The following is a 41,073-nucleotide window of genomic DNA, read 5'->3' as shown; positions in this document are numbered from 1 at the left end:
GTTTTAATTTTGGATCCTTAATAAAGTCCTGCCACTTTATCTCTGGTACACTAGTTTCATTTCCAAAGGAAATATTTTTATACATACCTTTATTTAGGAATTTATTATCAACTGGCATTGCAGGTCTTTTGTATTTTGGAATAAAAGAACAGCTACATAAAATGGTTAATATCATAATTATTACAGCTATATTTCTTTTCATTTATGCCTCTCCTTCCTGATGTTCCATTCTATGTTTTATACTGACTTCTTTTTTACGTTTTCCAAGCAGTTTATAGATAATCACATAAAACAAGGGAATAAAAATCACTGCAATAAATGTAGATGATATTGTACCACCAAGCACAACTGTTCCAATTGCATTCTCAGCTCCAGAGCCTGGACCATGGGATAAGGCAAGGGGAAGCACTCCCATACCAAATGCAAATGAAGTCATAAGTATTGGCCTAAGTCTTAATCTGGCAGCCTCTAAAACTGCCTTTATTAAATCATATCCTGCCTCTACCCTCTCCCTTGCAAACTGAACAATCAATATTGCGTTTTTGGTGGTAAGCCCAAGTACTGTTACAAGCCCAACCTGAAAATATACGTCATTGTCAAATCCTCTCCAATTTGTTGCTATTATTCCACCAATTACACCAAGGGGCATGGAAAGTAGTATTGCAATTGGAATTGGCCAGCTCTCATACAAAGCAGCAAGGACCAAAAATATTACAAAGAGTGCAAATCCATACACCAATGGTCCTTGGCTTGTTGCCATTTTTTCCTGATAAGACAGTCCTGTCCATGCATAGCCAAATTCTTTTGGAAGCTTGCTTACAAGATTTTCCATTTCTTTTATTGCATCACCTGTGCTAAAGCCTGGTGCAGGTTCTCCCCATATATTTATTGATGGAAAACCATTATATCTCTCTAACTGCTGAGGGCCATATATCCATCTACCCTTTGCAATTGCTGAAAATGGAACCAATTTGCCTTCTAAATTTCTTATATATATTTTTCTTAAGTCCTTTGGCATCATCCTGTATGGTGCATCAAACTGCACATACACCTTCTTTACCCTTCCATTTTTTACAAAGTCATTTACATAAGCAGAACCAATTGCTGCTGCTATGTTGTTGTGAATGGACGTAATTGGTAACTTCAAAGCACCTGCCTTTTCCCAATCTATATCTATTTTGTATTGAACAACAGGATCAAATCCATTTGGCCTCACGCGAAGAAGCCTTGGGTCTTTAAATGCCATATAAAGTAACTGATTTCTCGCCTCGAGCAATTTTTGGTATCCAACTCCCCCATAATCCAACAGCTCAAAATCAAATCCTGCTGCATTTCCAAGTTCAATAATTGCAGGGGGCATAAAGGCAAACACCATTGCATCATTGTATTTTGAAAACTCTCTCATAAGTCTTCCAACTATAGCCTCGGCTGACAGGGACCTATCCTTTCTCAAGCTCCAATCTTTAAGTTTAATAAAACCAAGTCCTACATTTGGAGCCTGCCCTGCAAAAGAATAACCAACAACTGATGCTGTGGATTCAACAGCCTTTTGCTCATGTGTATGGATATATTCTTCAACTCGCTTCATGACTTTTTCTGTCTGTTCCATGCTAGAGCCTGAAGGTAAAATCGCCTGAATAAGCAAAATGCCACGGTCTTCATTTGGAAGATATCCAGTTTTCATATTTAGAAATAAATAACCAGTTATACCCACAATTATTACATAGATGATAATAAACCTGATCTTTCTGCCCAGGGTGTACCCTACAACTGAGAGGTATAATTCTCTCCCCTTCTTTAACACCTTATCAAAAACTTTTAAAAACGGCTTAAAAATGAAAAAAGTCCTCTCATAGGTAGGAGTCCCCTTTGGATAGGGTCTTAAAAAACTACCACATAAAACAGGGGTCAACACAAGGGCTACTACAACAGAAAGTAGCATCGCTGCTGCAATTGTTACTGAAAATTGTCTGTAAATAATTCCTGTAGAACCTGGAAAGAATGCCATTGGCAAAAACACAGCAGATAAGACCAATCCAATACCCACCAGAGCTCCTGTTATCTCATCCATTGATTTAGCAGCTGCCTCCATTGGAGGCAGACCTTCTTCTTCCATAATCCTATCTACATTTTCCACAACAACAATAGCATCATCAACTAAAAGTCCTATGGCAAGAACCATTGCAAACATGGTTAACATGTTTATAGAAAAGCCAAGCACCCAGATTATGCCAAATGTTCCAAGCACAACAACAGGAACTGCAATAGTGGGAATTATGGTTGCCCTAAAACTTCCCAAAAATACAAACATAACGATAAATACCAGTATAACTGCTTCATATAAGGTCTTTATAACCTCATGAATGGCAGCTTTTGTAAAAGGAGTGGTGTCATAAGGATAGGTAACTTTAACTCCTTTAGGGAAATACTTACTCATCTCTTTTAATTTTTTCTTTATGCGCTCTGCTACTTTTAAAGAATTCGCACCTGCCATCTTTCTAACCGCTAAAGCTGCAGCAGGTTTTCCATTGTATGTTTCCCGAACATTATAAAACTCTGTTCCAAGCTCAACACGTCCCACATCCTTGATAAATATTCTTGAGCCATCTTTATTTATCCTTATGGGAATTTTGGAAAATTCTTCTGGAGTCTTTAAATAGTGCTGAACAATAATTGATGCATTAAATTTTTGTCCTTTGACTTCGGGGGCACCACCGAATTGTCCTGCAGAAACTTCTACATTATATATTTTAAGGGCAGCAATCACGTCTTCTACAGTCAAATTATATTTTATTAATTTGTCTGGATTTAACCAGATCCTCATCGCATATTCTGTTCCAAAAGTTACTACTTCACCCACCCCTGGGATCCTTGCCAGGACCTTTTCAATATTTGACTTTGCATAGTCCCTTAAATCATCACCATTATATTTTCCATCAGTTGATATGAGTCCAACAATGAGTAAATAGTTTTTGGTTGATTTACTTACCTTTACTCCCTGTCTTTGAACAGTCTCAGGCAAGCTAGCAAGGGCAAGCTGGACCTTGTTTTGCACCTTTGACCATGCAATATCAGGATCGGTTCCTGGAGCAAATGTAAGTTCAATCCTGGATACCCCAGCAGAACTTGATTTGGCACTCATATACCAAAGACCGTCCAATCCAGTTAATTTTTGCTCTATAATCTGAGTTACAGTACTCTCTACTGTCTCAGCAGAAGCACCAGGATACATTGCCTCTACCGCAATTACAGGAGGTGCCAGTTCTGGGTGTTCAGATACAGGTAAAAATTTAATTCCCAGCAGTCCAAAACTCATGATTGCTATGGCTATCACCCAGGCAAAAACCGGTCTTTTTAGAAAAAAACGAGATATCATCTATATCCTCCTATGGAAATTCCCTTATCTTTTGGCATTAGGGGTATCTAGAACAGCCTTTACTGGAACTCCTGGTCTTATATATTGTAGCCCCTTTACTATAACCCTATCATTTTCCTTGAGTCCTGATAGAACCAGCCACTTGTTACCAATGCTTCTATCAATGACAATTGGCCTTACAACTGCGCTATTTTGATTATCCACCACAAAGACATAGGGATTTCCCCTGGTATCAAACTTTACAGCCTCTTCAGGAACCAAAATCCCATTTTCCATAATACCTTCAATAATCTTCGCCCTAACAAACATCTGGGGAAGCAGTATCTTATTTTTATTTGGAAACTTTAACCTCAAAGTAACAGATCCAGTGGTCTGATCTACAGTGACCTCATTAAATTCTAAAATTCCTTTCTCTGGATAAATAGAATTATCTTCAAAAATAAGCTGTACATTTTTGTCCATATCAGGAGTGAAATTTATCAATTTTGATGCCCTCTCTTTTTTCAGTTCATATAATTCTTCTGTGGAGATTGACACATCCACATAAACTGAATCAAAGTGTTGAATTATTGCCAAAGGATTTGGTTGATATGCATAAACAACCTGTCCCTCTGTTATATATGAGCGACCTATTATCCCATCTATAGGCGCTTTGATATAACAATAATCCAAATTGATCTTTGCAGATCTTATCTTTGCTTTATATAGTTCTATATTTGCCTTTAAATTATCTAAAGCAGCCTTGGTATCATCATATACCTGTTTACTAATAGAGTTAGTTTTTACAAGTACTGAATATCTCTTTACTTGTTTTGATAATGCAGGAAGCTTTACTTGAGCTGCCTTTAAAGCCGATTGAACACTTTCAAGGGCAGCCTCATATAGCCTTGGATCGATGATATACAAAAGATCTCCTTTTTTTACATAAGAACCTTCCTTAAAGACCCTTTTTAATATAGTTCCACTTACCTGTGGGATTATTTTAGCAGTTTTATACGAGGCAACCCTTCCTGGCAACTCTTTTGTTAAAGTAACACGTTGCTTTTTTATTAATATATATGATACCACAGGGAGTCTCATTTGCATCTTAGATGGAGTTTTTTTATTTTCCTTACATCCAATTAACATCAACATAAATATAAAAACAAATGGCAAAATATATCTCTTTTTCATAAAAAAACCTCCATGAGACCTATTTATTTATTGAATTTAAAATTATTTTTACATATGAGGAAAGTATATCATTAATTTCGGATTCTGCAATGTTCTTTCTTAATAAAATTTCATTGACTAAAAACAAGTCAAAGATCATTCCCCTAAATGCCATGGAAATGATCATTAAATCAGAATTTGTATTATCAGATTTGTATTTTAACAAAATTTTTACGAACAATTCGTCTATTTGGGTTATAATTTTCTCATAAATATCAATAATTTTTTCTGAATATTGATTTATTTCTGACAATGTTATCATTATAAATTTCTTTTTTGATACCATAGTATAATAAAATCTTTTTGCCAGAGATAACAGTACATCATTTAGATTATATTGTTCTACATCCTTAGTGGCATCCAATAAATCGGGAATAATTGATTTATTTTTTAACACCTCTTCAAATAACAACTCCTTACTCCCAAAATTTCTAAAAAGAGTTACTTCTGAAACCGATGCGGCATTGGCAATCTCCCTTGTGCTGGTCCCATGATACCCTTTTTCTGAAAACAAGGTGTAGGCTGCTTCTATTATTCTATCTCTTGTACTGGTTTTTTCCATAACTTATCTCCCACAAAGTAAGTAATTACTTACTTTAGTTATATAACAAAATCAACAAAAATTTTGTAAATTTTTTTGTGCCTGACTTGAGAAACTTGGATTTAAATTAAACTTGATGGCTTATGCAAAAAAACACATAAAAAAAAGGACCAGATATATTACCTGGTCCTTTTTATGGAGCCGAGGGGAATTGAACCCCTGACCTCTTGAATGCCATTCAAGCGCTCTCCCAACTGAGCTACGGCCCCTTTAACAGGGCTATTTTTGCCCTAATTTTAGATCTGTGTCAATATTTTTTTGAGCATAATATACCATTACTTAAGTTTCGTCCTCTGGACAAATAATTTGAATTCTTTTTGAAAAAAGTTTATAAACTTTGTAAATAAAGTTTCTAAAATGAGATAAATTAAGTAAATAGAACATGTTAGAGTTTCTAAGAATCAAAAATCTCGCACTAATCCAAGACGCAGAACTAGAATTTTCCAGGGGCCTAAACGTTATAACTGGAGAAAGTGGGGCAGGAAAGTCTATTATTTTAAAGGCATTGGACTTTCTCCTTGGTGAAAACTTACCCTGGAAAATTGTAAGACAGGGAAAAGATAAGGCATATGTAGAGGCTATTTTTTCTCATGAAAAAGAAGAAATCATAATTAGACGTGAAATCACGCACAACTCAGGTCGAAGCAGAGTGTATATAAATGACAATCTCAGTTCAAAAAATAAGGTCTTAGAGCTCAGAAACAAGCTAATAATATACACATCTCAACATGAGCAGCACAAGCTGCTTAGACCAGAATATCACACAAAACTCTTAGATGAACATCTACCTTTAGAATTGATTCAAAAAAAAGACTACTTAACCAAAAAGATAAAAGAGGTCCAAGAGAAAATTTTTGATATCAGGGAACAGATAACAGAGATAGATTCTCAAAAAGATTTTTTGGAATATCAGTTAAAAGAAATCCAAAGGATATCTCCAGAGCCAAAAGAAGATGAAGTATTATTAAAAAAAAGGGAAGAGCTTAAAAATAGTGCAAAATTAAAAGAGAAAATAGACAGTTGTCTTCAAATAATTGATTCAGAATCATCCCCCCTCCTGGACCAATTGATTGCGTTAATAGGCATAACAAAAGACATCACTTCTCTTGATTCAGATTTTGAAGGTTTTATAGATCCTTTAGAACAGGCAAAAGACACAATAGTTGACCTAGAAACAAAACTCAAATCCTATCCAATTGGGCTTGAACAGGTAGCTGAGCTGGAAAATATAGAATCTCGTTTATTTGAAATCGAACAATTAAAAAGAAAGTTAAACAAGTCCCTGGATGAAATCATCAACTTAAAGGAAATTCTTGAAAATAAAATTTCCAAAAGGGATGAATTAGAGCTTGAGATCAAAAAATTAGACAAAATCAGACAAACCTATTTATACCAGTTGAAAAATATAATAAGCTCCATTAACAATTTAAGGTTAGATGCAGCAAAAAAATTAGAAAAAAAATTAAAAAGAGAACTAGTTGAACTTGGCTTTCATAAAAATATTCAAATTGAGTTTGATTTTTTTTCAGTTGAATTGTTAGACAAAATAGAGGAAAAAAGGGCAAGGATTGTGTGGAGTCCAAATCCAGGTCACCAGATGCAACCCATTGAACAGACTGTTTCAGGTGGGGAATTATCAAGGCTTTTTCTGGCCATTGTAACAACTACAACAGAGCAGTTGCCAACCCTTATATTTGACGAAATTGATACAGGTATTGGCGGACTCACCTTAAATAAGGTGGCAAGTAAGTTAAAACAACTATCTAAAAAACAACAAATAATATTAGTGACACACTGGCCACAATTGGCATGCTTAGCGCACAGACATTTCAGGGTACAAAAAGAGGTCAATAGCTCGCAGACTATAAGTAGGTGTGAGACCTTAGTTGGAGATGAAATTTTTGAAGAACTTTCTCGAATGGCAGGAGGAGGTCCACAAGGTAAAGCCCTTGCAGCCCAGCTTCTTAGGGAGGATCCATGAAGAATATAGAGTGCATTGATCTGCGCGTATTAGAATTGGTGCCATTAGATGGAAAAGAATTTTTCATCTTAAGGCTTTGTTCTCCAAAATGGAAATATAAAACTGGCCAATTCATCATGATAAGGCCCATATCATGGGGGTATGATCCCTTTCTTCCCAGGCCTTTTTCCATATCCAACTTAGATGAAGAAAAGCTAGAGATATTTTTTCAGGTAAAGGGCAGGGGGACAAAAAAATTAGCTGAGTTAAAACCAAACGACGCGGTAAAGGTTTGGGGTCCACTGGGTAATGGATTTGAAATAGACGAGTCATTACCTATACTCATCCTTGCAGGCGGAATGGGGATAGCCCCTTTTTTGGGGCTAATCAAAAACCATCCCTATCCAGAAAACATTGAGATCATCTTTGGCCACAGAAAAAACTTATCCTGTTACCCCCTAAAAAATATCTCAAGAAAAATATTAATATGGACAATAAGGGATAGAAGTGAAAGGGATCTTTTACGCCTAAAAAAGGCAATTCAAGTAAAAATTGAAGGATATTCAGCTGATGGACAAATTTTTGCCTGTGGACCACATCCATTTCTAGACATGGTCCACACAGTATGCACATCCAAAAAGACACAGCTTCAAATTTCCTTGGAAAGGCCTATGGCTTGTGGCATAGGGGTCTGTCTTGGCTGTTCAATTCCTGGTACTTCTAATAAAAACTTCCAGGTCTGCAAGCATGGGCCAGTATTTAGATGTGAAGATCTCACAACTTTTTGTGAACACAGAGGATTTTAAGCTCCCAAAGGTATAAAAAAAGGGGTTTTACTAATGGATTTTTCAGTAAAAATTGGAGGTCTTGAGTTAAAAAATCCTATCTTAACTGCATCTGGCACATTTGGATATGGCATTGAGTATAAAACATTTGGGGATTTAAAAAAACTTGGTGGTATTGTAGTAAAGGGGTTATCTATAAATCCAAGACAGGGAAATATGGGAGATAGAATCGCAGAGACACCCTGTGGGATGCTAAATTCCATTGGTCTAGAAAACATAGGGATAAACGCCTTTATACAAGATATATTGCCTAAACTCCCATACAAACAGACCCCAATAATTGTAAATCTATATGGAGAAAATATTAAAGATTTTGAGACATTGAGTAAAATAACTTCAGAAAGGGAAGAAATTGGAGCACTTGAAGTGAACATTTCTTGCCCCAATGTAAAACAAGGAGGGATACAATTTGGACAAGACGAAAAAAGTGCTGCAATGGTGTGTGAAGCAGTCAAAAGACATGCAGGTTCAAAAGTTGTAATAGTAAAACTCAGTCCCAATGTATCAGACATAAAAAAAATAGCAAAAGCTATAGAACTAGCAGGAGCAGATGCAATATCCCTAATAAATACCATACCAGCAATGGCAGTGGATATTTACAAGAGAAGACCTAAACTAACAAATGTCATTGGGGGATTATCTGGACCTGCCATAAAACCCATAGCTCTTAGAATGGTTTATGAGGTAGTGCAAGTTGTCAATATACCTGTTATAGGCATTGGAGGAATATCCAGTGTGGAAGATGTATTTGAGTTTATCTTAGTTGGTGCCCATGCTGTACAGATTGGTTCTGCAAACTTCACTAATCCAGCCCTTAGTTTTGAAATAGTAGATAGTCTGCATATAATGGCAAACAATTTAAATATAAATAGCCTGGAAGAATTTAGGGGGAAATTAATAATATGAACTTAAGAGGACTTGAGGCAATAAACTCAGCCCATGGCCTGTCTGTTACTGTGGTGGGTATAATAACAGTGTTTTTAGGGTTATTCGGTCTTTTTGTGATTTTATCAGAATTACATAAGGTAATTCTATTATGGGAAAATAGATCTGGACTTTTTACTAAATTTAATTTTTTTAAAAACAAAGAACCCTTTCCTGGTTTTAGATTATTAAAAAACAGTCCACCCTCAGCTGTTGAGGAGGCAAAACAATTATATATTTTAGCAAAATTTATTGGAGAAGAATTTAGTCTATCTCAACTCCTCGAGCTTGCAAAAAAAAGAAATCTGGCTATTTCAAAGCCCACTATAAAAATTCTTATAGACAATGGGATCATTATCCCAATAGATAAAGGCAGGTACTATTGGAGAGAAGAAGACATCACAACAGGATAGTCTAACCCATAAATCCTTAAAATGGAGTTATTATGCATCACATATTCGATTATATGGCTACGACTGGCTTTGCTTTAATCAACCTCAAGTATTTTCTAATGATAATTGTAGGAATAATTCTTATTTATTTAGGCGTAGCCAAACACTATGAACCCCTCTTATTGATCCCTATAGGTTTTGGTGTCCTGGTTGGTAACGTGCCTCATGTAGCTGGTGTCAATATATCAGTGTATGATCAAGGTAGTGTTTTAAATTATTTATATTTTGGAGTAGTTAAAGGGATTTATCCTCCCCTTATATTTCTTGGCATTGGAGCCATGACCGACTTTTCTACCATGCTGGCAAGGCCCATTTTAATGCTCCTTGGGGCTGCTGCCCAGACGGGAATATTTTTGACTTTTCTTGGAGCACTTTACATAGGATTTTCGCCACAAGAGGCTGCTTCAATAGGCATAATTGGTGGAGCAGATGGCCCAACATCTATATTTTTAACAGCTAAATTAGCCCCCCATCTATTAGGTCCAATATCCATTGCAGCCTATTCTTATATGGCCCTTGTCCCTGTAATACAACCACCAATCATGAAGCTTTTAACAACCAAAAAAGAAAGATTAATCAGAATGGAAGAACCAAGGGATGTCCCAAAAAAAGAAAAAACCATCTTTCCCATAGTAGGTTTCTTACTCACCACCTTTCTGGCACCAGCATCCCTTCCGTTGTTTAGCATGCTATTTTTAGGTAATTTGTTAAAAGAAGCCGTAGTGACAGAAAGACTTGCTCAAACTGCAAGGACTGCATTAATAGACTCAGTTACCATAATCCTGGGTTTTACTGTTGGAGCCAGCACCCAGGCCGATTATTTTCTCACCCCCAAAGCTCTCTATATCTTTATGTTAGGTGCATTCTCCTTTGCAGTGGCAACTGCATCAGGTGTTCTTTTTGCAAAATTTTTGAACCTATTTGTAAAACATAAAATAAACCCCCTGGTTGGGGCTGCAGGTGTTTCAGCTGTACCAGACTCTGCAAGGGTGGTGCAAATGGTTGCCAAAGAAGAAGACAAGACCAACTTCTTACTCATGCACGCTATGGCACCTAACGTGGCAGGCGTGATTGGATCCGCAATAGCAGCTGGTGTGTTATGGCACTTTATGGTTACACCGTAGTTTAAAAAATAATCTTCTATTTGAGAGTAAGTGATTATAATCTATCAAGTATAGACTTTATCTGCTTCTTCGCTGTTTTTATTATTTCTTCTTCACCTTCTACGTATCTATTGTGCATGAGTATCTTGCCATTACAAATAGTTGTTGTCACAACATCTCCATTTGCTGCATAGACTAAATTGGAAATCAAATTGTGACATGGGACCATCTGGGGATGATTTAGATCTATTAAAACACAATCAGCAACCTTCCCCTCTTTAATTTCTCCTGCATCTATACTAAAAATCATGGCTCCATTTTTTGTAGCACACCTAAATATATCATCACTTTTCCCAGATGTGGGACTATTTGATGCCATCTTTGCCCTTAATGCAGCGATTTTCATCTCCTCCAGCATATCCAGGTTATTATTTGAGGCACAACCATCTGTGCCTATCCCAACTATTATTCCTTGATTTATAAATTCATCAAATTTAAAGGAGCCTGAGGCCAGTTTCATATTTGAAGTTGGCACATGGGCTATTTTGACATTTCTATTTTTTAATATCTCTATCTCCTCTTCATCCACCCAGATAACATGGGCAAGGATACATCTCTCATTCAAAAATCCAATATCATCTAGATACTTAACAGGAGTAGTCCCCCTAATTTTTTTGCAATCTTCCATTTCTTTTTTTGTCTCGGCAACGTGGATATTGACAAAGAGCCCCATATCTTGGGCAAAATCTCTAATCCACTCAAGGGAAGCCTTTGAAACAGTATAAATTGCGTGGGGACCCATAATAAACATTACCCTTGAAGATACCTTTGGAGGGGAATAAAAGAATTCTCTATTTTTTTTCTGAAAATATTCTCCTTTCTTTGGATCCTCAAAATCCACATATGCAGATGATATGGCAGCTCTAATCCCCATCTCATCCACGGCCTGGGCAATTGCCTCAACATGCCAGTACATATCACAAAAAAACGTAGTTCCCGTCTTTATCATCTCAAGGCAGGCCAGTTTGGTACCTATGTAAACGTCATCTGGTGTCAATTTTCTCTCAAATGGCCAAATGTGATTATTGAGCCACGTATGGAGATCCATATCATCGGCATATCCCCTTAAAAGGGTCATTGCAGCATGGGTATGTACATTAAAAAAAGAAGGAATTATTGCCCTATCTTTACCTGAAATCACCTGATCAGCTTCAACATTAAGGGATTTTCCTATTTTTTTAAATATACCATTCTCAATATATACATCAACTATCTCTTTATTTAAAAATACTTCCTTTATTAAAATACTCACCTCGAAGGCTCCTTTAAATAAACTATTTGGCCTAAAAGTTATTAAAAACGCACATGAAAATTATTTTATCACTACCACAGGAACCTTGGACAATTTTATTACCTTTTCTCCAACAGATCCAAATAAAAATTCCCCAATATCTTTTTTATTTATGGCCCCAATTACCACCATATCTATTTTTTCAGAATCCATAAAAGATAGGATTTCTTTGGCTGGGTTTCCTGATTTTAAGACAAATTCAACATCCCTATCTTGAAAAAATTTCTCTTTTAATTCCTGAGCCTTTGCCTTGGCCTGGTCTATCATCTGTTTTTCATATTCTTCTCTGTAACTTTTGGGTACTGAAAATTGTTCAATGACATCTAAAGAATGTACCACATAAATAAGATAAATTTTTGAATTTAAACAATTACACATTGTCTTGGCATAGTCTACAATTTTTGATGTCATTGGACCAAAGTCAATTGCACATAATACCTTTTTAATCTCAGCCATAACATCTCCCCATTTGTTTTTGAGATAAATAATAATAACCCCAAATTTCCCTTTTATCCTTTGACTAACCCGATGAATAAACTTATAATTCACGGGTAGAAGATTTTATACAGCACAATTTTGACTAAGTAAAGAAAATGATTAACACAAAAAAAAGGAGGAATTTATGGATATAGAAAAAAAATATGTAGAGATAGAAGATTGCAAAATTAATACACTTTCTGCAGGCAGTGAGGCAGATAACTGTATAGTCCTTTTACATGGGGCAAAATTTAAGGCCCAGACCTGGAAGGACTTGGGTACAATTGAAGCCCTGGCCAACGCAGGATATAGGGTTGTAGCAATGGACATGCCTGGATTTGGGGAATCCCCTTATTGCTTAATGGAACAGATAGATGTTCTATACAATGTTATAAAAAAACTAAATATTGAAACACCAGTGATTCTTGGGCCTTCTATGGGCGGAAGAATAACTTTGAACTTTTATTTTAAATACAAAGACATCCCCAAAGGACTGGTATTGGTTGGAACCGTAGGAATTGAAGAGAATGCCCCTAGAATAAAAGAGCTTAGTGTTCCCACATTGATTGTGTGGGGAGAAAAAGATGACCTAGCACCAATTAAATATGCACATTTTTTAAAAGAGAATATCCCAAATTCCAAACTCGTTGTGATCAAAGATGGACCTCATCCCTGTTATTTAAAAGATCCTGACACATTTCACAGAGAACTAATAAACTTTCTTTCGGAGGTATTTTAGATGGGAGAATTCAAAAAACTAACTGAAGATGAGGGGAAAATACTCCTAAAATTGGCTAGAGGTGCAATTGAAGAAAGGCTATTTGGCAAATCAAACCAGGAAATTTCAGAACAAGATCTAAATAAAGAAGTCTTTCAAGAAAAAAGGGGAGTGTTTGTAACTTTAAATAAAAGGGGAAATTTAAGGGGGTGTATTGGCCACATCCAACCTATTTTACCCCTTATTAAAGGTGTTAAAGAAAATGCAGTTAATGCAGCATTTAATGACCCCAGATTCCCTCCCCTATCTCAGATAGAATATCCTGAAATAAAAATAGAGGTTTCAGTTTTAACAAATCCTACCCCTTTACATTTTAACGGGTATCAGGAACTCTTAAACAAACTCAAGCCAAATAAACATGGAGTGATCTTAAAAAAAGGATTTTATCAGGCCACCTTTTTACCTCAAGTATGGGAGCAATTACCAGATAAAAGGGACTTTTTGACCCATTTATCAATGAAAGCTGGCCTTTCTCCAACAGGGTGGATGGATGATGATATTGAGATTTTTATATACGAAGTACAGGCATTTGAAGAAGAATGAATAAAAAAGCCGGCAAGGGGATTTGAACCCCTGACCTGCTGATTACGAATCAGCTGCTCTACCACTGAGCTATGCCGGCAAAATCAATACATTCAAGGATATATATGATTTTTAAAAAAAAGTAAATAAGAGAATTTAGGGTCAATTTGGCGCATTTTTGCACCCAATATGCACCCAGCTTGTACCCAATTTTTACTCCCAAAATGTAAATACATTTCTGGTAAAAAAAATAATCCCTATATTTACAAGCCCTAGTTGTTCAATAATCTGCTCGGTTACATTCTCTGTGAGCTCATAAGTTCGGTCATTGATCCATAACTCAATTGTTCCATCTTCATTAATCGTTAAAATGTTATCCGTATCTTTACGTGCTCCAGCTCCACCATAGAGCAGAGGGAACATGCTTATTTATTGGTGTGGATGTTTCCTCTGAATTAGGTATACAACATCCTTCAAACCAGCCTCTCCCTTCCATTTCATCACAATACAACTCATCCCAGTCAATTAAATAACATTCATAACAAAATGTATAACTCAAGAACTTGCAATGATTTAAGCTCCTCTAAAAAACGTAAATTTTTTTCACGTTTTTAAAGAGAAAAGCTTAAAGTAGCGAGGGCTCGGCAAAATTGCGGAGTCGGAAAGTCTATGGGATCTTAAATTTTTTTCTTCTATCGAGAGGACTTATTTTTAAGATAGGCAAAAGAAACAGTGGGTAACATAACTGGCTTCCAGGGTAATCTTGAAGTTATAATTAAAAGGAATTCTCTAGCTGCACTGTAGAGAATAGATGCTCCTGTAATCTTCAGCAGATCCATAACTTTTTCTTTTGGCCATTTTGGACTAATTTCAAATATGCCCACTGTTACCAGCTTAATTTGATAAGGGAAAATATTTTTATCCTCTTTTGGTTCTATCCTAATTTCAAGATCAACTTGAAATAAATTTTCTTCTTGCTCACTGGAAGTAACTGAGACATTTAATCCTAATTCCCCTAAGTCGGGATTATCTATATTAGAATTAAAGTCTGGATTCACCTTAATTGATATATCTGTAAAAAAATAGCTTTTAAGCTGCAATGGGGCCATCGACTTCCTCTATTATATTATTTAATTCAGGGTTAGGTATATAATATGACTTTTCTTTTGTTTTTTGTATATCCTTATTTTTTATCACCGAAAACCATTTAACATCTTGATAGACAGGAACAACCTTTATATGTAGATTGGAATTAAGCGCTCTTGTTAATTTTACCATTGTATCAATTGTGAAGTTTATATTTCCCCTAAGTATTCTAGAAACATATGCTTCGGTAACACCTAATTTTCTAGCAAATTCTTTCTGTGTTATGTTAGATTCTTGCATCAGTTTGTATATCTGGACTATAAAATCTAATTTTGTTTGCTCAGCTATATAAGAATCAGTTTTTTTAATCTCTTTAAAAAAATTTTTGATTTTTTTTATCTTTTTCATCGTTAGTCCTCATCGTCTATAACTATTAATTTATCATTTCTTTTAGCAGTAAAATACTGTTGCTTTAATTTGATTGCCCGCTCCTTCTCTTTTCGTGGTGTTTTTTGTCCTTTTTTTATAAAAATGTTAGTGCATATAATAACCCTCCCTTCATCATAAAACCATAATAAACGTAACCTGCCAGATGTAAACTGCCAAATGCTATTCTCTTTATCCACTTGATGAGAAATTTCAGTTGGGAAACATCTTGGACCTTCGGGAGTCTTTGCTGCCCTGTCTAAAATAGCAACCATTTTTACTACATCTCTTTCAAAATTTTGACTCAAAAACTCCATCCCTTCTAGAACTTCACACCTATCAGCACTTGAACCAATTCCATATATTTTCCATATTTCATTCTCTATTAAAAACAAGTACATTCAACTTAACCCAGAAGTTAAATTTTTTTCAAAAAAAAAGCAAGTGTTTTTAAAATTATATTTTATGCATTATTATTTTTCAAGCTTCAGTCACTCTTTCCAAACTTTTCTTTTTTACAAACCACCTTCCGCCTATTTTTAGGCCTTCCAGTTTGTCTTCTTTAATCCATCTCCTAATAGTCTCCTCGCTTCTATTCATTTTTCTTGCGAGGATAGACACTTCAATTAGCTCTCTTGTTCTGAGCTTTTCACAAACTTCTTCAAAAGTCATATTTAAAGCCAATTTGTAGTTCTCCCAAGCCATGTTTGGTGTGTAACTAATGCCCCAGCTTTATTCGCTGTTCTGGGGCTAGCCTCTTGCCTGTTTTTTGTCTCCATTTGCATTGGTTTACTCAAAACCTCAATTCCACCCAGGCATTCTGCATCAACACAAGCCATTGCATAGATTTCACAATCAAGGGCATGGTTCTCTCTATTGACCTTTACCCACTTTTCTTTCCCTGTCTTGCTATCTCTTTTTTTCTCCTCAGATAAAAGCTGTTTCATATACATAACTCAAGAACTTGCAATGATTTAAGCTCCTCTAAAAAACGTAAATTTTTTTCACGTTTTTAAAGAGAAAAGCTTAAAGAGAAAAGCTTAGTCTAAAATGTAAAGATACTAATTTGCACCCGCTGCACTTAGAAATTAATACCTATGCCAATATCTGCCTGTAATTGAAAAAAATTTAATTGAAGTAGGATGCATCTGAAATTATAATTAGACTCCATTTGACTCTCCTCCAAATGTAGTCTATAAAAATTTTTGTGACACAAGACATATTGGGGGATTTAACGCTTAGCATCTTGCAATACCCTATAGGAGGAATTTATGAACCAGCCAAGAGTTTACACCACTACCCAGGTAGCAACAAACACATTTATTAGGGGAGTATACCTCTGGATGAGCATTGGACTTATGATTACAGGCTATATTTCATACATGGTTTCATCTAGCCCCACCTTAATATCAATTTTCTTGCAAAACCAACTTCTGTTTCTTGGTATTATAATAGGAGAACTTGTTTTAGTAGTTACTATTAGCGGTGCTATATCAAGGCTATCAGCAAACGTGGCAACTGCACTATTTATACTTTACAGCGGCCTAAATGGTATAACTCTGTCCACTATTTTCCTCATCTACACCCAGACTTCTATAATGAAAACCTTTTTTATTTGTAGTGGAATGTTTGGGGCAATGTCCATCTATGGATACACCACTTCCAAAGATCTAAGCTCATGGGGAAGCTTTTTGTTTATGGGACTTATTGGAGTAATTATTGCCTCGATAATAAATATGTTCTTCCATTCAACGCAGATGGAATTTGTGATAAGTGTAATTGGTATACTTGTATTTGTAGGGCTCACGGCCTATGACACCCAAAAACTAAAACAAATGGGACAAAATGCCCCTTTGGACAGAAAATCCACTCTACAAAAGGGAACAATTTTAGGTGCACTCACCCTCTACTTGGACTTCATAAATCTATTCTTGCTTTTGCTTAGATTTCTTGGGACTTCCAGAGACTAATAATTCAAATGAAAGGAATCTTAAAACCTTTCTCACGGATATACCTTTTAGGTATGTCCGTGAGAAACAAGTATTATGCCTCAAATTTAGTTTCTCAAATAACTCCTCCTGTATTTACCATTTGTGTGGGAAACATTAGTTGGGGTGGGACAGGGAAAACACCTATTTGTGAATATCTCCTAAATTTTTTTCACAAAAAAAACATCTCGCCAGTTCTCATTTCCAGAGGATATAAAGGCAGACCTCCTAGATACCCCTTCTCTGTTAAGGAATCTGATCCAGTATATTTTACTGGTGATGAACCACTTATGTTAAAAAGGCTCTGTCCCTTTGCAGATGTTGTGGTGGATCCCAAAAGGGAGAGGGGGTTATTTTTTGCGTGGAAAAAATTTAAACCTCATGTAGCTATATTAGACGATGGTTTTCAGTATGTTAAATTAAAAAGACATCTAGATATTGTCTTATTTACTAAAGATGATTTGACCAAAAATTGGAATAGAGTCATCCCATATGGTCCCTGGCGAGAGGGAGAGAACTCAATTACAAGGGCCAATATCTTAATGGTCAACACTACAGGTCAAAAAAAACAAGAGATAAAGTACCTGGCAAATAAAAAACTTAAGGGCTATAATAAGCCTATCTTTTTATTTAACACCAAGATAAGGTCTATCTCTGACGTCAAAAATCCCAATTGTATCCCTGATAAAATACCTAAAAGATATATATTAGTTGTGGGAATAGGAAATCCTGAAAAGGTTTATAAAAGTGTAAAAGACTATTTTGGAACATTGCCCATTAAATTTATTAAATATCCTGATCACTATAAATATACTAAAAAAGACATATCTCTTCTGCAAAATTTAGCCCAAAAGTACAGGGCAGCAATAATAACAACACAAAAAGATGCAGTTAAATTAAATGAACACATAAATTTCAGGATTTATGCCTTGAATTTAGATGTTGAAATTCATCATGAATTGCACACTAAAAAAAGTTTTGAAAAAATAATAGAGGAATCATTCCTTAAATACAAATCTTCTCATTGATACATTGGATACTAATCCAAGAAGAGAGAAATTGACTATTAACGACGAACCTCCATAACTCAAAAACGGGAGGGGAATTCCAACCACTGGTAATATACCAAGTACCATTCCCATGTTTATAAAAAATTGCCAGAAAAAATAAAAAAATATACCAACAGTAATATATACTCCAAAACTGTCCTTTGCCTGTTCTATTACTCTGGCTATCTGGTATAAAAACAAGCAACACAAGAAAACTAAAAAAACAGAACCAACAAAGCCCCACTCTTCTGCAAATACAGCAAAGACAAAATCTGTATGTTTTTCTGGTAAAAATCTTAGTTTACTCTGGGTACCTTCCAAAAAACCCTTTCCCCAAAAACCACCTGATCCCACAGCAATCTTAGATTGTATGATATTGTATCCTTTGTTATTTTTATATTTCTCAGAATTAAATAAAACCCTTATCCTATCTTTTTGGTATTCGTGCATGTGGTTCCAGACAACTGGAACAAGTAAGGGCACAATTATAAAAATAGAGATCAAAATCCTCTTTTTAATACCGTAAAACAACATCATACCACCAACTAAAAGCAAAATGTTAATACCAGATCCAAGGTCTGGCTGTTTTACAATAAGTAGTACAGGTATCCCCATAATTACGCCGATCTTAATACAGTCCTTAATATCTAAAGGTCCCACATGTTCTGACAAATAATTTGCAGTCCACAATATAGCGCTTAATTTAACTAGCTCAGTTGGCTGAAAATTAAAAACTCCAAGATTCAACCATCTTGTTGCCCCATAATTTGTCTTTCCAACGACTAATACCAAAATAAGTAAAATTACAGATATAACATATAAAGGGAGCACTATTTGCCTGAATTTTCTATAGTCTAATACCAAAAAAAGAATATACCCAATAAAACCCATACCACCCCAGATAAGTTGTTTCTTAAAATAGGGTATTAATTTAACTCCAGATTCTAATTTCAAGATACTCGCAGAATACAAATTTATAACACCCACTGTAAAAAGCACAAGGATAATCCCTAAAAGACTCCAATTAAAATGAGAAAAAAATCTCCTATCCAATGAAATCATCTTTTATTTTCCTAGATTTTTGTCAATTATGATCTTTGTACTTTTGAGAAAATAAGTATCTAATTACATCCCTAACAACAGGACCTGCGCCTGAAGCACCATGTCCCCCATGCTCCACCAAACACACCACCACATAACACCTGTCTTTTTTAATGGCAAATGAAGCCATCCACGCATGGTCCCTTTTTTCGTATGGTATTTCTTCCACCTCTTTTTCTCTTTCTTCATCTGATTTTATTGATACTACCTGTGCCGTTCCTGTCTTGGCGCCAATAACAACTCCCTTTGTTTTCAAAATATTTGCAGTTCCGTGTTTTTCTTCAACTGTTGCAATCATAATTTTTTTAAGATCATTTAAATAAGTTTGTCTAACAGGGAGTTGTCCTAAAATAGGAGTCTTATTTTCCATGATAATCTTAGGTTTTAATATCTTGCCTCCATTTACAATTGAACAAATTAACCTTGCAATTTGAATTGGGGTTACTAAAACATATCCCTGACCAATTGAAACATTTAAAGTTTCGCCTTTTTGCCATGGCACATGAAATCTCTTTAATTTCCACTGTCTTGTTGGAATGAAACCAGGGCTCTCTCCAATTAAACTTATTTCTGTCTTCTTGCCGAGACCACACTTTTTGGCAAACTGAGAGATCTCATCTATTCCTAGCTCTTCACCTAGTTTGTAAAAATAAACATCACATGACTGCTTTATTGCTTCTTTAAAATTGACCCAGCCATGACCCCATTTTTTCCAGCATCTAAATACACGATTCCCCAATTTATAAAAACCAGGACAATATTCCCTATGTGTTTTTATATCCTTAAATTTATTCATTGCCAACATTGCAACTACTAATTTAAAAACAGAACCAGGGGGATAAGCAGAAGAAATAGCCCTATTCTGCAATGGATGAAATTTATTTGATACCAGTTTAATCCATTCTTTCTTTGAAATACCATGAGAGAGTTTTGTGGGATCAAAACTAGGCACACTAACCAGTGCCAGAACATCCCCTGAAAACGGATCCATCACCACACATGTACCTGTTTTATTTTCCATTCTCTTATAGATATAGGACTCCAGATCAAAATCCAAGGCGAGTTTTAATGAGTTTCCCTGTTTCCCTCTTTTAACAACTTTTTCAGATAAGGTACGTCCCCAGGCATCCACTTCCAATCTCTTCTTTCCCTTAATCCCTCTAAGTTCTGTTTCAAATACCCTCTCAACCCCTGCTTTTCCAACAATATCCCCTGGCTTTAAATAAGGAAACCTTATCAAATCCTTTTCTGATGGTTCACCCACATATCCGAGCACATGGGCCCCAATTTCACCGTAAGGATATACCCTTGTTGGATATGGAATTATCACCACGCCTGGAAGTTCGCTTAATCTCACTTCAATCTTACATATAGCTTCAAAAGAAAGATCCCTTAAAATAATAATTGGGTTAAAGGGTTTTATACCTTTTTTCTTCCCCCTATTAAACGTCTCCATTAATTCATCTAGATCTCTATTTAAAAAATATGAAACCTTTTTTATAGATTCTTCACATTTACTTTCTTTATAACAATCTTCCCTAATTATGCCTACTGCATAGGCGGGTAAATTCTGAGCAACTATCCTCAGATGTCTATCATAGATAATACCACGAGGAGCATAAATATCTGCAAATCTAATTCTATTTTTTTTCGATAAAACATAATAATAGTTCCCTTTAAATATTTGCAAATGCCATAGTCGAATAATAATTACTAAAAACAAAACAAAAATACAGACATATACTATCTTTATCCTACCATAGACAATATCTTCTCCATTTTTAGTATACATAAAGTATATTTTTCCTAATAAAATAGTAAACGATTTAATTTCAAACCAGATATATCTCTTTTTCAAAGAAATATTTGTTATATAAAAATGAATAAATCCACCATAATATAGGAAAGGATATAAAATTTTTGAAACTAATTGAAAAAAGTAAACGAGGGTCAATATAGATATCTGACAGTTTAGCAATCGTGATTATAGACACATAATGTATTGGGAAAAAAATCAACGATAAAAAAATTATAAAGAAAATACTCTCAGATTTAAAAAATTCCTTAAGGAAAAAATAAAAAAAAATTAAGCTCATGTAGTATAAAAGCACACTTCCAAAAGGCAAATCTGTATATCCTTCTAAAATTAATACCCAAAGTGCTCCATAAAACACACCTCTTAAATATTTCTCTTTTTGGAAAAACAAAATTGTTGCTGGCAGATAGGGATCTACGTGAAAATAACACTTAAAAAAAACACCAAAAATTAAAACTACACACCACCAAAGGAGAGCTCTCATTTTTTTTGACTTTTTGTTTGTGAGTTCCCTACAACCTGAATAGACGGTCCCTCAATTACCAAAACTTCTTCTATCTTAGAGAAGCTAGCACAAGGTTTTAAAACTATTTTTTTAAACAAGGAAGTGGGCTCATTTTTTATTGACTCAACTATGCCAACTGGAATTCCTTTTGGAAAAATCCCACCAAGGCCCGAGGTGACAAATTCTTCACCCACATCTAACTCAGCTGTAATTGGAACATATTTGACTTCCATTTTATCTTCATCTCCCACTCCCTGGGCAATCCCTTTAATCCTATGGACAGAAGATATAACAGGGATCCTTGAATTAGTATCAGAGATTAGCAGCACTGTAGAAAAATACATAGAGGTGTTTAAAACTCTTCCAACAAGTCCTTGGGGTACTATTACAGGAAAATTTTCTTTTATACCTTGTTTAGCACCCACATCAATGAGGATACAATTTAGAAATTCTGAGTCGCTGTGTTTATATAAAAGTAGCCTGGCTCCTACAAATTTCCACTTTTTAAGTGAATTAAATTTAAGGAATTGTCTAATCCTTTCCCACTCCCTTACCTTGATTTTTAAAGAAATATTTTCCAACTCCAATTTTTTATTTTTTTTTTCTAATACCTTATTTTCTTCTCTAACCCTTCTGAGGTCTATATAATCAAACCAGAAATCTTTTACCTCCCTCTGTATCCACTTTCCTGGCAGAAGAATTATGCCAACAATATTTAATCCCCACTGCTTGGAAATCCCATCCAGCATATGGGTCTTTATATTCCATGTAAAAATACCTAAGTAAATCAATGTGAGTAACACAATCCACATCATTAGGGTCTTTAAATTTTTCATAACCACCTTTTATAACTATAAGCTTTTTTATACCTCAAAGCTTGCAAAAATAGCGTACAGATTTTCATCCAAATAATAAACAGAAATTCATTATTGTTAATGAATTTCTGCTTACAACGACCCTATTTTAATTACTATTCTATTGTTACTTCTTTTAGTATATCTAAGTTATCCAAAACCATTCCAGACCCCATAACCACTGCAGTCAAAGGGTCATCTACAATTGTTATTGGAAGCTCAGTTTCCTCCATAAGAAGTTTATTTAATCCCCGCAAAAGGGCTCCCCCGCCTGTTAATACAATCCCTCTATCCACTATATCTGCTGCAAGTTCAGGAGGTGTCTGCTCAAGGGTTATTCTCACAGCCTGAACTATTGAATTTACCTCTTCAGATATGGCTTCGCGAATCTCAGATGCAGAAACCTCCACGTGTTGCGGAATGCCTGAGACTAAGTCTCTTCCCTTTACAATCATTTTTTCAGAGTCATATTCTCCAGGATAAGCAGAGCCAATCTGTTTTTTTATCCTCTCTGCTATGCCAAGCCCAATTAACATGTTGTATTTTCTTTTTATATAATGAAGTATAGCCTCATCCATCTTGTCTCCACCAACCCTAACAGACTTGCTATATACAATGCCTGCAAGGGAAATCACCGCCACTTCTGTTGTTCCGCCTCCTATATCAACCACCATATTTGCTGTGGGCTCAGTTATAGGGAGCTTTGCACCAATAGCAGCTGCCATGGGCTCTTCAATCAAATACACCTCCCTCGCACCAGCACTTTGAGCAGATTCTTTTACTGCTCGCATTTCCACCTGAGTAATTCCAGTTGGAACACAAATCACAATTCTTGGTCTAACAAATCTTCTGCTGTTGTGCACCTGGGATATAAAATACCTGAGCATTGCCTCAGTAATCTCAAAATCTGCGATAACTCCATCTTTCATAGGTCTAATAGCAACTATATTACCAGGTGTTCTGCCCAACATCCTTTTTGCCTGATCCCCAACAGCTACTACCTTGTTATTACCCTTTTTGTCTTTTTTAACAGCAACTACTGAGGGTTCATTGACAACAACACCTTTACCCTTTACATATACAAGGGTATTGGCTGTGCCCAGATCTATTGCCAAGTCATTGGAAAAAACGCCTAAAATTTTATCAACTATCCTGTTCATAGTTAAATTCTCTCTAAGAGCTTAATGTGTTTATGCATAAAATAGAAACCTTCTACTTCCCACCCTTAAAAATCGAATTGATAATCCAAAAAGGCCTTATTTTAAAAATTGTTCTATCCCAAGTTAAAAAGTCTGGTTTATTCAAACAAAAAATAACATCAAAGGCTGGAGAACTAGCCCATAAATTTTTTACCCATTATTTCATCAAAAAGCACGATCCTCCAATTACACTCCCTCTTAATTGGAATATTATTACTCCTTTTCAAAAAAATGTATTCACTACACTAATTCAACATACAAAATTTGGACAATCTATAACTTATCAAAGACTTGCCCATTTAATTGGCCTAGAAAATGGACAGAGGGCAATTGGTAGGGCTTTAAATAAAAACCCCTGGCCCATTGTAATACCCTGTCACAGAGTAATAAAAAAGAACAACTATATAGGAGGCTTTTCATCTGGTAAACAGGTAAAAAAGATATTACTTTCCCATGAACAAATTTATTTTTTAGATGAATCAATCTAATTCCTCTGGACCTTCTAAAATACCCACAATTGCAATTCCAAATTCATTGGCCAGAGAGATTGCTCTATCTCTTTCAAAGAAAAGGCTTTTTTCAGCTTCTATAGCAAGTATACTTGCTCCTGCTTGTTTCATGACTTCTATTGTCTTAACTCCCACACTGGGCTGATCAACTACCGGGCTCTGATTAGGCTTAAAGACCTTTATAACAACCAATCCTCCTTTTACCAGTGTACCAGCCCTAAGTATTGTATTATTGGTGCCCTCCATGGCCTCCACTGCCACTACCATCTTATCTTTTACAACTATTGTCTGACCTATATCCATTTCACCAAGCCTTTTTGCAATAGGCCATCCATATTTTACACTTTCTACTTCTCTTTTGTTTGGTTTTTTCTTTGTCAAAACTCCTTTTGGGGTCTGGAGAGCAGGAACATATTTTGTCGGTGGAATAACAGAAAAACCTTCACTTAAAAGCTCATTAACTACAGCTTCTAATAGTGCATTATCTGAATGAGACTTAAGTTTTAAAAGTAACTTTGCAGCTCTAAAATCTGGTCTGACATTCAGTGCCCTGGGCTTATTTATAGCTCCTGCAAATATTATCTCCTTTACATTATTTTTTTTAAAAAAATTTATAAGCTTTCCAAGCTGTCCCAAATGTATCCATAAAATATTTTCTGAAACTGCAGATATCTCTTCCCTAGTATGTCCTTTTATTGCCACAATACATGGCTCATTTCCAGTATCTTTAACTCCTTGTGTGACCAAAAAAGGGAATTCCCCCTCTCCAGCTATTATTCCAACTATATTTGACATAAGCTACATTACTTCTTTTTTGGGAGCACTATTCCTCTTTCACTATTTTTTACAAAATCAATTAGTTCCCTCACCTTATCAGAATTTCCAAGTTCTGCTTGAATCTTTTCAATGGCCTCCTCTTTTTTAAGCCCCTCTCTCCACAATATCTTATATGCTTTTTTCAAATTGCTGATATCTTCCTTGGAAAAACCGCGCCTCCTAAGTCCCACCAAATTAAGTCCATGCATACTCCCCCTTTCGCCTGCGATCAAAGTATAGGGGGGAACATCCTGAGCAACACCAGTCATTCCTCCAATATAGGCAAATTTTCCTATTCTCACAAATTGGTGTACCGCACTAAGTCCACCTAAAACAGCCCCCTCCTCAATTATAACATGACCAGCTAAAGTAGCAGCATTTGCCATTATCACCTCGTCTGACAAAATACAATCATGGGCAACATGGGCGTAGGCCATAATCAGACATCTAGATCCAATCTTAGTGACGCCTCCACCTTGTTTTGTCCCTCTGTTTAAAGTAACATATTCTCTAATACAATTGTCATCCCCTATAATTAAATAACTTTCTTCACCTTTAAATTTCAAATCCTGAGGAGGTCCACCAATACAAGCATATGAGTGAATATGGTTATTCTTCCCCATTTTTGTAAATCTCTTAATCTGGGCAAATGGCTCTATTCTGCATCCATCTCCAATTTCCACATCTGATTCTATTACTGCATAAGGACCAATGTATACATTATCTCCAATATTCGCATCCTTATCCACAACTGCTGTTTTATGAATCTCTGTTGCCATCTACTACCCCCTATCAACTAGTGCTGCTGTGAGGATTCCATCGGTTGTGAGTTTATCTTTAACCCATGCCTCTGTCTTCATCTTCCAGACATTCATTTTATGCTTTAGATAAAATGCCTTTAAAATGAGCTGATCTCCTGGGTAAACTGGTCTTCTAAATCTCACTTTCTCAATTCCGCTAAACAAAAAGAGCTTACCCTTTGGCACATTATCCATGCTATTTATTGTCAATATTCCCCCCGCCTGAGCCATTGCCTCCACAATAAGTACCCCTGGCATTACTGGATATTCAGGGAAATGGCCCTGAAAATATGGCTCATTTATTGTCACATTCTTAATTGCAACCAAGGACTTTTCTTTTTCAAACTCAAGGACCCTGTCAACTAATAAAAAGGGAAATCTATGGGGTAGTAAGTCTAAAATCTTCCGTATGTCCATAACCGATTTTTCCATAACTTATCCATCCTGCTCACTTTTTAGCTGTTTTTCAAGTAAATCCAATTTATTTTTTAACTGTTTAAATTCCTTATACATTTCAGGAAGTTTCTGAATAACAGAACATGCCCGTAAAAAACGACTGTGTTCCATTAGGGGTGCGCCACTATATACTCCCTTTTTATTTATATCCTTAGAAACCCCAGATTTTGCACCTATAATAACTCCATCTGCAATATTTATGTGACCAACTATTCCCACCTGTCCTGCCAGTATTACATTGTTCCCAATATTAGTTGAACCAGCTATACCAACCTGGGCAACTATAACTGAATTCGCACCAACCTTCACATTATGACCAATTTGAACCTGATTATCTATTTTTGTTCCTTTACCTATCCTTGTCTCACCTAAGGCCGCCCTATCAATTGTGGAATTAGCCCCTATTTCTACCTCATCTTCAATAACTACTTTACCAATCTGAGGGAACTTTTCCCTACCCTCATCTCCCATGGCAAATCCAAAACCATCAGCACCAATTACAACTCCTGGATGTAAAATCACCCTATTTCCTATTTCACATCCGCCCATTATCACCACATTTGGATAAATTGTGCACTCATCACCAATAAAAACATCTTCACCTATATAAACTCCAGGGAAAATTCTGGTCTTTTTGCCAATTTTTGCCCTTGGACCAATATGCACATATGGATAAATAACCACATCCTCACCTATTTTTGCATCTTTATGAATATGGGAAAGCTGACTAACTCCAGAAAATTCTCCCTGTTCTTTTGCAAATAAAGATACTACCTTTGCAAAATCAAGATAAGGATTGTCGCTTATAATACAATTTTTTTCATCACTGGCATAAGAAGGCTCTAATATAACCGCTCCAGCTTTTGTAGATTTTAGATATTTTACATATTTTGGATTAGATAGAAATGATATCTCTCCTTCTTTTGCATCCATCAATGTATTACAACCAGATATTTCCACATCTTTGCCAATAAATTCCCTATTTAAAAAGGCAGCAAGTTCACTTAATCTATATTTCATATTTCCAACCATGTTATTTTTTCTTTTTCCTGGACCTCCAGGCCTTATTGAATTCAACTATTACTTCTTTCGTGATATCTATTGTGGGACTACTGTAAACCGCACCACTATTCCTCTTATCTATTATCAAAGTAAAATTCCTTTCTTTACCATATTTTTGCAGTACCTTTTCTAGTTCTTTTACAATAGGTTCCCTTAGCTGACGCTCTTTAATACGCATTTTTTGTTGATACGTAGAGTATAATGTCTTAAACTCCTGAACCTTTTGTTTGTATTCCAATTCCTTATCTATCTGTGCTTCCTGGGTTAACATGAGTTTTTGTTTTTCAATTTGTGCCCTTAGCTTATCTATTGCTTGTTTTTTCTTGTCCAGCTTGTCTTTTAAGCTTTTAAACTCGGCCTTTAACTTTGCAATTGCTGCCTTTCCTGCTTCACACTTCTCAAGTACAACCTGGAGATCAACCACTCCTATCTTTATATTTCCAGAAAAAACAACATTGGGCCAAATAAGACACATAACCAAAATGACAAATAAGATTTTTTTCATGATTATCCTCCTAATTGTTATTCATTAAAAAAATGTTCCAACTGAAAATTCAAACTTCCCCTTATTATCTTTTAGATTATCCAAGGGATACCCATATTCCAACCTTAATGGCCCCATTGGAGAGTTCCATCTTATGCCAAACCCAACACTTTTGTATAGATCTAAATCGAACATCTCATTTTTATCCCAAACATTCCCTGCATCAAAGAAAACCAACCCTATAAGTCCAATATCCTCTTTTAATGGAAAAGTTAATTCCCAATTTGTATAATAGGTCTTATAGCCGCCTATATCATTACCTTCACTGTCATAACAGGAAATATCTCTATAATCATAACCCCTTACACTGTTTAACCCCCCAAGATAGTATCTCTCGAAATCTGGTACATCTTCTCCGGTATTTTCAAATACCCAACCCATTTCAAAATGAACATTAAAAATAAGCTTCCACCACACACTTTTATGATATGCAAACTCATAACCAATTTTTATAAAATTGTCATCACCACCAAGTATACCTCCTGAATATTCTAGGGATATCTTATTTAAAGTCCCTTTGGTTGGATTAAAATTCCTGTTAGTTGAGTCTCTAACAAGGGCACCATATATAGAATTTGCCCAGTTACTTCCCTCTATGTCTTTTATTTCATCACTTGCAAACTCATCAATATCATAAATCTTATACTTTTCTGTGGAAAAATTCCAATAAAGCCTGGAAAATCTTCCAACAGAATATCCAAATCTCAGGGAACCACCACTTCTAGCCAGGGTATAGTCATCATATTCCCTCTCTGTATTATAAAGATCAGTGCCTATACCAAGGGGACCATCATATAAGCTTGGATTCCAGAAACTCAAAGAATAATATGAGGAAGAGCTTCCAAAGCTGCCTTGAAAAGAGAGTTGATATCCCCTACCAAAGAGGTTTCTCTCTGTTATTTTACCTGTAAAAAATACTTTATCTATACTTGAATAACCTGCACCTGCACTAAAAAAACCAGTGCTTTTCTCTTTAACTTTGACCTTTAGATCTAACTCATCCTCTTTTTTTGTTGGAATTGTCTCTATATTTACTTCCTCAAAATAATCCAGCTTTGTTAACATCTCCTTTGAAAAATCAATCTTTTTTGCACTAAACCTATCTCCATCTGAAATCGCAAGATATCTCCTTATTACATTTTCTCTGGTCTTGGTATTTCCTTCCACTTCAACCCTGTTAATAAATACCAGCTGCCTCTTTATTATGTTAAAAATAGCATCCACCCTTTTTTGTTCTAAATTTCTGGAAATATCTACATTGACCTCGGCAAAGGCATATCCATAATCAGCATAAAATTTTCTAATGGCCTCTGAATCCTTTCTGAGTACTGATCTATCAAAATATTTATCTTTTTTCTTTAAGTCGTCTAATTTAATAAGATTTAAAAGTTCTTTTTTAGATACTATTAAATTTCCTTTAAACTTTATATCACCTATCTTATACCTGGGACCTTCAACCACTGTATAAGTAATATAAATTCCATCTTTTTTAAATTCTACCTTTGGCTGTCCTACTCTTACATCCACAAACCCCCTATTTGCATAAAATGCCTCAATTGCAGCAACGTCCCTGTCTAAGAGCTCTTCTTTAAATATTCCACTTCCGGTTAACCATGAAAACCAGCCCCTGGTCTTTAAGGCCAAGACATCCTTAACATCATCTTCGTCTAGTTGTTTAACTCCTTTTATGGTGATTTTCTTTATATAGAGCTTTTTACCTTCCTGAATATGTAAGACAAGTTCTGCTCTCCCAACAGATATTTTCTTTACCTTATACAATATTTTTACATTATAATAACCTTTCTTTTTATACAATTCTCTTATTTTTTCTAGATCTGAACTGAGTACCTTTAGATTTAAAAGTCCTTTAGGCTTTGTATCCATAGCCTCTAAAATATCATCTTTATCAATATTTTTGGCCCCTTTTATCTCAATTGTCCCTATAATGGGCTTTTCTTTTACAATAAAAGTAACTATTTTCCCATCTACTGTATCTTGTACATCCACAGAAATATCATCAAAGTACCCAGTTTTATACAACCTTTTTATATCCTCATCTATTGTTTTTAAATCAAACACACTACCTTTAGTTGTTTTTAACCGCATCAAAACAACATCAGAACCCAAGACTTTATTTCCTTTAACTTTTATATCCTTAATTACCATTTTGTGATATGCAGCCTCTTTTACCTGCTGCGCCAACAATGATAAAGCACCCATTAAATCCAGTATGGCCTTCTTTGAGATGGAAATCGTCCTGGTACCTCCCAATTCATAAGGATCAACCACCATGGCATCAATGCTAAAACCTTCACCTATCTGGGTGAAGCTCCCATACAATCCAAAATCTGCCCCAGCCAAAATTGTTAGGTCTTTAACAATGCTGGAATCTAGTTCAGTAATCCCCTGCTCTCGTAGTAAAGCCATAGTATCTTGCAATGGAAAAACAGAAAACCCCTTTTTTTCCAGCTCTTTTTTTATGAGCTTTGGCAAATCTTCTACTAAATAAGAATACTTAGGAGATCCATTATATCCAAAAGGAAGGACTAAGATAGTTTTTGTTTTGCAATATGCAAAGGAGGCCAGAAAAACATTCATAACTATAAAAAAAACAAAGATTTTTCTCATTGGATCTTCCCATGTTTAAGTTTTAAAACCCGTCCCATTAGATTAGCAAGCTCCATGTTATGGGTCACCACTATTATTGTAAGTCCCATATTTCGATTTAAATTTTTTAATATTTCCCCCACCTTTGCAGCATTTTCTCCATCTAAATTACCTGTTGGCTCATCAGCAAGCACTACTTCAGGCTCTCCTACAAGTGATCTAGCCAGGGCTACAAGTTGCCTCTCACCACCAGATAAGGTATTTACCATCTGTTTCTTCTTTTTCTCCATACCAACTAAACCAAGCACAAAAATAGCCCTTTTATACGCCTTTTTTCTCTTAATTCCCCTTATAATCATAGGCATGGCAACGTTTTCCAATACATTAAACTCAGCGAGGAGGTGGTGGAACTGAAACACAAAGCCAATATATTTGTTTCTAAATAAGGCCATTTGAGCATCATCCATTAAAGTCAAATCCTTATCTTTAAAAAAAACCCTTCCAAAACTTGGTCTATCTAGTCCCCCAAGTATGTGCAACAAAGTACTTTTTCCAGATCCTGAGGCACCCACAATAGCGACGCTTTCGCCCTTTTTTATATTTAAATTTACTCCCTTTAAAATACTTAATCTTTCATTGGGCAATACAATATCTTTAGTCACACCTTCTACTTTATATAACAGTTTATTCATACCTTAGCACCTGCGCTGGTTCTACCTTTGCTGCCTGGGATGCTGGATATAGGGTAGCTAAGAAACAGAGCAACATCGCCACGACCCCTATAAGCACAAGGTCTAAGGAACTATATTCAATTGGAAGGTGATCTAAGTAATAAACATCCTTGGGCAATTTTATAAATTGATATTTTTCAATAAGGTATCCAAGCCCTAATCCAAATATATATCCAACAAAAGTCCCAACAAAACCAATTAAGCTGCCCAGCAAGACAAAAATCCTTTTGATTTCTCTCTTTGTGGCACCCATTGATATCAAGATAGCTATATCCTTTTTCCTCTCCATAACAAGCATAAAAAGGGTTGTAATTATACTAAAAGACCCCACTAAGACAATCATTGCCAAAATTACGCCCATTGCAAATTTTTCAAGTTTCAGGGCGGAAAACAAATTTTTATTCATATCCATCCAGGTCTGAATAAAATAAGTAGGGCCAAGGATTTTTCTAAGGTGCCTGGCTATATCTGGTGCCTTATATACATCATATAAACTCGCCTCAATGCCAGATACTACATCTCTTTTAAATCCTATTAATTTTTGGGCAGAAGGTATATTTGTATAAATCAGAGAAGAGTCATATTCATACATGCCTGTATCAAATATCCCTACTACCTTAAATGCCTTGATTTTGGGAATAAATCCAAAGGAAGAGGTTCCTCCAGTGGGACTCAAAATATTTAAAAAACTTCCCCTTCCCAATCCCAGTTTAAAGGCAAGCTCTTTTCCAATAATTACTGGTGGGATAGAAGAGGGGGACAAATCATCTATAGAACCCACAACCAAATCCTTCTCTAGCCTCAAAACTTTTTTGGCTAAATCAGGATCAATACCCCTTAAAACAACTCCTTTAACGCCATTTTGGGAACTCACCATTACTTCAGTGTACAAAAAAGGCATTGCCCCTTTTACACCTTGAACCTTATTTACCTTCTCACATACCTTTCTATAATCTGCAATAGGACCTTGCACACTGGTGATTATTAGATGAGCGTTGACACCTAAAATCTTTTCCTGAAGATTATTGGAAAATCCATTCATAACACCTAAAACAACAATTAAGGCAGCTACTCCAAGTCCAATACCTGCAATGGAAAAAACAGATATTACAGATATGAAGCTATGTTTTCTACGGCTTAAAAGATATCTAGTGGCAACAAAAAGCTCAAAGGATGACATATGTTACTTATCTTTTTCTGGCTTAAGTAGAGGGAACAATATCACTTCTCTTATAGATGGAGAATCAGTAAACAACATAACGAGCCTATCAATTCCAATCCCTTCACCAGCAGCAGGAGGCATACCATATTCTAAGGCACGCACATAATCCTGGTCCATAAAATGGGCCTCTTCTTCTCCTTTGGCCTTTTCTTTTACCTGCTCTTCAAATCTCTTTTTTTGATCCCTGGGATCGTTCAATTCTGAAAAAGCGTTTGCCATCTCCCTTCCTGTAATAAAGAGCTCGAACCTGTCTGTAATTGATGGATCTTTGTCATTGCGTCTGGATAGGGGAGAGACTTCAGTTGGGTAGTGATATATAAAATGGGGCTGTATTAACTTTGGCTCCACCAAAAGATCAAAGAGTTTTGTTTGAATTTTTCCAAGACTCTCATACTCTTTTACATTTTCCCCAAGTTCCCGCACCAGATTTTTTGCCTTTTCTATATCTTGATATTGATCTTTGGAAAGCCCACCTATTTTTTCCAGTGATTCATAAAAACTGAGTTTGTTCCAGGGAGGGGTTAAATCTATCTCATTTCCCTGATAATTTACTTTCTGTGACCCCAAAATCTCCTGAGCCAGATAAGAAAACATATCTTCTGTTATCTTGAACAAATCATTGTAGTCAGCATATGCCATGTAGAATTCCAACATTGTGAACTCAGGATTGTGCTGTGTTGATATTCCTTCGTTTCTAAAATTCCTGTTGATTTCATAAACCTTCTCAAACCCACCAACCAACAATCTTTTCAAATAAAGCTCAGGAGCTATCCTTAAATAAAGCTTCATTCCCAAGGCATTATGATATGTCTCAAAGGGTCTGGCAGTAGCACCCCCTGGAATAACCTGCATCATAGGGGTCTCAACTTCCATAAACCCCCTTTCGTCTAAATATTGTCTAATCAACTTTAGTATTTTAGTCCTGGTCCTAAAGATCTCTCTAACCTTTGGATTTACTATAAGGTCAACGTACCTCTGCCTATATCTCGCCTCCACATCTTTTAGGCCATGAAATTTTTCAGGAAGAGGGCGAAGAGACTTGGTCACTAATTCAAAATCACTTACATTTAAGGTAAGCTCTCCTGTCTTTGTTAAAAAGGGCTTTCCTATAACACCAATTATATCACCAATATCCAGCTTTTTGAAAAATTTATACTTGTCAGCACCAAGCTCTTTTTGTTGCAAAAATATCTGAATCCTATCAGACCCATCCTGTATATGCGCAAAAGTTGCCTTTCCAAATGACCTTACAGCCATCAACCTTCCAGCTATCACACTTTGTTCTTCAACCTTTTCAAGTTCTTCATTTGATAATGACTTATACTTTTCTTTTATCTCAATAATATCGTGTTTTTTTCTAAATGTGTTTGGAAAGAGATTTATTCCTTGTTTTTCTAATTTTTCTGCCTTTTCAAACCTTTGTTTTAATAAGCTACTCTTTGCCTCTGTACTACTCAATTTTCACTCCTTAAACATATTAAAATCTATCCATTTTTGTTACCTTGACCCAGTGGTCCTTTCCCATCTATCAGCTATCCACTGTCCACAAAATTAATTTTAAACCAAAACCTCTCCTTTGCCTGTATCCATTGCAAATAAAAAATTTAACAATCAAGCTTTAATAAGTTAAAAAAATCTTCCAGTCAAGAAATTTGAGACATGCTAAAGGACACTCACTCGTCTGTAGGACTTAGACCCCCAACCATTTTTCCATCCCATGAAACCATATCCTCTTCTGGTTCCACATGGATTATTACGTGGGAGCCTGGAAGGTGTTTTTGAATGTCTTTTTCTATCTCACAACATATATCATGGCTCTTTTTTACGCTCATCTCCCCAGGGACCAAGAGATGAAATTCAATAAATCTTTTAGATCCCGATTTTCTTGCCTTTAGACCATGCCACTTACCAATGTCTTTTCTATGCTCTTTTATTATGGATTTTATCTTTTCTATTTCCTCATCTGGCAATGTATAATCCATAAGACCTGAAATTGATTTTTTTAAAACAGGATAAGACATCCTTAAAATATTTAAACCAATAAAGATTCCAATAATAGGATCTAAAAACCATAATTTTTTAGGATCTAAATACATTATAAAAAGGGTAACAACTAGTCCAACTGTACTCATAACATCACTTAATAGATGTTTTGCATCAGCTTCCAGAGCAATTGAATCAAATTTTTTGGCACCTTTAAACAAAATAAGACTCGTCAAAAAATTTATTGCCCCACAAATAATGGATAAAAATATTCCATATCCAATACATGAAATAATGTGCGGATTAATTATCCTATCAATGCTCCCATATAAAATACCTATGCCAGCTAATAGAATTAAAATACCTTCAAATGCACTGGATAAATACTCTATTTTACCATGGCCATACAAATGGTCTTTGTCACTTGGACGCTGGCTAACAGTAACAGAATAGATTAAGATTATGCTGGCAAAAAGATTGATAAATGATTCAAGTGCATCTGATAAAATACCTATACTGGAGGTTATAAAATATGCACTGAATTTTATTACGATTGTAATTATAGAGGCAAACAGTGAATAATAGGCAAACCTTCTCATAAAAGAGCTCTAATACTTAATAATAATACACAAGAAAAAACACCACACAACAAAAGAAAATCAAGTAATTTTTCTACATCGTAAAGACTCCAATTTTTTTGTCCACCTATTTTGGGCTTTATCTTTGTTTTCCCAAAATATATAGCTCTGCCCCCCATTTCACAATCAAATATGATTCCACATGCAGCCATTGGCCATCCAGCATTTGGACTCTCCATCTTTTTTGCATCCTCAATGGCCAATTTAACCTTTTTATAAAAATGAATATCTCTAGTTTTTATAAAATAAAACAAAAACATACACCAAAAGCTAATCCTGGCTGGAATATATCCAAAGATATCATCCATTTTTGCTCCTGCCCATCCAAGTTCTCTCCATCTGTCATTTTTATAGCCCCACATGGAGTCCATGGTGCTAACTGTTTTATAAATCCAGAGAAGTACAGGTCCGCCTATAAGCAAGTAAAAAAAAGGGGCAAAAAAACCATCATTTATATTTTCACTAAGGGTTTCTGATAGGGTTTTTAATATCTCTTTCTCATCCATATTAGATGTTTCCCTGCTAACCAAATAAGATAGTTTTTCCCTTGCACCATCTATATTGTTCTTTTTACACAAATCTATAACTTCACGGCCTTTCTCAATAAGCCCTCCAAGGGATAAGCCTGCATATGCAAAATACAAACTTAATACGACTCCTAAAAAAGGCAGGGATGTTAGAGAAAACACTACACCCCCAACCACCATACAGGAAATAATTAACGAAAAAATACCTGCAATTTTCAAAGAAATTTTGTCTTGATTTCTGAATATAAGTTCTAATTTATTTAAAAGTTCTCCAATAAATCTAACAGGATGAGGCCAGAGTTCTACATCCTTAAAGATTAAATCCAATAAAAACGCAACAAAATAAAGAAAAATATTCATTTATTTGTGCTCCATTTTTTTACCTGCCTGTATGCCTCATACACACAAATAGCAACAGAGCTAGATAGATTTAAGCTCCTGGTTTTCCCCCACATTGGAATACTGACTTTATGGGGATATAAGTTCAAAAGATAATCAGGAAGCCCCCTTGTCTCAGGGCCAAATACCAGAAATTCATCTCCTAAAAATTTGTGTTCATATATTGATTTTTCTGCCCTTTTTGTGGTGAAAATCAATTTCTCTGGAGCAGGTTTTACATCCTTTAAAAAAGCATCCCAATTTTTCCAAACAAAGAGCTCCAAATATGGCCAATAATCCAGTCCTGCCCTTTTTAAATATTTGTCTTCTAAGCTAAATCCCAGAGGTTCAATCAAGTGAAGAGGTGTGTTTGTAGCTACGCAAAGGCGTGCTATATTACCTGTGTTAGGCGGAATTTCTGGTTCAAACAACACAACATGCATATAATTAAAATGTCTGGAGAACAAAAAAATTAAAGGATGGACATTATTAAATATTTAGTTATTTGTAGTTTTAAATAAAAAATGGGCGGTCAGGGATTCGAACCCCGGACTTCCACCGTGTGAAGGTGGCACTCTAACCACTGAGTTAACCGCCCATGTGTTAATAAATTAATTTAAAAGTTGAAAAAATTCAAGTGATAAATAGCCAAAAAATGAACAGAGAATTCTTGACTTAAAAAAATATTTAAAATAGATTTTATAGCATGACAAATGTTACACAATCAGACAATACCACTCATCAAATTCCACCAGAAATACTAGAAGAATATCTCAAAAAATATGTAAGCAAATTCATTAAAAAAGAACTGGAACAATTTGTTCTTTTAAATGAACAACGGGCCAAAGAACTTTCCTTAATGGAACGCGTTATTAGGGTGGAAGAGGAACTTAAGGCCTTAAGGGAAATGGATGCAGCTAGATTTGAAGCCATGGATAAGAAATTCAATGCCCTCCTAAACGAAATAGCTGCCAGGTTTGAAGCTACTGACAAAAGATTCGAAGCCCTACATAGAGAAATGAATGCTAGATTCGAAGCTGTTGACAAAAGATTTGAGGCCATGGACAAAAGATTCGAGGCCTTACATAGAGAAATGGATGCGAGATTCAATGCTATGGATAAGAGATTAACATTTTTACAGTGGTTTTTAGGCATAGGGTTTAGCGCTGTTTTGTGTGTAACTTCTCTGATGCCTCTCTGGTTAAAGTTATTATTTCACTTAAGTTAGACCTGTTATCTGAAGAAGCTTAAACCCAAGTTCTGGATCCAACCTTCTTCGTGCATCCCTACACTCCAATTCAAATAAAACAACCTCCAATATCTGCCAGGTTATAACACCACTTCTAATACATCCTGTAATAGTACTATCCTCTCTCCCTGTGGAGATGTGCATATGTAATAGGGGATTATCTTCATCATCTAAAAAAATAGTGCCCACCCCACAAACTTCCCTTACATTATCAATAGCCTGATACATTGGGACAACTGGTCTTTTGCTTCCGTCCTCAGGCCCTACAACTAATCTGCTTCCATGATCAATTCCCCCTAACATAAGAAGTACTCCACTCTTAATTCCCTTTTCCTTTGCAAAATTCTCAATGGTCTTATGGACAACTTCACCCTGTTCCAATCTCAACACAAAAACCCTCTTTAACTTAACTTCTTCATATTGCATATAACCCTCTCATAAAACTATTTTTTTACAAGCAATGCTCCATAAAAAAATTCCCTCAAATCACCAGCAAAATCTATTTTAACCTCTTTTTCTATCTCAATTTTGACACCCTTATTATCCTGCATTAGTCTTTGCATCTGTGCTTCGTTTTCATCCCTATTCCAAGTGCAAGTTATATACACAATCCTTCCATACTTTGGCACTATTTTTATGGCCAAATTCAATAATTTTTTCTGTAACTTCATTATGTTCTTTAAAAAAATATCATCAATACGCAATTTAAGATCAGGTCTTCTGCATATAACTCCAAGTCCTGAACAAGGGCTGTCAATGAGTATAGTAGATGGGTTCTTTTTTAAAGGACTTACCTTTGTACAATCTAAAACAAAAATAGGAATATCATTTAATTTTAGACGAAATAGCTCTTTTTTTAATCCCAAAAGCCTATTTATATCAATATCACTTGCCCATATTGGCAATTTATCTTCCTCTAATAAAAAAGTTGTTTTTCCCCCAAAACCAGCACACATATCCCAGATTGGAATGTTCCAATTATTAAAATGTAAATCTATTAGTATTTTCTGGGATTCAAAAGATTTTCTACTAATAATTCCCTGTTTTTCAAAATATTCAATATCTATTTCATGACTATCTTCCAGAGCATACAATCTATTGTTTATTTTTTGTTTAATGTGATTATTTTTATTTAATAAGTTTATTATCTCTTTACTTGATTTGTTCCTTTTATTTATCCGTATTCCAATAAATGGCTTACACACAGATTTTTTTAAAAAAATTTCTGCATTTTTATCACCATATTGAGAAATTAAAATTTTCACTAAAAATAAGGGCAATGAATAATATATTGAATAAAACTCTTCCATGGAACCTGTATTTTTAATATAAAATTCCCGTGATATAAACTCATCTTTATTCCTGCAAATAGTCCTAAGTACCCCATTTGCAAGAGATGTTAGCCCTCTACTTATCCTTTTTTTTATATATTCTACATAAAAGTTAACGCTCGCATAATCTGGAATTCTATCAAGGTATAAAATTTCATAAACAGCAAGACTCATGGATATAAGAAATTTTTTGGGTAGTTTTTTAAATTGACCTCTTATCCTGGACTTTAAAATAAAATAAAGTCGCTCCCTTAATCTAAAATATCCATAAACTAGTTCTGTTATAAGGGCTTTGTCCTGTTTTTTTTGAACATTTTGCAGGGCCAAATCCAGAGCATGCTGAATATGCATGCCCTTTTGTATTTTAATAATAGCATTAATTGCAATTTCCCTCGAAGACAATTTCTTACTACCCTTCATGGTGCTTTTTCACAAACATCTCCAAGGCCCACCGGACTTTTTCAATGGACACAAGTGTATTTATACATGGACCACACGGCCTTACATTTAATATTCCAAATACAGGCAAGGGATATGTATCTTGAATTCCAGATGCTAAATCCCTTTCACAGGCAACAGCAATAATAAACTCTGGTCTATTTTCCACTACAATCCTTCTGGCAATGGTACCACCTGTGGCAATGGCCATTTTTACACCATAATCATCCCTTAATTTAAGGAGATCTCCAACAGGACACTTTCCACACCTCTTACAATTTTCAATGTGGTATGTGAGTCTGTTATTGCATTGACTATTTTGCAGACAGTGGGGAAGCAAAATTAAGACTCTATTTGGAGCATATTTGTTTCCTTCATTTAATACCATTTCATTGTTTATGTTTATAAAAGATGCCCGAACCTTTTCTTTTGATACACCTAAGATCTCACCTACAAAGGTCATTAATGGCAAAAACAACTTTATGGTAAGCCCCCTGGTTTTTCTTGAAAAAAGCACTGGTCTTTTAAACAATATAGAAAAAATTAAAGAACTAGAACTCCACATAACTAGCAGGATAATAGAAAAAACCAAAATACCAAGGAGAATTGGTGCAATGGGATGGATATTGGATAGCCCAATTACTGGAATCAACCAAAAGAAAAGTAAAAATATTATAATAAAGGTAGAAGAGACAAGAAGTAAGGATATAAATATCCTCTTTTTAACAGAAATCTCACTTTGAATCTTTTCACTTAGCTTTGAATATAAATTGTCATCCATAAATAACTATGATTTATTAGCTAAATAACCACATACAAATTGCTCAGCTGTAAGCACCTTTGAAGATTCAGGCTTTAATTTTGGGACCAAATAGGATCTATCCATACATGCTATTTCCAAAAAACCATCTCTAATACCTAAAATTTCCCCAGGACTAACTCTTCGTGATAATTCATTTCCTATCTTTCCTGGATAAACCTGGACATTTATTGACTTTTTCTTACCCTGAAAATTAAAATAAGCCATGGGCCATGGATACAGCGCCCTTATTTTATTGTGGATATTTATCGCTGAATCTTTCCAATTAATAAATCCCATATCCTTAGAAAGTTTACGGGCATAAGAGGCACAGCTATCGTCCTGTTTTATTGGGATGACCCTTCCCTTTTTTATTTTTTCCAGGGTCTTAATCAAAAGTTCTCCACCTAATTTTGCCAATTCATCATGTAAATCTTTGGCAGTATCATTTATACCTATTGCAAGGGCCTTTTGAGACAGAATTGGACCTGTATCTAACCCCTCATCCATTTGCATAATAGTTACACCAGTTACCTTTTCTCCATTTAAGATTGCCCACTGGATTGGGGCCGCACCCCTGTATTTTGGTAGCAGCGAAGCATGGACATTCACAGTACCAAAGGTGGGAATAGAAATAACGTCACCAGGTATAATTAGACCATAGGCTACAACGATAAATAAATCAGCCTTAGCATCTCTTAATCTGGCCTTTATCCCATCATTCTTTAAATTTTTGGGCTCAATTACTTCTATTTTATGCTCAATGGCCAATCTTTTCACTGGAGTAGATGTAACTTTCTGCCCCCTACCAGCCTTTTTATCTGGTTGGGTAACCACTAATGTTACTTCTCCTCCATCCCATAAAAGGAGTTTTTCTAAAATAATCCTGGCAAAATCAGGACTGCCAAAAAAAACTATCCTCATCTTTTTTGGGCCCTTTTTCGTATTTTTTTCAATTTTTTCTCATACATAGCTTTTTTTAATTTTCCCGCATAATCTATAATTAATTTACCATTTAAATGATCCACCTCATGTTGAATACAAATTGAAAGCAAATCATCAGCAGAAATATCATGCTCTTTGCCTTCTAGATCCAGAAACCTCAATTTGATCTTTTCTGCTCGTTTAATGTTGCATCTAAATCCTGGGAAACTGAGGCAACCTTCTTCTCCCTCAACTTCCCCTTGTTTTTCATAAATTTCAGGATTAATTAATACCATGGGATTTTCCCGTTTCTCAGGTCCAGATATATCCACTGTGACGATTTTCTTTAAAATACCAATTTGTGGTCCAGCAAGGCCAATACCCTTATTTTCATACATGGTTTCTAACATATCTTCTGCAAGCTTCTTTATTTC

The 41,073-nt window shown here is 35.4% G+C and carries 42 protein-coding genes, 3 tRNA genes and 1 pseudogene; 11 read left to right on the top strand and 35 right to left on the bottom strand.

Annotated features, from left to right (window positions below; all coding sequences use genetic code 11):
* From ACY2V1_RS00600 to ACY2V1_RS00580, 5 genes and pseudogenes are all read right to left on the bottom strand, one after another.
* Positions 1-202 (bottom strand): annotated as a pseudogene (locus ACY2V1_RS00600) (hypothetical protein); the annotation flags it as partial.
* Positions 203-3,376: an efflux RND transporter permease subunit gene (locus ACY2V1_RS00595; protein ID WP_461832851.1), complete on the bottom strand. Its 3,174-nt coding sequence runs from the start codon at positions 3,374-3,376 to the stop codon at positions 203-205.
* A 24-nt stretch (positions 3,377-3,400) separates the two neighbouring features.
* Positions 3,401-4,549, bottom strand: a complete 1,149-nt coding sequence (locus tag ACY2V1_RS00590; RefSeq protein ID WP_461832850.1) for an efflux RND transporter periplasmic adaptor subunit — start codon at positions 4,547-4,549, stop codon at positions 3,401-3,403.
* Between the two features lie 19 nt (positions 4,550-4,568).
* Positions 4,569-5,150: a TetR/AcrR family transcriptional regulator gene (locus tag ACY2V1_RS00585; RefSeq protein WP_461832849.1), complete on the bottom strand. Its 582-nt coding sequence runs from the start codon at positions 5,148-5,150 to the stop codon at positions 4,569-4,571.
* A gap of 175 nt (positions 5,151-5,325) precedes the next feature.
* Positions 5,326-5,398: transfer RNA gene (locus ACY2V1_RS00580), tRNA-Ala, on the bottom strand.
* Between the two features lie 173 nt (positions 5,399-5,571).
* Between ACY2V1_RS00580 and ACY2V1_RS00575 the strand changes: the two genes are divergently transcribed.
* The 5 genes from ACY2V1_RS00575 to ACY2V1_RS00555 are packed head-to-tail and all read left to right on the top strand — an operon-like array spanning position 5,572 to position 10,494.
* Positions 5,572-7,170, top strand: coding sequence for a DNA repair protein RecN (locus ACY2V1_RS00575; RefSeq protein WP_461832848.1), 1,599 nt, complete (start codon positions 5,572-5,574; stop codon positions 7,168-7,170).
* A complete protein-coding gene (locus tag ACY2V1_RS00570) occupies positions 7,167-7,955 on the top strand; it encodes an iron-sulfur cluster-binding protein (RefSeq protein WP_461832847.1) in 789 nt (262 codons plus the stop codon). The genes ACY2V1_RS00575 and ACY2V1_RS00570 overlap by 4 nt, the downstream gene beginning before the upstream one ends.
* Positions 7,956-7,988: 33 nt before the next feature.
* Entirely contained in the window at positions 7,989-8,900 is a 912-nt protein-coding gene (locus tag ACY2V1_RS00565; protein WP_461832846.1) for a dihydroorotate dehydrogenase, read from the top strand.
* Entirely contained in the window at positions 8,897-9,331 is a 435-nt protein-coding gene (locus ACY2V1_RS00560) for a hypothetical protein (RefSeq protein ID WP_461832845.1), read from the top strand. The genes ACY2V1_RS00565 and ACY2V1_RS00560 overlap by 4 nt, the downstream gene beginning before the upstream one ends.
* 32 nt (positions 9,332-9,363) lie before the next feature.
* Positions 9,364-10,494 carry a sodium ion-translocating decarboxylase subunit beta gene (locus tag ACY2V1_RS00555; protein ID WP_461832844.1) on the top strand — a complete coding sequence of 377 codons (1,131 nt, stop codon included), beginning with the start codon at positions 9,364-9,366 and terminating at the stop codon, positions 10,492-10,494.
* A gap of 34 nt (positions 10,495-10,528) precedes the next feature.
* Here ACY2V1_RS00555 and ACY2V1_RS00550 read toward each other — a convergent pair whose 3' ends face one another.
* Both ACY2V1_RS00550 and ACY2V1_RS00545 read right to left on the bottom strand, forming a co-directional pair.
* Positions 10,529-11,785: an amidohydrolase gene (locus ACY2V1_RS00550; RefSeq protein WP_461832843.1), complete on the bottom strand. Its 1,257-nt coding sequence runs from the start codon at positions 11,783-11,785 to the stop codon at positions 10,529-10,531.
* Between the two features lie 60 nt (positions 11,786-11,845).
* Positions 11,846-12,280: a universal stress protein gene (locus tag ACY2V1_RS00545; RefSeq protein ID WP_461832842.1), complete on the bottom strand. Its 435-nt coding sequence runs from the start codon at positions 12,278-12,280 to the stop codon at positions 11,846-11,848.
* A 166-nt stretch (positions 12,281-12,446) separates the two neighbouring features.
* Between ACY2V1_RS00545 and ACY2V1_RS00540 the strand changes: the two genes are divergently transcribed.
* Together ACY2V1_RS00540 and amrA are read left to right on the top strand one after the other, a co-directional pair.
* Positions 12,447-13,040 (top strand): alpha/beta fold hydrolase, encoded by a 594-nt coding sequence (locus tag ACY2V1_RS00540; RefSeq protein WP_461832841.1) that lies wholly within the window; start codon positions 12,447-12,449, stop codon positions 13,038-13,040.
* Positions 13,041-13,622 (top strand): AmmeMemoRadiSam system protein A, encoded by a 582-nt coding sequence (amrA, locus tag ACY2V1_RS00535; protein WP_461832840.1) that lies wholly within the window; start codon positions 13,041-13,043, stop codon positions 13,620-13,622.
* Positions 13,623-13,629: 7 nt separating this feature from the next.
* On the opposite strand, the gene ACY2V1_RS00530 is transcribed toward amrA, so the two are convergent.
* The 6 genes from ACY2V1_RS00530 to ACY2V1_RS00505 form a co-directional block, all read right to left on the bottom strand.
* A tRNA-Thr gene (locus ACY2V1_RS00530) sits at positions 13,630-13,701 on the bottom strand.
* Between the two features lie 592 nt (positions 13,702-14,293).
* Entirely contained in the window at positions 14,294-14,710 is a 417-nt protein-coding gene (locus tag ACY2V1_RS00525) for a protein-export chaperone SecB (RefSeq protein WP_461832839.1), read from the bottom strand.
* A complete protein-coding gene (locus ACY2V1_RS00520) occupies positions 14,691-15,095 on the bottom strand; it encodes a helix-turn-helix domain-containing protein (protein ID WP_461832838.1) in 405 nt (134 codons plus the stop codon). Before ACY2V1_RS00520 ends, ACY2V1_RS00525 begins: the two co-directional genes overlap by 20 nt.
* 2 nt (positions 15,096-15,097) lie before the next feature.
* Positions 15,098-15,514 carry a type II toxin-antitoxin system RelE/ParE family toxin gene (locus ACY2V1_RS00515; protein WP_461832837.1) on the bottom strand — a complete coding sequence of 139 codons (417 nt, stop codon included), beginning with the start codon at positions 15,512-15,514 and terminating at the stop codon, positions 15,098-15,100.
* 79 nt (positions 15,515-15,593) lie between these two features.
* Complete coding sequence (locus ACY2V1_RS00510) at positions 15,594-15,797, bottom strand: helix-turn-helix domain-containing protein (RefSeq protein WP_461832836.1); 204 nt, start codon at positions 15,795-15,797, stop codon at positions 15,594-15,596.
* Positions 15,788-16,060 carry a terminase gpA endonuclease subunit gene (locus ACY2V1_RS00505; RefSeq protein ID WP_461832835.1) on the bottom strand — a complete coding sequence of 91 codons (273 nt, stop codon included), beginning with the start codon at positions 16,058-16,060 and terminating at the stop codon, positions 15,788-15,790. The genes ACY2V1_RS00510 and ACY2V1_RS00505 overlap by 10 nt, the downstream gene beginning before the upstream one ends.
* A 324-nt stretch (positions 16,061-16,384) precedes the next feature.
* Here ACY2V1_RS00505 and ACY2V1_RS00500 point away from each other — a divergent pair, with 324 nt between their 5' ends.
* Both ACY2V1_RS00500 and lpxK read left to right on the top strand, forming a co-directional pair.
* Positions 16,385-17,083, top strand: a complete 699-nt coding sequence (locus ACY2V1_RS00500) for a Bax inhibitor-1/YccA family protein (RefSeq protein WP_461832834.1) — start codon at positions 16,385-16,387, stop codon at positions 17,081-17,083.
* Positions 17,084-17,091: 8 nt separating this feature from the next.
* A complete protein-coding gene (lpxK, locus tag ACY2V1_RS00495) occupies positions 17,092-18,129 on the top strand; it encodes a tetraacyldisaccharide 4'-kinase (RefSeq protein ID WP_461832833.1) in 1,038 nt (345 codons plus the stop codon).
* Here lpxK and rodA read toward each other — a convergent pair.
* The 4 genes from rodA to ACY2V1_RS00475 all read right to left on the bottom strand — a co-directional run bounded on the left by rodA (position 18,100) and on the right by ACY2V1_RS00475 (position 23,586).
* A complete protein-coding gene (gene rodA, locus ACY2V1_RS00490; protein ID WP_461832832.1) occupies positions 18,100-19,212 on the bottom strand; it encodes a rod shape-determining protein RodA in 1,113 nt (370 codons plus the stop codon). The genes lpxK and rodA overlap by 30 nt on opposite strands.
* A gap of 22 nt (positions 19,213-19,234) precedes the next feature.
* On the bottom strand, positions 19,235-21,043 hold the full coding sequence (mrdA, locus tag ACY2V1_RS00485; protein WP_461832831.1) for a penicillin-binding protein 2: 1,809 nt from the start codon (positions 21,041-21,043) through the stop codon (positions 19,235-19,237).
* A 504-nt stretch (positions 21,044-21,547) separates the two neighbouring features.
* The gene (gene mreC, locus ACY2V1_RS00480) at positions 21,548-22,408 is read right to left on the bottom strand and encodes a rod shape-determining protein MreC (RefSeq protein ID WP_461832830.1); all 861 of its coding nucleotides are present in this window, start codon (positions 22,406-22,408) and stop codon (positions 21,548-21,550) included.
* 134 nt (positions 22,409-22,542) lie between these two features.
* Complete coding sequence (locus ACY2V1_RS00475; RefSeq protein WP_461832829.1) at positions 22,543-23,586, bottom strand: rod shape-determining protein; 1,044 nt, start codon at positions 23,584-23,586, stop codon at positions 22,543-22,545.
* 32 nt (positions 23,587-23,618) lie between these two features.
* Between ACY2V1_RS00475 and ACY2V1_RS00470 the strand changes: the two genes are divergently transcribed.
* Positions 23,619-24,113: a methylated-DNA--[protein]-cysteine S-methyltransferase gene (locus ACY2V1_RS00470; RefSeq protein ID WP_461832828.1), complete on the top strand. Its 495-nt coding sequence runs from the start codon at positions 23,619-23,621 to the stop codon at positions 24,111-24,113.
* Here ACY2V1_RS00470 and ACY2V1_RS00465 read toward each other — a convergent pair.
* The 13 genes from ACY2V1_RS00465 to ACY2V1_RS00405 all read right to left on the bottom strand — a co-directional run bounded on the left by ACY2V1_RS00465 (position 24,105) and on the right by ACY2V1_RS00405 (position 36,496).
* Positions 24,105-24,929 carry an LpxI family protein gene (locus tag ACY2V1_RS00465; protein ID WP_461832827.1) on the bottom strand — a complete coding sequence of 275 codons (825 nt, stop codon included), beginning with the start codon at positions 24,927-24,929 and terminating at the stop codon, positions 24,105-24,107. The genes ACY2V1_RS00470 and ACY2V1_RS00465 overlap by 9 nt on opposite strands.
* An 8-nt stretch (positions 24,930-24,937) precedes the next feature.
* Positions 24,938-25,729, bottom strand: coding sequence for an acyl-ACP--UDP-N-acetylglucosamine O-acyltransferase (gene lpxA, locus ACY2V1_RS00460; RefSeq protein WP_461832826.1), 792 nt, complete (start codon positions 25,727-25,729; stop codon positions 24,938-24,940).
* Between the two features lie 3 nt (positions 25,730-25,732).
* Positions 25,733-26,182, bottom strand: a complete 450-nt coding sequence (fabZ, locus tag ACY2V1_RS00455) for a 3-hydroxyacyl-ACP dehydratase FabZ (RefSeq protein WP_461832825.1) — start codon at positions 26,180-26,182, stop codon at positions 25,733-25,735.
* 3 nt (positions 26,183-26,185) lie between these two features.
* Positions 26,186-27,283 (bottom strand): UDP-3-O-(3-hydroxymyristoyl)glucosamine N-acyltransferase, encoded by a 1,098-nt coding sequence (gene lpxD / locus ACY2V1_RS00450; protein WP_461832824.1) that lies wholly within the window; start codon positions 27,281-27,283, stop codon positions 26,186-26,188.
* Positions 27,240-27,773: an OmpH/Skp family outer membrane protein gene (locus ACY2V1_RS00445; protein WP_461832823.1), complete on the bottom strand. Its 534-nt coding sequence runs from the start codon at positions 27,771-27,773 to the stop codon at positions 27,240-27,242. Before ACY2V1_RS00445 ends, lpxD begins: the two co-directional genes overlap by 44 nt.
* 24 nt (positions 27,774-27,797) lie before the next feature.
* A complete protein-coding gene (gene bamA, locus ACY2V1_RS00440; RefSeq protein WP_461832822.1) occupies positions 27,798-30,440 on the bottom strand; it encodes an outer membrane protein assembly factor BamA in 2,643 nt (880 codons plus the stop codon).
* Entirely contained in the window at positions 30,437-31,111 is a 675-nt protein-coding gene (locus ACY2V1_RS00435) for an ABC transporter ATP-binding protein (RefSeq protein WP_461832821.1), read from the bottom strand. The genes bamA and ACY2V1_RS00435 overlap by 4 nt, the downstream gene beginning before the upstream one ends.
* Entirely contained in the window at positions 31,104-32,330 is a 1,227-nt protein-coding gene (locus tag ACY2V1_RS00430; protein WP_461832820.1) for a lipoprotein-releasing ABC transporter permease subunit, read from the bottom strand. The genes ACY2V1_RS00435 and ACY2V1_RS00430 overlap by 8 nt, the downstream gene beginning before the upstream one ends.
* Positions 32,331-32,333: 3 nt before the next feature.
* A complete protein-coding gene (gene lysS, locus ACY2V1_RS00425; RefSeq protein ID WP_461832819.1) occupies positions 32,334-33,830 on the bottom strand; it encodes a lysine--tRNA ligase in 1,497 nt (498 codons plus the stop codon).
* 215 nt (positions 33,831-34,045) lie between these two features.
* Entirely contained in the window at positions 34,046-34,954 is a 909-nt protein-coding gene (locus tag ACY2V1_RS00420; protein ID WP_461832818.1) for a cation diffusion facilitator family transporter, read from the bottom strand.
* Positions 34,951-35,880 carry an adenosylcobinamide-phosphate synthase CbiB gene (gene cbiB / locus ACY2V1_RS00415; protein WP_461832817.1) on the bottom strand — a complete coding sequence of 310 codons (930 nt, stop codon included), beginning with the start codon at positions 35,878-35,880 and terminating at the stop codon, positions 34,951-34,953. The genes ACY2V1_RS00420 and cbiB overlap by 4 nt, the downstream gene beginning before the upstream one ends.
* The gene (locus ACY2V1_RS00410) at positions 35,877-36,341 is read right to left on the bottom strand and encodes a tRNA (cytidine(34)-2'-O)-methyltransferase (RefSeq protein ID WP_461832816.1); all 465 of its coding nucleotides are present in this window, start codon (positions 36,339-36,341) and stop codon (positions 35,877-35,879) included. The genes cbiB and ACY2V1_RS00410 overlap by 4 nt, the downstream gene beginning before the upstream one ends.
* A gap of 82 nt (positions 36,342-36,423) precedes the next feature.
* Positions 36,424-36,496: transfer RNA gene (locus tag ACY2V1_RS00405), tRNA-Val, on the bottom strand.
* Between the two features lie 108 nt (positions 36,497-36,604).
* Between ACY2V1_RS00405 and ACY2V1_RS00400 the strand changes: the two genes are divergently transcribed.
* Entirely contained in the window at positions 36,605-37,126 is a 522-nt protein-coding gene (locus ACY2V1_RS00400; protein ID WP_461832815.1) for a coiled-coil domain-containing protein, read from the top strand.
* On the opposite strand, the gene ACY2V1_RS00395 is transcribed toward ACY2V1_RS00400, so the two are convergent.
* From ACY2V1_RS00395 to def, 5 genes are all read right to left on the bottom strand, one after another.
* Positions 37,118-37,573, bottom strand: a complete 456-nt coding sequence (locus ACY2V1_RS00395; protein WP_461832814.1) for a PPC domain-containing DNA-binding protein — start codon at positions 37,571-37,573, stop codon at positions 37,118-37,120. The two genes, ACY2V1_RS00400 and ACY2V1_RS00395, sit on opposite strands and share 9 nt — an antisense overlap.
* Positions 37,574-37,590: 17 nt before the next feature.
* Positions 37,591-38,898, bottom strand: a complete 1,308-nt coding sequence (locus tag ACY2V1_RS00390; protein ID WP_461832813.1) for a transcription antitermination factor NusB — start codon at positions 38,896-38,898, stop codon at positions 37,591-37,593.
* Entirely contained in the window at positions 38,888-39,697 is an 810-nt protein-coding gene (locus ACY2V1_RS00385) for a DUF116 domain-containing protein (RefSeq protein ID WP_461832812.1), read from the bottom strand. Before ACY2V1_RS00385 ends, ACY2V1_RS00390 begins: the two co-directional genes overlap by 11 nt.
* A gap of 6 nt (positions 39,698-39,703) precedes the next feature.
* The gene (gene fmt / locus ACY2V1_RS00380; RefSeq protein ID WP_461832811.1) at positions 39,704-40,639 is read right to left on the bottom strand and encodes a methionyl-tRNA formyltransferase; all 936 of its coding nucleotides are present in this window, start codon (positions 40,637-40,639) and stop codon (positions 39,704-39,706) included.
* A partial coding sequence (gene def, locus ACY2V1_RS00375) for a peptide deformylase (RefSeq protein ID WP_461832810.1) occupies positions 40,636-41,073 on the bottom strand: 438 nt, incomplete at its 5' end. The genes fmt and def, both read right to left, overlap by 4 nt.

Source organism: Desulfothermus sp., from assembly GCF_053993635.1.
The sequence above is the reverse complement of the archived record's forward strand: the minus strand, read 5'-3'. Positions and strand labels throughout refer to the sequence as shown.

What these genes read in the sequence shown, in the direction of transcription:
- ACY2V1_RS00595 (WP_461832851.1), bottom strand. Translation starts at nt 3,376, where the DNA reads ATGATATCTCGTTTTTTTCTAAAAAGACCGGTTTTTGCCTGGGTGATA.
- ACY2V1_RS00590 (WP_461832850.1), bottom strand. Translation starts at nt 4,549, where the DNA reads ATGAAAAAGAGATATATTTTGCCATTTGTTTTTATATTTATGTTGATG.
- ACY2V1_RS00585 (WP_461832849.1), bottom strand. Translation starts at nt 5,150, where the DNA reads ATGGAAAAAACCAGTACAAGAGATAGAATAATAGAAGCAGCCTACACC.
- ACY2V1_RS00575 (WP_461832848.1), top strand. Translation starts at nt 5,572, where the DNA reads ATGTTAGAGTTTCTAAGAATCAAAAATCTCGCACTAATCCAAGACGCA.
- ACY2V1_RS00570 (WP_461832847.1), top strand. Translation starts at nt 7,167, where the DNA reads ATGAAGAATATAGAGTGCATTGATCTGCGCGTATTAGAATTGGTGCCA.
- ACY2V1_RS00565 (WP_461832846.1), top strand. Translation starts at nt 7,989, where the DNA reads ATGGATTTTTCAGTAAAAATTGGAGGTCTTGAGTTAAAAAATCCTATC.
- ACY2V1_RS00560 (WP_461832845.1), top strand. Translation starts at nt 8,897, where the DNA reads ATGAACTTAAGAGGACTTGAGGCAATAAACTCAGCCCATGGCCTGTCT.
- ACY2V1_RS00555 (WP_461832844.1), top strand. Translation starts at nt 9,364, where the DNA reads ATGCATCACATATTCGATTATATGGCTACGACTGGCTTTGCTTTAATC.
- ACY2V1_RS00545 (WP_461832842.1), bottom strand. Translation starts at nt 12,280, where the DNA reads ATGGCTGAGATTAAAAAGGTATTATGTGCAATTGACTTTGGTCCAATG.
- ACY2V1_RS00540 (WP_461832841.1), top strand. Translation starts at nt 12,447, where the DNA reads ATGGATATAGAAAAAAAATATGTAGAGATAGAAGATTGCAAAATTAAT.
- amrA (WP_461832840.1), top strand. Translation starts at nt 13,041, where the DNA reads ATGGGAGAATTCAAAAAACTAACTGAAGATGAGGGGAAAATACTCCTA.
- ACY2V1_RS00525 (WP_461832839.1), bottom strand. Translation starts at nt 14,710, where the DNA reads ATGGCCCCATTGCAGCTTAAAAGCTATTTTTTTACAGATATATCAATT.
- ACY2V1_RS00520 (WP_461832838.1), bottom strand. Translation starts at nt 15,095, where the DNA reads ATGAAAAAGATAAAAAAAATCAAAAATTTTTTTAAAGAGATTAAAAAA.
- ACY2V1_RS00515 (WP_461832837.1), bottom strand. Translation starts at nt 15,514, where the DNA reads ATGTACTTGTTTTTAATAGAGAATGAAATATGGAAAATATATGGAATT.
- ACY2V1_RS00505 (WP_461832835.1), bottom strand. Translation starts at nt 16,060, where the DNA reads ATGAAACAGCTTTTATCTGAGGAGAAAAAAAGAGATAGCAAGACAGGG.
- ACY2V1_RS00500 (WP_461832834.1), top strand. Translation starts at nt 16,385, where the DNA reads ATGAACCAGCCAAGAGTTTACACCACTACCCAGGTAGCAACAAACACA.
- lpxK (WP_461832833.1), top strand. Translation starts at nt 17,092, where the DNA reads ATGAAAGGAATCTTAAAACCTTTCTCACGGATATACCTTTTAGGTATG.
- rodA (WP_461832832.1), bottom strand. Translation starts at nt 19,212, where the DNA reads ATGATTTCATTGGATAGGAGATTTTTTTCTCATTTTAATTGGAGTCTT.
- mrdA (WP_461832831.1), bottom strand. Translation starts at nt 21,043, where the DNA reads ATGTATACTAAAAATGGAGAAGATATTGTCTATGGTAGGATAAAGATA.
- mreC (WP_461832830.1), bottom strand. Translation starts at nt 22,408, where the DNA reads ATGAAAAATTTAAAGACCCTAATGATGTGGATTGTGTTACTCACATTG.
- ACY2V1_RS00475 (WP_461832829.1), bottom strand. Translation starts at nt 23,586, where the DNA reads ATGAACAGGATAGTTGATAAAATTTTAGGCGTTTTTTCCAATGACTTG.
- ACY2V1_RS00470 (WP_461832828.1), top strand. Translation starts at nt 23,619, where the DNA reads ATGCATAAAATAGAAACCTTCTACTTCCCACCCTTAAAAATCGAATTG.
- ACY2V1_RS00465 (WP_461832827.1), bottom strand. Translation starts at nt 24,929, where the DNA reads ATGTCAAATATAGTTGGAATAATAGCTGGAGAGGGGGAATTCCCTTTT.
- lpxA (WP_461832826.1), bottom strand. Translation starts at nt 25,729, where the DNA reads ATGGCAACAGAGATTCATAAAACAGCAGTTGTGGATAAGGATGCGAAT.
- fabZ (WP_461832825.1), bottom strand. Translation starts at nt 26,182, where the DNA reads ATGGAAAAATCGGTTATGGACATACGGAAGATTTTAGACTTACTACCC.
- ACY2V1_RS00445 (WP_461832823.1), bottom strand. Translation starts at nt 27,773, where the DNA reads ATGAAAAAAATCTTATTTGTCATTTTGGTTATGTGTCTTATTTGGCCC.
- bamA (WP_461832822.1), bottom strand. Translation starts at nt 30,440, where the DNA reads ATGAGAAAAATCTTTGTTTTTTTTATAGTTATGAATGTTTTTCTGGCC.
- ACY2V1_RS00435 (WP_461832821.1), bottom strand. Translation starts at nt 31,111, where the DNA reads ATGAATAAACTGTTATATAAAGTAGAAGGTGTGACTAAAGATATTGTA.
- ACY2V1_RS00430 (WP_461832820.1), bottom strand. Translation starts at nt 32,330, where the DNA reads ATGTCATCCTTTGAGCTTTTTGTTGCCACTAGATATCTTTTAAGCCGT.
- ACY2V1_RS00420 (WP_461832818.1), bottom strand. Translation starts at nt 34,954, where the DNA reads ATGAGAAGGTTTGCCTATTATTCACTGTTTGCCTCTATAATTACAATC.
- cbiB (WP_461832817.1), bottom strand. Translation starts at nt 35,880, where the DNA reads ATGAATATTTTTCTTTATTTTGTTGCGTTTTTATTGGATTTAATCTTT.
- ACY2V1_RS00410 (WP_461832816.1), bottom strand. Translation starts at nt 36,341, where the DNA reads ATGCATGTTGTGTTGTTTGAACCAGAAATTCCGCCTAACACAGGTAAT.
- ACY2V1_RS00400 (WP_461832815.1), top strand. Translation starts at nt 36,605, where the DNA reads ATGACAAATGTTACACAATCAGACAATACCACTCATCAAATTCCACCA.
- ACY2V1_RS00395 (WP_461832814.1), bottom strand. Translation starts at nt 37,573, where the DNA reads ATGCAATATGAAGAAGTTAAGTTAAAGAGGGTTTTTGTGTTGAGATTG.
- ACY2V1_RS00390 (WP_461832813.1), bottom strand. Translation starts at nt 38,898, where the DNA reads ATGAAGGGTAGTAAGAAATTGTCTTCGAGGGAAATTGCAATTAATGCT.
- ACY2V1_RS00385 (WP_461832812.1), bottom strand. Translation starts at nt 39,697, where the DNA reads ATGGATGACAATTTATATTCAAAGCTAAGTGAAAAGATTCAAAGTGAG.
- fmt (WP_461832811.1), bottom strand. Translation starts at nt 40,639, where the DNA reads ATGAGGATAGTTTTTTTTGGCAGTCCTGATTTTGCCAGGATTATTTTA.